The organism is Capnocytophaga canimorsus (assembly GCF_002302565.1).
Lineage (GTDB): Bacteria > Bacteroidota > Bacteroidia > Flavobacteriales > Flavobacteriaceae > Capnocytophaga > Capnocytophaga canimorsus.
This window is the reverse complement of record NZ_CP022382.1, coordinates 944730-1002400: the sequence shown is the minus strand read 5'-3', so window position 1 is coordinate 1002400 and position 57671 is coordinate 944730. Positions and strand designations below refer to the sequence as shown.

Here is a 57671-nt window from a genome sequence, read left to right as displayed (position 1 = left end):
AAAGTTTGGAGTGCAAACCCCTGAGCAGGTTATTGATTTTTTAGGAATGATGGGCGATACTGCCGACAATATTCCTGGGCTTCCGGGGGTTGGAGAAAAAACAGCAAAAAAGCTTTTGGCAGATTTCGGAAGTTTGGAAAACCTGCTGTCTAATACTCATAAACTCAAAGGTAAACTTCGTGAGAATATTGAAAACAATGCTGAATTAGGCATACTTTCTAAAAAATTGGCACGTATTATTTTAGATGTTCCTGTGGAATTTAATGAGCGTGATTTTGAGATCTCAAAACCCGATATGGAGCAGGTAACCAAAATTTTTGAGGACTTGGAGTTTAGGCAATTACTTCAAAATCTGATTAAAACCTATCAAAATGCTACAGAGCAAACCCAAGCCATTCAAACGGATTTATTTGAAGGAGAATCTTTATCGGAGCGCAAAAACATTCAAAACACGCCCCATTTTTATCAGTTGGTAGATACTCCCATAGCTCGGAAAATATTATTACAGAACTTGTTAAGCCAATCTGAAGTTTGTTTCGATACCGAAACCACCGATTTGGATAGCCTACAAGCCGAACTAGTCGGCATTGCTTTTTCGTGGCATCAAGGGAAAGGGTATTATTTGCCTCTGCCTGAAAATCCTGCCCAAACTCAAGAAATATTACAAGAGTTTAAAATCTTCTTTGAAAATGAGCAGATTACCAAAGTGGGGCAAAATTTGAAATACGATATCAAGGTGCTTGCCAATTACGGCATTGAAGTAAAAGGCAATTTGTTTGACACAATGGTAGCTCATTATCTAATCAATCCTGATATGCGCCATAATATGGATGTGCTTTCCCAAACCTATTTGAATTATTCGCCCATTCCTATTGAAAATCTTATCGGTAAGAAAGGAAGTGGGCAGCTGTCTATGCGTTGGGTGGCGCTGGAAGACCAAAAAGAATATGCTGTGGAAGATGCCGATATCACTTGGCAACTCAAAGACCTTTTCCGAGAAAAACTACAACAAACCCATACCGCTAGTTTGTATACTGATTTGGAAGCGCCTCTTATACGAGTGTTGGCTAAGATGGAATTGGAAGGTATAGCTCTGAATACCGATTTTTTAAAAACACTTTCCGTTACTTTAGATGAAGACATCTCTACATTAGAAGACGCTATTTTTGCCTTAGCTGGAGAAACATTCAATTTGGCTTCCCCAAAACAATTGGGCGATATCTTGTTTGAAAAGCTTAAAATTGCGGATAAACCTAAAAAGACAAAAACGGGGCAATATGCTACCTCTGAGGCAATACTCTCCGATTTTGCTGAGCATCACCCTATTGTTGCTCAAATTCTGGAATGGCGTCAGCTACAGAAACTTAAAAGTACTTATGTAGATGCACTTCCTTTGGAGGTAAACCCTAAAACAGGTCGGGTACATACCACTTATATGCAAACGGTTGCTGCCACTGGAAGGCTCAGTAGCAATAACCCCAATTTACAAAATATCCCTATTCGTACCCCACGAGGGCAACAAATACGTAAAGCCTTTGTAGCACGAGATGAAAATCACGTATTATTAGCCGCCGACTATTCACAAATTGAATTGCGTATCATTGCCTCACTTAGCCAAGAACCCAATATGATAAAGGCATTTAATCAAGGAGAAGACATCCACCGTGCTACGGCTTCTCAAGTGTTTGGCGTTCCTATCAGTGAGGTGACCCGTGAGCAACGTAGCCACGCCAAAACGGTCAACTTTGGTATCATTTATGGCGTATCTGCCTTTGGGTTAAGTAATCAAACCGAACTTTCTCGCTCAGAGAGCAAACAACTGATAGATACCTATTATGCGACCTATCCTAACCTTAGGGGGTATATAAACAAACAAATTGCCTTTGCACAAGAACACGGCTATGTAGAAACCATTTTAGGTAGAAGACGTTATCTGCCTGATATTCATTCGAAAAACCAAGTGGTTCGCAGTGCTGCCGAGCGTAATGCGGTTAACGCACCCATTCAAGGCAGTGCCGCCGATATTATCAAAATTGCAATGATTCGAATTCAAAATCGATTAGAAAAAGAAAATTTCCAAACCAAAATGTTATTGCAAGTACACGACGAGTTGGTATTCGATGTGCCAAAATCAGAACTTGAAGCCGTAAAGAAAGCAATCCAATCCGAAATGGAAAATGCCTATTCACTGACTGTTCCATTGGTAGTTGATTTGGGAGAAGGAGACAACTGGCTTGAAGCGCATTAAGATTTGAAAAATCTAAAAAAATTAAAAGATTGAAAAGTTTGAAATAGGGTAGGTGTGCCAAAATTGTCAAACGTGAGTTCGTTTATTTGGGTTGTCTTTTAACTTGAAAATTGGTAAAATTCCGTAAATTAAGTTTAGAACCACATAGATGCATTAGAAAAAACGATGTTTCTATGTGGTTTCAATTAAAAAAGGTATTCGTGTATTTGACCCAAAAAATAGACTAAAAGAATTTGGTTTTTGCACCAAAAGTATTACCTTGCTCACGTATTAAAATCAGTAAAGTTTATGATAACAACACCCATTATTATTGTAGTCGTTTTGTTTGTGATTTTTTCATTGTTTTTTACCGTAAAGCAACAAACGGCAGTTTCAGTAGAGCGTTTTGGTAAGTTCCAAAGCATACGCCATTCGGGTTTACAAATTAAAATCCCGATAATTGACAAAGTGGCTGCACGTATCAGCCTAAAAATTCAGCAATTAGATGTAATTGTTGAAACCAAAACTTTGGACGATGTATTCGTTAAAATCAAGGTTTCGGTGCAGTATGTGGTCATTAAAGATAAGGTTTACGATGCCATCTATCGCTTGGAATATCCGCACGACCAAATTACCAGCTATGTGTTTGATGTGGTACGTGCCGAAGTACCCAAAATGCGCCTTGATGATGTTTTTGTAAAAAAAGATGATATTGCCATTGCCGTAAAACGCGAAGTGCAAGAAGCGATGGAAACTTACGGGTACGATATTATCAAAACCTTGGTTACCGATATTGACCCTGATGCTCAAGTGAAAGCAGCGATGAACCGCATCAATGCTGCCGAGCGTGAAAAAGTAGCTGCTCAGTACGAAGGAGATGCACAACGTATTTTGATTGTAGAAAAGGCAAAAGCCGAAGCCGAAAGTAAGCGTCTGCAAGGGCAGGGGATTGCCGACCAGCGCCGAGAGATTGCTCGTGGTTTGGTTGAAAGCGTTGATGTGCTTAACAAAGTAGGTATCAGCTCACAAGAGGCATCGGCACTTATTGTGGTAACTCAGCATTACGATACGCTTCAAGCTGTTGGTCAAGACACTAATAGCAATCTGATATTATTGCCCAACTCGCCACAGGCTGGAAGTGAAATGCTTAATAATATGATTGCTTCCTTTGCGGCTTCCAATCAAATTGGCGAAATGATGAAAAAGAACCATAAGGACAATAATTCATAAGAGAAATTAAATACAGGAGAGAATGTAAAGTCTGTACAAGTTTGTACAGACTTTATTTTTTATTAAAATGATGTGTTTGTCTATTTTACAAATCTTTGTTACATTTGTCGCAACCTAAAAACAGCATTGTATGGCATATTTCTATATTTTTATCATTGCACAACTCATTACCGGATTATTTTTTTGGAAAGGATTTGTAAAAGCGGGGTATAAACCTTGGTTAGCGTTCGTTCCTGTTTATAATCACGTGATTTTTTTACGTATTATTGAGCGTCCTTGGTGGTGGGTATTTCTGTTGTATCTTCCAGTAATAGGAAATATTATGATGGTAGTGATGACTTACGAGTGGTTTCACGTTTTCGGGTATCGAAAAAAGCGTTATACCTTGTTTGCTGTGCTTACTTTGGGGTTATACACTGCTTATGTTAACTATTTGTCTCAAACACAATACATAGGCAAAGATGAATCGGAAATCAAAAAGAATGTTTCTCCGTGGATAAGTGCCGTACTTTTTGCTGTGGTGGCTGCCTCTGCCATTCATACGTATTTTATGCAGCCGTATATGATTCCGACTTCCTCTTTGGAGAAAACTCTTTTGGTAGGTGATTTTCTCTTTGTTAGCAAATTTCATTATGGCGTTCGCGTTCCTACTACGCCTTTGGCTTTGCCTATGGTTCACGATTCTATTCCGTTGGTGGGAACAAAATCGTATTTAAAATTCCCTCAGTTGCCTTATTTGCGTTTACCTGCCTTGCAAAAAATTGAACGTAATGATATTACAGTTTTTAATTGGCCTGCTGATACGGTACGTTTCTTCCGTGATGATTCTAAAATTCACGTGGATAAGCCTGTGGACAAACGTTCTAATTACGTAAAACGAACGGTAGCCGTACCTGGCGATGTTTTTGAAATCAGAGATGGCGATGTTTACATCAATGGGAAACAAGAAGTTTATCCAGTTCGGGCGAAATTGCAGTATTCGTATGTGTTACAAACCAAACCTAGTATAGCAAAGCTTACTCCTGAATTTATGTATAAGCAATATGGGATTACCGATAATTTTGGGGAAGTTCAGCCTAATGTGTATTTGTTTTCAGCACTTACCGATGAGGTAGCGGCAAAACTCAAAGCTTTACCTAATGTGATTTCGTTAACCAAACGCATCACTCCCAAAGGAGATTATAATTCGTCTATATTTCCACATACGCCCAAGTATGCTTGGAATGAAGATAATTACGGCCCAGTAACCATTCCTGCCAAAGGGCAAACCATAACTCTAACTTCGGATAATTTGCCACTTTATGAGCGTATCATTCGCGTGTATGAAAATAATAAATTAGAGGTTAAAGAGGGAACCATTTATATCAATAACACCCCTACAAATCAATATACTTTTACGTACGATTATTACTGGATGATGGGGGATAATCGTCATAACTCAGAGGATAGTCGTTTCTGGGGATTTGTTCCAGAGGATCACATTCTAGGTAAGCCTGTAATGGTTTGGATGAGTTTGGATAGGAATGCTTCGGGCTTGAATAAAATCCGTTGGGATAGGCTTTTCACTACCGTTAATGGGGAAGGAGAACCTGTTTCATACCGATATTACGCACTTATTATCATTGTTTTGGTTTGGGGTGGATATGAATTTTATTCCAGAAAAAGAAAGAAAGCCAAGGAAAATCAATAATTTCTTGTTTCCCAAAAGGTTCAAAAATCAATAAATCAGGATATGATAACGCATAGTGTATTAGTTCACCCCACCTATTTTCCGAGTATTGCTCAATTTCATTTGATGCTCACGCATCCTTGCGTTTTAGAAGTGTCGGATAACTATCAAAAACAAACCCTCCGAAATCGAGCCTATATTTACGGGGCTAACGGCAAACAAGCGTTAAATTTGCCCATTAAGCACGTAGGAGGGGAAACAGGGCGACAACTTTTCAAAGATGTTCGTGTGGAAAATCATTTTCCTTGGCAGCGATTGCATTGGAAAAGTCTCGAAACAGCCTACCGAACCTCGCCTTTTTTCGAATATTATGAAGATGATTTATTGCCACTTTTTGAGAAGAAATATACTTTTCTGTTGGATGTAAATATGGATACGATTCAAACCCTATTGGCTTGTTTGCAAACAGATGTCCATTTCGATAAAACAAAAAGTTATGAAGCAGCCCCTAATGAGGTTAAAGATTTTCGATTCTTAACTTCAGCCAAAAAAGAACTTCCTGTTGAAACAGAGCAGTATTATCAGATTTTTGCAGATAAACACGGTTTTTTATCCAATTTAAGTATTTTGGATTTGCTTTTCCATGAGGGAATGAATACAGTGAACTACTTACAAAATCAGGTACGCATCAATGGGTAAACAGACGAAAAACCTTTTATAAAACTATTTTTCAGTATATTACTTAAACTTAAAATTCAAAACACCCGAAAAATTAAGTATTTTTCGGGTGTTTTTTGTTTGATATTTTAGTTTCTGTAAGATTAACTAATACTATTTCGAATTTAAAATTACTGAAATAAAAGTCTCTGACTTCAGAAGGACACGGAGTTGAAACATCAAATAATTTTTGCAATAAAATTGAAAAATATTACTTAAAAACTTTTATTATAAGTTAATTACATATTTTTAGTAAGATAGTCCACAAATTTGTTTCCGTCGAAAAACTCTTTTAAAACAACTTTTATCACGGTGTAAGCAGGTACGGCAACTACCATTCCTGTAATGCCAAAGAGCGTTCCACTAGCAATAATTACTAAGAAAATTTCTAAAGGGCTTGATTTTACAGAGTTGGAAAATATCAGCGGCTGACTGAAAAAATTGTCAATAAGTTGCCCAATTAAAAATCCAATCATTACATAAATAGTTTTAGGAAGCATTACCGTACTGAAATCATTTCCTATAAAGCCTGTCATTGTTAGGAAAGCCATCAGTCCGAAACCGATAACTGGACCTATATACGGAATCAAATTGAGTAGCGAACATAAAAAAGCAATGATGAAAGCGTTTTGAACCCCAAAAATGAGTAAAACTATGGTGTAAATTACAAATAAAATACCGATTTGCAAAATAATACCCACAAAGTAACGCGAAAGTAAGTCATTTGTCTTTTCAATAGAGGCTTCCGATTGCTCAATATGGCTTTTTGAAATGAGCGCAAGAACAGATTGTAGCATTTTGCTTCCGTCTTTTAGGAAAAAGAACGAAATAAAAAGTACGGAGAAAAATCCCATTCCGAAACTCCCAATAAAGCCAACGGTTGAATTTATAATACCAGGGAAATCTATGGCTTTTAACATTTTGGAAACATCTAAGGGAGGGACTTTTTCAATTCCTAAATTATCTACAATCTGTTGCATTAAATGCTCCATGTTGATTTTAAGTTGATCAATGTCCAACAGGGACAGGCTTTGGCTTTGGGCAATGAGTAGCGGAATGAATAAGCTAAATACGCCCAAACTGATAATCAGAAATAAAAGCATAGTAATTATCACACAAATTACCCGATTTCTAATTCTTACTTTCTTATACAAGAAACGTACAATCGGTTTCCCTATTAGCGTGATAACCAGTGAAATGACGATGTAAATGATAAGTGATTTCAATAGGTATAAGGCATAAAGCAAGAGTGCTGCTAACAGTAGGGTAACCACAGCTCGGATGATGCCATTTGCAATCATTTTTGAATTCATAATTATTTATTTTAAGTTAAACTACTCATTACCGAAACTGTATGACAAGCCACAATAGCCGCTGTTTCGGTTCTTAATCGGTTGTTACCTAATGATATAGGTGTGAAATTTTCTGATAAAGCCTTTTGAATTTCAAATGCTGAAAAATCGCCTTCTGGGCCAATAAGTATGGTCAATCGTTCGGGAACGGATTGTATTTCAGTGGCTAAGGCTTTCTTTTCATTTTCCTGGCAATGTGCAATAAATTTGCTCCCCTTTTCGTTTTTCATCTGCTCAAAAAAATCCGATGAGCTAATTGTTGGATGTAAAATAGGCAAATGATATTGTAACGATTGTTTCATTGCCGAAAGAATAATTTTTTCGAATCGTTCGTTTTTTATGGTCTTTCGTTCTGAATTTTGGCAAATAATTGGGGTGATTTCATCTACTCCAATTTCAACTGCTTTTTCCAAAAACCATTCGTAACGTTCGTTCATTTTGGTAGGAGCAACTACCAAATGCAAATGATACGGATGTTTTTTTATTTCAGTAAAATTGGTTATCAAAACCTCACAGCGTTTTGCTGAAGCAAAGCTAATTTGCCCCTCAAAGCGCATACCTTTGCCATTGGTGATGTGTAGTAAATCTCCTTCTTTTTTGCGTAATACCTTTACAATGTGCTGACTTTCTTCCTTTTCAAAGCAAAACGAAGCGGTACTAGCACTGATTTGAGCGTGATAGAAAAGTTGCATTTTAAAAGACTATTTTTTCAACCAATTGTTTGAAAAATTGCAACTTTTGTATTCGCCGTTAATCATAATATGCGTTTTTTGGATATTTTCATTCATCCATTTTGCTATAGCTTTCAGTTGTTTTTCTTTAAGGGCTAAATCTTGAATTTTTACATAATCTTTAACAAAATCAGCCTTATGCTCCTCGTGTCGATTGGTTACTTGATAGATTTTGTAGCTCTTTTTGCCCGTACGATCTTCGTCAATGTAGGCTACGGATACCTCATTGTCTTTGAGCTTTGATACTTTATCGTATAGTTGTGGCTCCATTCGGGTAAGCTCAAATCGGGTGGATAAATCTTCTGGATTGATAAGTTGTCCTCCATCATTTCGAGTTTCTTTTTCATCGGAAAAATTACGTGCTGCCTGATCGAAGGTTAGCTCTCCATCAATAATACGTTTTCTGATTTTTTCAATTTTTTCTTTAGCCTCAACAAGTGCCTCGCGAGGAACATCAGGAATCATTAAAATGTGACGAACGCTTACTTCCTTTCCACGTATTTTATCCATTTGAATAATGTGCCAACCAAATTCGGACTTGAAAGGTTTTGAAATTTCACCTTCTTGTAAGCTAAAAGCTACATCTTTAAAGGTTTTGTCAAACATTGAAGCTCTATTAAAGGTTAAGACTTGCCCTCCTGTGGCTCTGTCTTGCGAGTATAAAATGGCTTTGGTAGAAAAACTACTTCCTGTGGTTTCCACATCAGCTTTGATTTCGTTAAGACGATGAATTACTTTTTGTACCTCTGAAGCAGGTGGAATAGGGTTTATCACGATTTGAGCAATTTCAAGCTCAGTACCGAAAGTAGGGCGTTCAGATTCGGGAATGTTATTGAAAAAATTACGAACCTCTTCAGGAGTTACTTCTACATCTTTCACAATTTTTGATTTCATTCTTTGTGATAATCCATTGATTTTGTGAATTTCAAAAAGTTCATCGCGTAAAGATTGTTCGTCTTCTTTTCGGTAAAATTCTACTACTTTTTTAATGTCGCCGAATGTTGCAGTTAGGCGCTCTACCTGTTGGTCAATGGCAGAACGAATTTCGGCATCTGATATTTCAATGCTATCTTGAACAGCTTGATGCGCATACAGTTTGTCTTCCATCAGTTTGCCTAACAACTGACAGCGTGTTATGTCTTTGATGTCCGTTCCGTGAGTTTTAAGTTCTAAAAAAGTTTTGTCAATATTTGATTCTAAAATCAAAAAATCGCCCACCACGGCAGCTACACCATCTACCTTTATGCGCTTTTGTGAGGGTTGAGCATCTTGCGCCCAAGTTCCTATGCTTAAAAATAAAGTGCTGATAGCTAATAAAATACTTCTATTCATAAATTTCAAATTGTTTTTTCTTAATGCCTGAGTTTAAAATATCTGTTTCGAGTTTTTTTACGAATTCCAACTTACGTTGGTTGAGAATAATTTGTTTTAGTGCGTTTTCCATATAATCCATAGGGGCTTGTTCCGAAATTCGAAGTACGTCCTTTACTTGAATGAGATATACTTGGTCATCTTCTTTATGTTCGATGAAAAAATTTCGACTTTCATTGATGTTTTTGTCTAAAAACGGAAAGCGCTTAATCACACTCTCTGTCTTTACCCAAGTGGAATCGTTCAGATAAATAGCAGGAAATTGAATGGAAATGGAGTCTAACTCTTTAATATCTTGTTGATTAAAACGTTTAAACTGTTCTCTTACTTTTTGTTGCCAATTATTTTGTTTTTCTATTTCCCTTTTTTGTTTTAGGGTCATTTTCTTTGTTTTATTATTATCTTCTCTTTTCGGAAATTGTACATACCGCAGTTTAATCAGTGATTCATTCAGCGTGAAAATATCCTTATTTTTCTCGTAGAAGTAGCTCATATCTTGTTTGTTGATAATAGTATCAATCGCATTGTTTATTAAAATTTCTTTATAAGCATTGGTGTATAAATCGCTACGATATTCATCGACCAATTTTTCAAAGTGAGCTTTTTTGTCTTCGGGGATATTACGTTGTGCGTTTTCTAGTAACAACTGATTGATAGCCCAATTATTGATATGGTTTTTTACGATGTTGATGCTATCTTCTGTAGTGTATTTTTTAGGCATAATGGCTGCAATATCAGAGGCAAAAAGATACTGCTCACCTACACGGGCAATAGCGTGTTTGGGCTCTTCTTGTACAAAATATTGACAAGAAGCAAATGCAATTATGCTAAAAAATATGAATATGTTCTTTTTCAAAATGGAAATCTATTTTTATTAAAGTCCTTACAAAATAGTAAGATAGAATGAACCATTTGGTTACATTTTAAAATGAGGTGCAATTTAATGAAAAAAATAGAATTCTATTATTGTTATTCAAATTTTTAGGATAATTATAGTAAATCTTTATAGTAGAGTACCTTTTTGATACTGATTGATGAGAAGAAAAGCATCCTATATTTTGGATTTTTAGGGTGATTTTTATATTTCAAGTACTACAAATTCCAAAAATTCTTATACGCAAATTTAGGTGATTTCTCTTTTAAATTTTGAAGTATAGAAAACAAAAATCTAGAGGATTTAAAAATAATAGGAAAGAACTTAAGAAAAATCCATAAAAGGAAATTTATTTTTTAAAATGTTTATTTTCTCATTGAGGTTGTGTATAAAACGTTTGTGTGCTATAGTGTTCGGATTGAAAGGTTTGTGATTTAATCCTTTAATAATGCTTGCTACTTGTTTCATATCGGCAAGCGTTTTTGAGGTAAAGTACATCTCACAGAAACGTTCCCAAATATAGTCAATTGCCATTTTTGATGGATGTATCATATCATCGGCATAAAAGCGATAGTCACGTAATTCATCCATCAGAATTTCATAGGCGGGGAAGTAAGATGCTTTTGGGCAAGTATCACATACCTGATGTATAGCTGCAATTAGATGTGATTTACTGCGTTGGTTTTCTATAAATCCGTCCTTCAAATGTCGTACAGGAGAAACGGTAAAAACCACTTTTGCTTCAGGATTTAATTCACCCAATTGGGTTATGATTTCTTCCAAAGAAAGTACAATATCAGTTACCGATAGCAACCTTTTTGTAAATAATTCTTGAGGCATCTTGTGGCAATTGGCCACAACTATAGTCGTATCTAACCAATAGGTCCAAGCCGTCCCTAAAGTAATGAAAACATATTTACTTTGAGTAAGTGCATTAGAAAGTAAGCTTAAAGCATAATTTGTTTTATGTGTGGCTTGCTCTAAAGTGGGAGCGCTAAGTTGAGAATGCACTTCAAAATTATGCCACAGCTCATTGTGTTGAAAAAAATCAGATGAATTGTAGTATTGTTTTTTCACCACACGTTCCAAAATACGAGCAATAGCAAGAGGATGAAAAAGTACGCCAAACGGATTAACCACCACTTGAAATTTATATTCCAATAACTGTTTTCCGATATTGTCAGCAAAACACGACCCCAAACACACCAGCTTTGAGTGATAATCAATATTATTTAAAGTTTTAGGAAAATCAAAGGCGGTACGAAAAATCATAGTTAAATTTCAGAAAAAAGTTTTCAAAAAAGTTTGATTTAATATACAAAAGTAATTTTTGAGAGCATTAACGAAACGAAGTAGAATTTATCTTCTTGGTTTGAACTTTTTTAGAGGGATTTACATTTTGTGTATCCAATATTCAGGATTTAGTTTAGAGGTGTTTTTATATATGAAAAATTTCATTTCTGTTTTTTTATCAGCATCTGTAAAAATTCGCCCCAACGGAGTTTTAGCTTTTACTTTATCTCCTTTTTTTACATAAACTTGAGTCAGATTATAATAAATAGTGATGTAATTTCCGTGGCGAACGTGTACGGCTTTATTACTTCCGGGTATGGCTTGTATTACGGAAACTTCTCCGTGGAAAACCGCTCGTGCATCGGCACCAGTTTCAGTAACGATGGTAACACCGTTGTTGTAATGCTTTACGTCAGGATAAACAGGATCACTATAAATTCCAAAACCTTGTGATTTATAGCCTTTTGCTACTGGCCAGATAAGATTTCCTTTACTAGCTTCGAAACTTTCGGCTACTTTTCTGGACTCAGGGGTGAGGGTAAAAACCACTTCAGCATCTTTAATTCGACCGACTTTTCCCGCTTTGTTGTTCTCGGCTATGGATTGTCGTATCAGGCGTTGTATTTCACGGTCAATTGCATCAGCTTGACGTTGTTTTTCACGAATTTGTTGCTCGTAATCGCTTTCTTTTTTACGAATGTTTTCTGCTAAAAGTTGTTGTTCGCGCTTTTCTTGTTGTAGGAGTTGTTCCTCTCTGCGGATTTCGGATAAGGTAGCTTCTTTTTCTTGTCGTTGGGCTGTTAATTGTTGGTTAATTGCTTGTATTTGAATTGTTTTTTGTTGGATTTCTTCTGCTTGTTTTTTTCGATAATCGGTGTATTGCTTTATGTAAAGCATACGTTTGTACCCTTGCCAAAAACTTTCTGATGCCAGTAAAAACATCAATCGGTTTTGTTTGGATTTGTTTTTATAAGATTGTTTAATAAGTTTGGTATATTCTTGTTTTTGGTGTTTTAGTTCGTTTTCAAGGGTTTGTATTTGTTTAGTGTTTTTGTTAATTTCCCGAGTGAGCAACGAGCTTTGTTGTTGGGTAATATGAATGAGTTTGGTACGAGCTTGTATTTTTTGCTCGGTTTCTTCCATTTGAGTTAGCACCGATTTACGCTGCTGGGTTTGCTCGGAGCGCAGTAGTGCCATTTGCTTTATTTGCTCAATGAGTACTTTCTTACGTTCCTCCAAATCTTTTTGTTCGGAGGTTTGTCCCTGAACAAAAAAAGAACATAAAAAACATATCATCAGAAAGATAAAGCGTTGCTTTTTCATACTATTGTATTTTTTAATTATTGATTGCTTTCGAACCCGACGGAATACGGTACGGAAAATTTACCTTGGAGTTAAGCTGAATGTTTTTAAAATCCATACGAATGTTCATTTCTTGGTTTAGGCTTTCAATTTGTAAAATACTGGGTAATATCTGATTTTCTACTTGTTGATAAGAAATTTCGCCTTTGGCGCCCAAAGCTGTTTTGCTATCTGTAACTTCGAAAAAACCGACTCTAAATTCTCCAGGAATAATTCCATATCGTATAGAAGCTGTTGCTTGAGATTGATTTAGAAAATAAAAATGTTCATTCATTTGCAAATCGCCCTGAGCGGTTAGCGGATAAATGGTTTGCCCTAAAAGAAGATTTTGTAGGTTTTGAAAATCGACACTAAACCCCAATAAATTACTAATGTACGAAAAATCTCCTTCAAAATGAGTGTTATCTAATTTATTGTAAAAACTTGCTTTTTGAGGAGTGATATATACTTTGGCTATCCCTAAAGGAGCACTGAGCCAAATGGCTTTGTCTTTTTCCATCCGAAAGCTCAAAGTAACAGTTTGTTCATCTTTACCATTTTTATAGGTAGTTGTTACACTACCGCTAAGTGTTTTAAAATTCGGAAAGGTAGCTTGGTGCGCTCGGATAACTTCTTTTAGTTTTATTTTACTATCTATTGATGAAGAGGTTATCGCCATTTTAGGTTTGCAACCCCAAAGGATTATGATAAAGCACAAAAAGTAAAGTATTTTCAGAAAAAGGTATTTCATTGCGGTGTATTTAACTGATGGTAAGTATTCAATGGCAAAAATAAGCAAAAGATATAATATATGATAATGATTGCGTAATAACAACTGTTTTGTAATTGTTTTATGGTAGCAAAAAGTTCTAAAAGGCAAGAATATCTCAAGATTTTAAATCAATGCTTTTTGAAGTTTTTTCTTGTTTTTCTCTTTACTTCTTACTAGTAATTAAAGCTAAATTAAACAAAATGAGTTCGATACCTAATCGAACTCATTTTTACAGATGTATAGCAATTACGCTGTGTAATTTGATTTTAAAGGCTATTATTTTTCAAGTCCTATAAAAGCTCCATTAGCGTTGAAGTACAAATCTTTTGGAAAACCTACTAATTCTACCTCGTAATTTGTAAGTTTCTTTTCTACTCCATTGATGGGATTGTTTGGATAATTTTTTTGCACATAATCAACAATCGAAGCTAACAAAAATGCGGTATTAGGAAGTGCTTGTCCATCACGAGCATCAACATTTATCCAATTGCCTTGTTTGTCAAAATCTATTTCAACACCATTTGCTAAATCAATCTCAAAGCCATTGGTTTTAATTTCAGATTTTACCTTTTGTACATTCGGGAAAAACTCACTAGCAAAAGCAGTTACTGATTCAGGAAATGCTTCTCCTTGAATAAGATTAACGAAACCTCCGTTGGTATTGAAAACTAATTCCTCTTTTATTCCTACCAATTCTACTTCGTAGCCATTAGCTTTTTTCTCTATTCCATTGATAGGGTGGTTAGGGTGCTTGGTTTTTACATAATCAATAATGCTTTGCGGAATGAAATTGGTGTTGGGAAGCGCTTGTCCGTCACGAGCATCAACATCAATCCAATTGCCTTGTTTATCAAAATCTATTTCAACACCATTTGCTAAATCAACTTCGATAGTATTGGTTTTGATTTCTGATTTTACAATTTGAATGTTTGTAAAATATTGATTAGTAAACTCTTTCACTGATTGCGGAAGTGTGTTACCCAAATTTGGATTGCCTTGACCTTGCTCACTGAAAATCAAATCTTTTTCAATGCCTACCAATTCTACTTCGTAAAAAGTTCCTTTCTTTTCAATGCCGTTGATGGGATTATTTGGGTAATTGACTTTCACATCATTTACAATGAATTGCGGAATAAAGTCGGTGTTAGGAAGTGCTTGTCTATCACGAGCATCAACATTTACCCAATTTCCAGCTTGATCGAAATCAATTTCAACTCCGTTTGCCAAATCTACTTCAAAACCGTTGTTTTTCAGTTCAGTTTTTGTTACTTTGACATTTGGAAAAAATTGATTTATAAAATTTTTAGCCTCAACGGGTAAATTTCCGAAAGCAATAACATCATCATCCTTATCGCAAGAAAAAGCCATAAGGGAAGAGGCTAATGCCACTACAAAAAGATTAAAAAACATTTTTTTCATAATTATACATTTAAAAAGTTATTATTCATTGATTTGTGAAATATTTTGAGTATTAGTTTTTTTCATAATTTTCGTCATCATCATATTTCACGCAGCAAAGGTATGTTTCAATTTGGGAAAGATTTGGGAATGCCTCATAATGTTTTTCTAATCCTTAAAAAATAAAAGCAATAAACTATTTGTACTGCTTGGGATAAAAAGTAAAAAAATGAATTATCAAATCTATTAAGGAGGAAATTTAAGGAGGGCTTTTTTTGTTATCTTTGCCCTTTAATCATTTCGATAAAGATGTAATCTTGGTAAGTATGACAGTAAAAATCATAAACAATTCGCATCACCCACTACCCGAATATCAAACAGAAGATGCCGTTGGAATGGATCTTCGGGCGTTTCTTGAAGCTCCCGTAACGTTACTCCCTTTGGAACGTACACTGATTAAAACCGGATTATTTTTAGAAATTCCGAAAGGGTACGAAGCACAAATTCGTCCGCGTAGTGGATTGGCTTTCAAGCACGGAATAACGGTTTTAAACAGCCCAGGAACTATTGATGCCGACTATCGAGGAGAAATCGGGGTGCTTTTGGTAAACCTCTCCAATACTCCTTTTACCATTGAAGACGGTGAACGCATCGCACAATTGGTTTTCGCCAAATACGAGTCGCCTACCTTAACACAAGTAGAAGTTTTGGAAGATAGCCAACGAGGCTCCGGAGGTTTTGGCAGTACTGGAAAAAAATGATTTTTTTCAACCTCATTTTTCACAAAATAGAAATCTTCAACTAATTGGTTTTTTGTTGTGAAAGCAAGTGCTTTTTCCTATCTCTGTAAAGAATTGATTGAGTAAGTTCTTCCAACTGACGTGCTTTAATTTGAGTGGAGGGGGTAAAAGCATTTATTTTACCGATAAAAAAGCCAACGTCTATTGTCTTTTTTATTCTAACTACCTGACAAATAGAAGAAGATGTATTAAAAGCTCCATAAATCGGAAACATTGCAATTTCAGGTGCATTCATTGAAGAAAACACGAGGTTATTTTCTTTTTTCTTACCTAAAAAATGTGTCAAAGTACCTTCTGGAGAGTTTGCCCTTCCTAATGTCAGGTTTAGATTAGGGCCTCTTCCCATAAATGTTCCTTCACCCGCCAAGCCCCCAATACGGATATAATCGTCTCCGTATTCATTCAATAAATGCCCTCCTAATGTTTTCGCTCCTTTTCCTGCTTGTAAATGTAAACTGTTTGAGTGCAACCAATGAGAGAAAACCAGAGCCCTCTCATCTGGTTTAAGTTGATTGATATGCCGTTTGGCTGTCTGAAACATCCACATTTCCCGTTCCGGTGAAATAACTGGAATATTGTCATTTGAAAATTGTGAAATATTTTGGACATATTGCTGTATCATCTCATACTCTTCTTCATTTAGCAATTGACATAATTGCATTTGATTGGCTTCCATAAAATTCAAAACTTCCAACGTTTTTTGTTTAGACGAAAAATCCAATTTCAAAAAGAGCGTGTCTAATAACGGATTTCTTTGAGGGGTGTTGATGTCGTACAGAAAATTACCCAAATCCGTTTCTCTTATAAAACCTGTGCTATAACAATCAATACCTAAAAATTGTATTTTGTCCGAATTCTTTTTATTGTACTCTTTTGTCCAAAGTAGTATCTTTTTTACAAAATCAGGATCCAACAACCCTAAACGTTCCGGTTTCATCAGGGTATCCAAAGCAAAAACCGAATTTTGGTCGGTAATAAAACGATTCCAACGCATCGCTTCCAAAATCGAATTTTCAAAAAACACTTTTTTGACCTGATTATGTGTCATCTGATGCTGAAAAAATTGAAAAAAAACATCAGGAAACTCCTTGCTACCGTGTAACGGCTCACCGAAGGCAATCACTTTTGCCGGTTTATCAGCAATCATTTCCGAAAGCTGTTTACCTATTTCATTATAAGGCACGGATACGGCTTGTTGTAGATATTCATCTTTATACGCTACCCCTTCCAATAAAAGATTAGGTAAATAGCTTTCATTGAGATATATTTTTACGTCCTTTTTTAAGGAAAAGAATTGATTTTGAATGGTGGTACCTCCTTTTATTTCTAAAACAACCAAAAACTCGTTGGTTCCCTGTGGTATCTCTGTTGAATGTTTTAATATTTGCCATTCATTGCTATCTTTTAGAAAAAACGCATCGGAAAAGGTTTCATTACCCAATGCATCTATCCCTTTTAGATGCAATTTCGAAGCTCCTATATGTTTGCCCTTTGTACTTATTTCTACCCGAACTTTATTTTTTATTTCAGGATTTTTAACAATGAAACTTTGTGATATTTCAGCAGAAACAGGAAGAAAAATACCCCAAAAATTATCTTTCATTGGTTTTATCGAAAAGAATTCCTCTCCATTGATTTTTTCTTGTGTTATATCAAATAGATTATGAGGAAGAAGACTCCAATTCTTTCTCATATTTACGCTATCCAAACTTAATACTTCAAAATTGTAATAGTCCGCATATACCTTTTCTTTGCTTTGGCAAAAGGTTAGTAAAAAAAAGGAGAGAAACAAAGCTACAAAAAAACAAATTTTATTAACGGTTGGCATATTTTTTACAAATTGAATAATCTTCCCAAAGATAAATATTTCGTTTTTAAATAGAGTTTTTATTTCAATGATTTTACACTAATAACTTGAATTATATGATTTTTTTTTGAAACTCAAATAGTTTAAAAAGCTCAAATATACCTTTATGTTTTACTTCCCTTGGAAATAGTAAGTGATGGTTCCGATTTGTTCTTTGTTTTCAGTAATGCTATTAAATCGGGCTTGTTGAGCGTAGTTTAAAGCATTTTCAATTAGGCAACCGTTGGAAGAGGAAGAACTCGCTTGATTAAAAGCTGTTTCAATAACTTCGCCGTAGCGGTTTACTTTGATGTTTATAACGATTCTGCCCGAAGCCTCACAGGTAAAGATAGGGTTGGGCAAGTCGCCCCTCGGATTTCTTCCTTCCAAAGCGAATTTAACCAAGCTGTTTTTATTTACTCTGTTGTCGTTGTTATTTATGGGGGGTGTTATTTTGAGTTTCACTTCTTCTAAGCTACTTAAAGAAGCATCGCTTTGTGCCGAAAGTAATTTTTCTGCTGCTTCAGCCATAGCTCTCTCTTGTAAGATTTCATCTAAAGTTTTGAAAGCTTCTTCCGAGTGGATTAGTTTTCGGTCGGCTTCATTGAAAGCCTGTGTGGTAATTTTGGTATTTTGTGTTACAGTTTCTTCTTGTGTTTGCTCTTGTTCTAAAACTTTTTCAATGTCGGTAAAGGGTTCATTGGTGGTTATCATCTCCAACATAATTTCGTTAGCAACACTTTTAAGTTGAAGCAGAGAAAGGGATAGGATACAAAAGAACATACATAAAAGCGTGAGGATGATTGCTTTATCCACACGTGGTATTTCATTGATAAAGCGTTTAATCGCTTTGAAGTACCTTTTTGTTTTTCTCATTTGTTTCTCTTTTAGGAATGTATTTTTGTATAAATTCATCAGGAGAAAGGGCATTTTCAACCAAAAAATCACCAATTCTTGTACGCCTCAAAGCAATCAAATGAGCACCACTTTGCAAGGCTTTTCCTAAATCATTCGCTAAAGAACGAATGTAAGTTCCCTTACTGCAAACTACCTCAAAATCAATATCAGGGAATTGGCTAATATCAATATTAAATTGCTGTATTTGAACGATTCGCTTAGGAACTTCTATGGTTTCCTCTCCTTCACGAGCCAATTCGTAAAGCCTTTTTCCTTCTCTTTTTATAGCAGAAAATACGGGCGGAGTTTGCTCTATTTCTCCTATAAATTGCTGACGGACTTGCTCAATCAATTCGGGAGTAATATGTGCTATCGGAAAGGTTTGCTCAATTTCTGTTTCCAAATCGAATGACGAAGTGGTTGCCCCCAATCGGATGGTTCCTGTGTAGGTTTTTAGAGCGTCTTGAAATTCGGTAATTTTTTTGGTGAATTTTCCCGTGCAAATGACAAGCAAACCCGAAGCGAGAGGATCTAAAGTTCCAGCGTGTCCTATTTTAATTTTTTTTAGTTTGTAGTTTTTTATAATAGACCATTTAATTTTATTAACCGCCTGAAATGAAGACCAATGTAAAGGCTTGTCAATCAGTAAAATTTGACCTTCAAGAAGTTGCTCAGGAGTTAAAAAATGTTCTGTCATATATTTAAAAACTTAATAGATGTAAGTTGTATTTTTTTATTATTTGATAATGTTTTGTTTACAAAAATTAATTATCATCAACACCGTAATATTTTACTCCAATTTTGATGCGTTCTCGTCCGTTTTCAAGTCTCCATTTGTTCGTATCACGCAATGAATAAGCACAACCGCAATATTCTTGCATATAGAATTGCTCTCGTTTGCTAATTTCAAGCATTCGGGCAGAACCTCCTTTTTTTCGCCAATTGTGTGTCCAATAGGTTATTCCTTCGTACTTTTCTGCAGCTCGAATGCCACAGTCGTTGATTTGGTCAAAATTCTTCCAACGCGAAATCCCCAGCGAACTTGTAATGGTATCAAAACCATTTTCATAAGCATACAAAGCTGTACGCTCAAAACGCATATCAAAGCACATCGTACAGCGAATGCCTCTTTCGGGTTCCATTTCCATTCCTTTGGCACGTTCGTACCAGTTATCTACATCATAATCAGCATCAATGATAGGGATATTGCATTTTTCAGCAAAGCGAATGTTCTCCTCTTTCCTGATTTCATATTCTTTCAAAGGATGAATATTTGGGTTGTAGAAAAATATGGTAAACTCAATACCCGAAGCTTGGATTGCCTCCATTACCTCTCCCGAACAAGGGGCACAGCAAGAGTGTAATAGCAGTTTTTTGCCATCATTAGGAAGAGCTAATTTCTCACGAATTAAAGTCATTTTCTCTTTTATTTTTTTGCAAATAAAGTAATTTTTTTTCAATTCACATTTGATGTAAGCTATATTTGGAGTGAAATTGGTAAAATTATTTTTAATATTGAATGATAAAAAACTAAAAAATATATTGTGTTTAACTTGCGTTTGACTTGAGTCATAAATCGATTGCTTTTATTTTTCTTATATTTGTCGCCGAAATATTCAAAATAAGCAAATGTGGTTTTTAAAGAATCAGCAAATAACCAAGTAATACGTAATTATACAAAGGTAAGAGCCTCTTTTGTACTTATTCCATTACTGATTGTTGTTGCCGTGATTGTTTTTCTCTACTGGCAAGGACCAATATCGTACGTGAGTGTGCAACAAGAAGTTTTTCATTTGATGAATGAACAACTTTCCCAATTCCCGAGCTTGGAATATAACCTAACACAACTTGGCGATGCTTTTGTGGCACTTGCTTTATTAAGTGTTTTTTTGATGTATACACCAAAAATTTGGGAAGCCTTGCTAGTTGCATCATTGGTATCTTTATTGTTTTCAAAGGGGTTAAAATCGTTTTTTGATGTTCCTCGCCCTGTTACTTTTTATGGGGAGGAAAGCGTCAATATTGTTGGAGAAACTTTAGTGGGGTATTCCAGCTTTCCTTCAGGGCATTCTATAACCATATTTACCGTGCTAACTGTACTGATGTTCGCTTTTATACCTCAGGGACGTTCATCTTTTTTTAAAGTAGCTTATTTTTTGGTGCTCTTGTTTGTTGGAATTGTTTTAGCAACCACTCGGATTGGAGTAGGTGCACATCATCCGACAGACGTCCTTATAGGAAGTATTTTAGGATATATCTCTGGTGTGATTGGTATTCGTTCAAGCGTCAAGTACAGACTTTTCGGTTGGGTATCCTCCTCAAAAAGCTATCCGTTTTTTATGTTATTGTTTTTAGGGAGTGTTGTTTTTATGAGTGTTAAGATAATGCAAGAACACCTTGTTGTTTTTTACTTTCCACTAATTAGTTTGATAGTTTCGTTGTACTTAATGATAAAATTTTATGTTAAAAAAAATCAATAAATGGACTAACAATGTACCGCTACTTCGTTTTGTGTTGGTATTGAGTGTATTGAATTTTATTTTGTATCATTATCCTTTTTTCAAGTATGTATTTGAAAAAATTGACTACACCTCATTTAGCGGTATGCTTATGGTTGTTAGCCTAATCATTCTGATGATTATAGCTAATGCTTTTGCCTTTTATTTGTTGTTTTTTATTTCTAGAAGATTAGGCAAATTCTTATTGGTGTTGTTTTTTCTGCTCAATGCCATTGCGGTGTATTTTGTGAATACCTACGGAATTATTGTTGATGAAAGTATGATAGGTAATGTGCTCAATACGAACTATGAAGAGTCAAGCAGTTTCTTTTCATTTAAAATGGTATTATACTTTATATTTTTAGGGATTTTACCTGCGATATATGTATTAAAAGCAAGTGTTATTAAACCCAAACTGAAACGGTTTTTGCTTAACATTGGCTTTACCTTGTTGTTTATGGTGGTGATGGTTTTTGCCAATAGTGTGAATTGGCTGTGGATTGACCATAACTCGAAATACCTTGGCGGACTGGCTATGCCGTGGTCATATACCGTAAACACGACTCTATTTTATGTGCATAAGTATCAACAAAATCAAAAAGAGATTTTATTGCCCGATGCTAAGATTACCAATGATGAAAAATCGGTAGTTGTTTTAGTTATTGGAGAGTCCGCACGAAGCCAAAATTTTTCACTCTACGGATATGAAAAAAACACCAATCCGTTGCTTTCAAAAACCGAAAATGTATTTCATTTTCCTGCCACCTCTTGCGACACTTACACCACCGCTGGGGTCAAATGCATATTGGAGTATCAAAATACCGATGATTTGTATGAAATATTACCTAATTACTTACATCGTAACGATGTGGAGGTGGTTTGGCGTACCAATAATTCTGGTGAACCTCCTATACATATTGAAAAATATCAAGAAGCGAGGGATTTGAGGGCTGATTGTCAAGGCGAGGACTGTAATTATGACGGAGTTCTTCTTAACCATCTTAAAGAGCAGATTTTGTCAAGCACTAAAAACAAAATATTATTGATTTTACACACCAGTACCAGCCACGGACCTACTTATAGTAAAAAATATCCGTCACGTTTTGAGCATTTCACTCCTGTTTGTGCTAGTGTTGAGTTGGCAAATTGTTCTTCCCAAGCCCTTATGAATGCTTATGATAATACTATTGTTTATACGGATTATATTTTACACAGCATTATTGAAAATTTAAAGCAATTGCCCGACTATAAAAGCACGATGATTTATGTGTCTGACCACGGCGAATCTTTGGGAGAAAAGAATTTGTATATGCACGGAGCACCAATGATTTTTGCTCCTAAAGAACAGTACGAAATTCCGTTTATTGTTTGGATGTCCGAAAATTCCAAATCACTAAAATCTTTTAAAGAATTGTCACAACATCACGTTTTTCATAGTGTTATGGATTTTCTCTCTGTTGAAAGTCCTATATATAATGAGCAAATGAGCATTTTTGACTAAAATTATTGAATGACCAATCCGTAATTTACAAGATTTATTTTTGATGATGGGAATATTTAGAAAGAATCCTTTCGGACATATTTTATGGATAAAAAAATGGATTATCCGCGTTTTCGGGTTGATGACTCACAGTCGTTACCGAGGATTTAACGAATTGCGTATTGAAGGCTCTGAAATCATACGTAGTTTGCCTCAAAATGGTGTGCTTTTTATTTCCAACCACCAAACTTATTTTGCTGATGTAGTGGCAATGTTCCACGTTTTTAATGCCAGTTTAAAAGGAAGAACAGATTCCATTAAAAATATCGGTTATTTGTGGCAACCCAAGCTTAATATTTATTACGTTGCAGCTTCCGAAACGATGAAGTCAGGTTGGCTTCCAAAAATTTTGGCGTATGCTGGAGCCATAAGTGTTAGTCGTACTTGGAGAGAGAAAGGCAAAGAAATCAGTCGTGAGGTGAATCTCAATGAGGTGGATAAGATAGGGGTAGCACTTAATGATGGTTGGGTAATTACCTTTCCGCAAGGCACTACTACTCCTTGGAAGCCTATCCGTAAAGGAACGGCTCACATCATTAAGCAGTACAAACCTATTGTGGTGCCTATTGTCATTGACGGATTTCGGCGTTCTTTTGATAAAAAGGGAATTGCTATAAAGAAGAAAGGAATATTACAATCAATGGTGATAAAACCACCTTTGCAATTAGATTATGAAAACGATACCATAGAGCATATTGTTGAACAGGTAGAGATGGCTATTGAACAACACCCGTCTTTTTTGAAAGTGATGTCACAAGAGGAAATTAAAGAACAAGAGGCTTTAAACGAACTCAGGTATTACAATTTGGATAAAATCAAAAAGAAACAAAAACAAGAAAGCAAGCGCCTAAAAAGAATAATGAAGCACGGCGATCGGGAATAATTTCCTTTGAAAAGAGTATAAAAAACGTTGTTTGATTAAAAAAGTTTAAAAAAAATTTTGTAGCAAAGATTTTTTGTGTACATTTGCAGTCCGTTAGAAATATCCAAATAATGAGGGTGTTTTTGATGTAAAAGCCGATATAGCTCAGTTGGCCAGAGCACGTGATTTGTAATCTCGGGGTCGTGGGTTCGAATCCCTCTATCGGCTCAAAAGTTCATAATTAAATTGTTTTATAAGTTATTGGGAAGATACTCAAGCGGCCAACGAGGGCAGACTGTAAATCTGCTGACTATGTCTTCGCAGGTTCGAATCCTGCTCTTCCCACTACAAAAATGCGGGAGTAGCTCAGTTGGTAGAGCGTCAGCCTTCCAAGCTGAATGTCGCGAGTTCGAACCTCGTCTCCCGCTCAAAATATAAAAGCCGGTGTAGCTCAGGGGTAGAGCGCTTCCTTGGTAAGGAAGAGGTCACGAGTTCAAATCTCGTCATTGGCTCGTAGTTTAGTACACACATAATACACTTTTATATAACTAAGATTTTAAAATTTATTTATCATGGCAAAGGAAACTTTTGATCGTTCAAAGCCCCACTTAAATATTGGTACTATTGGACACGTGGATCACGGTAAAACAACATTGACAGCTGCTATTACTAAAGTATTGGCTGAGGCGGGTCTTTCTGAAGCAAGAAGCTTCGATTCAATCGATAACGCTCCTGAAGAAAAAGAGCGTGGTATTACTATCAATACCTCACACGTTGAGTATCAAACAGCTACTCGTCACTATGCGCACGTTGACTGTCCTGGTCACGCGGATTACGTTAAAAATATGATTACTGGTGCTGCTCAAATGGACGGTGCTATCTTAGTGGTTGCTGCTACTGATGGTCCTATGCCTCAAACTCGTGAGCACATTCTTTTGGGTCGTCAGGTAGGTATTCCAAGAATTGTTGTGTTTATGAACAAGGTGGATATGGTTGACGATGCTGAGTTGTTGGAGCTTGTTGAAATGGAAATGAGGGACTTGTTGTCTTCTTACGGATATGATGGAGATAATGGTCCTATCGTTCAAGGTTCTGCTCTAGGAGCGTTGAATGGAGAGCCTCAATGGGTAGATACTGTAATGAAATTGATGGATGCTGTTGATAGTTGGATTGAGCTTCCTCAGCGTGATGTTGATAAGCCTTTCTTGATGCCAATTGAGGACGTGTTTACCATTACAGGTCGTGGAACAGTAGCTACAGGACGTATCGAAACTGGGGTTGCTAAAACAGGTGATGCTGTTGAGATCATCGGTATGGGAGATAAAAAATTGACTTCTACAATTACAGGAGTTGAGATGTTCCGTAAAATCCTTGACCGTGGTGAAGCAGGTGATAACGTTGGTTTGTTGTTAAGAGGTATCGATAAAACTGAAATCAAACGTGGTATGGTTATCTGTAAACCAGGTTCAGTGAAACCGCACGCTAAATTTAAAGCTGAGGTGTATATCTTGAGTAAAGAAGAAGGTGGACGTCACACTCCATTCCACAACAACTATCGTCCTCAATTCTATGTTCGTACGACTGACGTAACAGGTACTATATCTTTACCTGAAGGAGTTGAGATGGTTATGCCTGGTGACAACTTGACAATCACTGTTGAATTGTTGCAACCAATTGCTCTTAACGTAGGTCTTCGTTTTGCTATCCGTGAAGGAGGTCGTACAGTAGGTGCTGGTCAGGTAACTGAAATTCTTGACTAAGAATATTTTATCATAAACAAGGAGTTTTGAGTTTTCTTAAAACTCCTTTACAAACGGGTGTAGTTCAAGGGTAGAATAGCGGTCTCCAAAACCGTTGATGGGAGTTCGAATCTCTCCACCCGTGCAAAGCGAAAAGTACAAAAGAAAATGATAAACTACATAAAAGAATCATACGAAGAACTAAAAAACCACGTAACTTGGATATCGCTTGCCGAAGCACAAAGGCTGATGGTTGTAGTTGTGGTATTCACGGTTCTATTTTCACTTTTAATTTGGGGTATTGATTCTTCTTTCGAAAAGTTGATGGGAATGTATTTTAACTTTATGAAAAAATAAGCTTAAGCTAAGGTACAATGTCAGGAATATTGGAGAAAAAATGGTACGTTGTCAGAGCTGTAAGCGGACAAGAAAACAAAGTTAAAAATTATATAGAAAACGAAGTATCTCGATTGGGATATGCTGACTATGTAGAAGAAGTTTTAGTGCCTACTGAGAAGGTGGTTCAGGTTCGTGATGGTAAAAAGATTAACAAGGAAAGGGTATATTTTCCAGGTTATGTAATGGTTAAAGCTAATCTCGGAGGTGAGATTGGGCATATCATCAAATCTATACCAGGTGTTATTGGTTTTTTAGGGGAAACTAAAGGAGGTGACCCTGTGCCTTTACGCAAATCTGAAGTAAACCGAATGCTTGGTAAGGTAGATGAACTTTCCGAAAAGGTAGATGCAGTGGCTATTCCTTACGTAGTAGGAGAAACAGTTAAGGTGGTAGATGGTCCTTTCAATGGCTTTACAGGTACTGTAGAAAAGGTCAATGAAGAAAAACGAAAATTGGAAGTTATGGTTAAAATTTTCGGAAGGAAAACCCCATTAGAACTTAGCTATATGCAAGTAGAAAAAGTATAAAAAAGAAAACCCAAAAGTGTAGTTTTTAATATTTACACTTTTATTTTTTTAATCAATAATAAACAATGGCAAAAGAAATTAGTAAAGTAGTTAAACTACAAGCTCGGGGAGGTCAAGCGAATCCTTCGCCACCAATTGGACCCGCATTAGGTGCTGCCGGTGTTAACATTATGGAGTTCTGTAAGCAGTTCAATGCGCGTACGCAGGACAAACAAGGGAAAATAGTTCCCGTGGTTATTACCGTGTACAAAGACAAATCATTTGATTTTGTCGTTAAAACCGCACCTGCTGCAGTTCAGCTGTTGGAAGCCGCTAAGGTTAAAGGAGGTTCAGGTCAACCTAACCGTAAGAAAGTAGCTAGCATCACTTGGGATCAGGTGAAAGCAATAGCAGAAGACAAAATGCCCGACTTAAATGCTTTTACAATCGAATCAGCAATGAGTATGGTAGCAGGAACAGCTCGTTCTATGGGTATAACGGTAACTGGTGATAAACCTTTTTAATCTGAGAAATTATGGCAAAATTGACAAAGAAACACAAAGAGGCTTTATCAAAAGTTGATTACAACAAATTGTACACCATTAGTGAGGCTTCTCAATTATTGAAAGAAATTACCTACACCAAATTTGATGCATCTGTAGATATTGCAGTTCGTTTAGGAGTTGACCCTCGTAAGGCAAATCAAATGGTACGTGGTGTGGTTACGCTTCCTCACGGAACAGGTAAAGATGTAAGAGTACTTGCATTGGTTACTCCAGATAAAGAAGCGGAAGCTAAAGCTGCAGGGGCAGATTATGTAGGTTTAGATGAGTATTTGCAAAAAATTAAAGACGGTTGGACGGACGTAGATGTAATTGTTACTATGCCGAGCGTTATGGGTAAATTAGGTCCTCTTGGGCGCGTTTTAGGTCCTCGTGGTTTGATGCCTAACCCTAAAACAGGTACTGTAACTATGGAAATCGGGAAAGCAGTTCAAGAAGTGAAAGCTGGTAAAATTGATTTCCGTGTAGATAAAACCGGTATTGTTCATGCTGGAATAGGCAAGGTATCATTTACTCCAGAGAAAATCGTTGATAATGCAACAGAGTTGATTCAAACGTTAATTAAATTAAAACCAACGGCAGCTAAGGGAACTTATGTTAAGTCTATTTACTTGTCAACAACAATGAGCCCAAGTGTTCCTGTTGATCCGAAAGCAGTTTAATTGGTAGTTAAAAACAGACAGAGATGACTAGAGAAGAAAAATCATTAGTAATAGAGAATTTAACTGCACAGTTAGCTGAAAATAATGTTATTTATGTTGCTGATCTAACTGGTTTGAATGCTGAAACAACAACTAACTTACGTAGAGCTTGTTTCAAGGCAAATATCAAATTAGCAGTAGTGAAGAATTCCTTGCTTGCAAAGGCGATGGAGGCTTCAGAAAAAGAGTTTGGAGATTTACCTAAAGTACTTAAAGGAAATACTTCTTTAATGTATGCTGAGGTAGGTAATGCTCCTGCTAAGTTAATCAAAGAATTTAGAAAGAAATCAGATAAGCCGATTTTGAAAGGTGCTTTCATTGAAGAAGCAATTTTCATTGGTGATAATCAGTTGGAAACTTTGGCTTCTATCAAATCAAAAGAAGAAGTTATTGGAGATATCATTGGATTGTTGCAATCGCCTGCTAAAAATGTTATTTCAGCTCTTAAATCAGGAGGTGGAAAATTGGCAGGAATTATCAAAACATTATCTGAAAAGTAATTTGAACGCACAAAAATAATTTATAAACAAACTTTTTAAAAAACGATAGAAATGGCAGATTTAAAAAATTTCGCAGAACAATTAGTAAACTTGACAGTTAAAGAAGTAAATGAGCTTGCTCAAATCTTGAAAGACGAATATGGTATTGAGCCAGCTGCAGCTGCAGTTGCAGTTGCTGGTGTAGCTGGTGGCGGAGCTGATGCAGCTACTGCTGAAGAAAAAACAGAATTTACAGTAGTTCTAAAATCAGCAGGAGCTTCTAAATTGGCTGTTGTTAAGTTGGTTAAAGAATTGACTGGACAAGGTCTTAAAGAGGCTAAAGAACTAGTTGACGGTGCTCCTTCAACATTGAAAGAAGGTGTTTCTAAAGATGAGGCAGAAGGTCTTAAAAAAGCTTTAGAAGAAGCAGGAGCTGAAGTTGAGCTTAAATAATTTTACTGGCTTTTTATATAAGGTTTAGGTCTTTTCCGATGCGGAATAGACCTAAACCATTTTGCGTATAAATACCTAAAATATGGGTATTTTACAAATAAACACAAGCACATATCCTAAAATAAATCGTAGTTAGATTCATTTGGGAAACCTTAAAAATATCATTTTTTTTAAATGATTTAAAAATTTAAAAACAAGAAGTAAATGTCAACAAATCAAACTGCAAGAATCAATTTTGCTTCCGCAAAACATACGCCAGACTATCCCGATTTCTTGGATATACAAATCAAATCTTTCCAAGACTTTTTTCAGTTGGAAACCAAATCAGACGAGAGAGGGAATGAAGGTTTATACAACACGTTTAAGGAAAATTTTCCTATCACAGACACTCGTAACCAGTTTGTTCTTGAGTTTCTGGACTATTTTATTGATCCGCCTCGTTATTCCATTCAAGAATGTATAGAGCGTGGGTTAACCTATAGTGTACCTTTGAAAGCAAGGTTGAAATTGTATTGTACGGACCCTGAACACGAAGATTTTGAAACTATCGTTCAGGACGTGTATTTGGGGACGGTTCCCTATATGACTTCCAGCGGAACATTCGTAATTAATGGTGCTGAACGCGTTATTGTTTCCCAATTACATCGTTCGCCAGGGGTGTTCTTTGGGCAGTCATTCCACGCTAACGGAACCAAGCTGTATTCAGCAAGAATCATTCCGTTTAAGGGATCGTGGATTGAATTCGCAACAGACATTAACAATGTGATGTATGCGTACATTGATAGAAAGAAAAAACTTCCTGTGACAACGCTTTTCCGTGCGATTGGCTTTGAACGGGATAAAGATATATTGGAAATTTTTGATTTGGCAGAAGAAATCAAAGTTTCCAAAACAGGATTGAAAAAATATTTAGGACGTCGATTGGCGGCTCGTGTGCTAAATACTTGGCACGAAGATTTCGTAGATGAAGATACCGGAGAGGTAGTATCTATCGAGCGTAATGAAATTATTTTGGATAGGGACACCATATTAGATAAAGATAATATTGAGGAAATCGTTGAAGCAGACGTTAAAACTATTCTTTTACATAAAGAAGATAACCACGCTGTTGATTATACCATTATCCATAACACATTACAGAAAGATCCAACAAACTCTGAAAAAGAGGCAGTTGAACATATTTATCGTCAGCTTCGTAATGCAGAACCACCCGATGAGGAAACTGCTCGTGGTATTATTGATAAATTGTTCTTCTCTGACCAACGTTACAACTTAGGTGATGTAGGTCGTTACCGAATGAACAAAAAATTAGGGTTAGATATTCCTGAAGATAAGCAGGTGCTAACCAAAGAAGATATCATAACCATTGTAAAATATCTGATTGAGTTGATTAACTCCAAAGCAGAGATTGATGATATTGATCACCTTTCAAACCGCCGTGTGCGTACAGTAGGTGAGCAACTTTCCGCTCAGTTTGGTGTGGGGCTTTCTCGTATGGCACGTACAATTCGTGAACGTATGAATGTTCGTGATAATGAGGTGTTTACTCCTATTGATTTGATCAATGCTAAAACATTATCTTCTGTAATTAACTCATTCTTTGGGACAAATCAGCTTTCTCAGTTTATGGATCAAACCAATCCATTGGCTGAAATTACACATAAGCGAAGATTATCTGCCTTAGGACCTGGAGGACTTTCGCGTGAGCGTGCCGGTTTTGAGGTTCGTGACGTTCACTATACACACTATGGTCGTCTATGTCCGATCGAAACTCCTGAGGGACCAAATATCGGTTTGATTTCTTCCTTAGCCGTGTTCTCAAAAGTAAATGGAATGGGCTTTATTGAAACACCTTATCGCAGAGTTGTTGATGGAAAGGTTGATTTGACTGATATGACCTATCTTAGTGCCGAAGAAGAAGAAGGCAAAATGATTGGTATGGCAAATATCAATATGGATGACAATGGGGTGATTCTTGATGAAAAAGTGGTTGTTAAAGAAGAAGGAGATTTTCCAGTTATTGACCCTAACCAAGTAGATTTCATTGACGTGGCTCCGAATCAAATTGCCTCTATTTCAGCTTCATTAATTCCTTTCCTAGAGCACGATGATGCGAACCGTGCGTTGATGGGCTCGAATATGATGCGTCAGGCAGTTCCTTTATTGAAGCCTGAATCTCCGATTGTTGGGACTGGATTGGAGCGCCGTGTGGCCTCTGATTCACGAGTACTGATGAATGCTGAAGGAGAAGGAACCGTTGATTATGTAGATGCTGATAAAATTATCATCACTTATGACAGAACAGACGATCAGCGTTTGGTAAGTTTTGAAGAAGATGCCAAAACCTATGATTTGATAAAATTCCGTAAAACCAACCAAGGTACTTGTATCAACCTTAAACCAATCGTTCGTAAAGGTGATCGCGTAACTAAAGGACAGGTACTTTGTGAAGGATATGCCACCCAGCAAGGTGAGTTAGCTTTGGGTAGAAATATGAAAGTGGCTTTTATGCCTTGGAAAGGATATAACTTTGAAGATGCGATAGTAATTTCTGAACGTGTGGTTCGTGAAGACATATTCACATCCATTCATATTGACGAATATTCGATGGATGTTCGTGATACCAAATTAGGGGCTGAGGAACTTACCAATGATATCCCGAATGTTTCTGAAGATGCAACCAAGGATTTAGATGAAAACGGTATGATTCGTATCGGTGCCGAGGTTCGCCCTGGTGATATTCTTATTGGTAAAATCACTCCTAAAGGAGAATCTGACCCAACGCCAGAAGAAAAATTACTTCGTGCTATATTCGGAGACAAAGCAGGTGATGTGAAAGATGCATCACTTAAAGCCTCACCTTCACTTCACGGAGTGGTAATTGACAAAAAATTGTTCTCTCGTGCCATCAAAGACAAGCGCAAACGAGGTAAAGATAAAGAAGAAATAGCTACGCTTGAAGCTAGTTATAGTGCTAAATTCCAAGTACTTAAAGATAAATTGGTAGATAAGCTATTTACCTTGGTTAACGGAAAAACAGCACAAGGAGTGGTTAATGATTTAGGAGAAGAAATCATTCCTAAAGGAAAGAAATATACCCAAAAAATGTTACACGGCATTGAGGATTATGCTCATTTGGTTTCTGGGGGATGGACATCAGATGACCGAGCTAATGCCTTGATTGATGACTTGTTGCATAATTATAAAATCAAATTAAACGATTTGCAAGGTGCTTTACGTCGTGATAAATTTACCATTTCTGTAGGGGATGAGTTACCTGCTGGGGTAATGAAATTGGCTAAGATTTACATCGCTAAAAAACGTAAGCTGAAAGTTGGAGATAAAATGGCGGGTCGTCACGGAAATAAAGGTATTGTTGCCCGAATCGTACGTGATGAGGATATGCCTTTCTTGGAAGACGGAACACCTGTGGATATTGTACTAAACCCACTTGGGGTACCTTCACGTATGAATATCGGTCAGATTTATGAAACGGTGCTTGGTTGGGCAGGTCAAAAATTAGGTCAGAAATATGCTACCCCAATTTTTGATGGAGCTTCGTTAGAGCAAATTAACGAACTTACTGATAAAGCAGGGGTTCCACGTTTTGGGCATACTTACTTGTATGACGGTGGAACAGGTGAGCGTTTTGACCAACCTGCAACTGTTGGGGTTATCTATATGATTAAACTCGGACATATGATTGATGACAAGATGCACGCACGTTCTATCGGACCTTACTCGCTTATTACACAGCAACCACTCGGAGGTAAGGCTCAATTCGGAGGTCAGCGTTTCGGAGAGATGGAGGTTTGGGCTTTAGAGGCTTACGGGGCTTCGAGTACCTTGCGTGAAATCTTGACCGTAAAATCTGACGATGTTATCGGAAGAGCTAAAACTTACGAGGCTATCGTTAAAGGTGAGCCAATGCCTGAACCAGGATTGCCAGAGTCATTCAATGTATTGATGCACGAGCTTAAAGGTCTTGGTTTAGATATCCGTTTAGAAGAGTAATTATATACCCAAATAAAAGACTGTGAGCTTTTGTGAAGTTCACAGTCGGTTTCAAAAATTTTTACAACCATATAGTATGGCAAGAGATAAAAATACAACTGTTTCGAAATTCGATAAAATTTCAATAGGGTTAGCTTCCCCCGAGTCCATTTTGGCGGCTTCTCGAGGAGAGGTTTTAAAACCAGAAACGATTAACTACCGTACACACAAGCCCGAAAGAGACGGATTATTTTGTGAACGTATTTTCGGACCTGTAAAAGATTATGAATGTGCTTGTGGAAAATACAAACGCATTCGTTATAAAGGGATTGTTTGCGATCGTTGTGGAGTAGAGGTAACTGAGAAAAAGGTACGTCGTGATAGGGTAGGGCATATCAATTTGGTGGTGCCAATTGCTCATATTTGGTATTTCCGCTCACTACCCAATAAAATAGGATATTTGTTAGGATTACCATCTAAAAAGATGGATATGATTATTTACTACGAACGTTACGTAGTGATTCAACCAGGTATTGCCAAAGGACTTGATGGAGAGGATATTCAACCGCTGGATTTCTTAACCGAAGAGGAGTACCTAAGCATTATGGAAACTCTCCCCGTTGAAAATCAGTATTTAGAAGATACTGACCCCAACAAATTTGTGGCAAAAATGGGTGCAGAGTGTTTGTTGGATTTGCTCCAGAGGTTGGATTTAGATGAACTTTCGTATGATTTGCGTCACAAAGCGAATAACGAAAGCTCAAAACAACGTAAAACAGAGGCTCTCAAGCGTTTACAAGTAGTAGAAGCTTTCCGTGAAGCGAAAAACAATCGTGAAAATAAACCTGAATGGATGATAATGAAGGTAATTCCGGTAATTCCGCCTGAATTACGTCCGTTAGTTCCGTTAGACGGAGGGCGTTTTGCTACTTCCGATTTGAACGATTTGTATCGTCGTGTGATTATCCGTAATAATCGTTTGAAACGACTTATGGAAATCAAAGCTCCAGAGGTAATCTTACGTAACGAAAAACGTATGTTACAAGAGTCGGTAGATTCGTTGTTTGACAATACTCGTAAATCTTCAGCTGTAAAAACTGAATCAAATCGTCCGCTAAAATCACTTTCTGATTCCCTAAAAGGAAAACAAGGACGCTTCCGTCAGAACTTGCTCGGAAAACGTGTGGATTATTCAGCACGTTCGGTAATTGTTGTAGGTCCTGAATTGAAATTGTACGAGTGTGGGCTTCCTAAAAATATGGCGGCTGAGCTTTACAAGCCTTTCGTTATCCGTAAGTTGATTGAAAGAGGAATTGTAAAAACGGTTAAATCTGCCAAAAAAATTATTGATAAAAAAGAACCCGTAGTTTGGGATATCTTGGATAATGTAATCAAGGGTCACCCAGTTCTTCTCAACCGTGCTCCCACTTTGCACCGATTGGGTATTCAAGCTTTCCAACCTAAATTGATTGAAGGTAAGGCAATTCAGTTGCATCCATTGGTGTGTACGGCGTTTAATGCGGACTTTGACGGTGACCAAATGGCGGTGCATTTACCTTTAGGTCCAGAGGCTATTTTGGAGGCTCAACTTTTGATGTTGGCTTCACACAATATCCTCAACCCAGCCAATGGTTCGCCAATTACTGTACCTTCGCAAGATATGGTTTTGGGGCTTTATTATATGACCAAGGGCAGACGTTCTACACCAGAACATCCCATAAAGGGAGAAGGTTTAACTTTCTATTCTGCTGAAGAAGTCAATATCGCTTATAATGAGAAAAAACTGAATTTGAATGCTTTCATCAAAGTTCGTGTACGCGACTTAGATGAGAACGGAAAAGAAGTGTATAAAGTGTTGGAAACCACTACAGGTAGAGTGCTTTTCAACGAAGTAGTACCCAAAGAAGCAGGTTATATCAATGAGGTTTTAACCAAAAAATCATTGCGTGACATTATTGGGCATATTTTGAAATCCACTAGCATTCCTGTAACTTCTGATTTCTTGGATAAAATCAAGGATATGGGATATAAGTTTGCTTTCCAAGGTGGGTTGTCGTTCAGTTTAGGAGATATTATCGTTCCCCAAGAGAAAAACATTATGATTGAGGAAGCTAACGCTCAGGTAGAGAATATTATGATGAACTATAATATGGGTCTGATTACCAATAACGAGCGTTATAATCAAGTAATTGATGTTTGGACTTCTACAAACTCTATGCTAACTGAACTTGCAATGAAGCGTATTAGTGAAGACCAGCAAGGGTTTAACTCCGTATATATGATGTTGGACTCAGGGGCGAGGGGTTCGAAAGAACAGATTCGTCAGCTTACGGGGATGCGCGGACTTATGGCAAAACCGAAAAAGTCAACTGCAGGAGGTGGAGAAATTATCGAAAACCCAATCTTGTCGAACTTTAAAGAAGGGTTATCTATCTTGGAATACTTTATTTCAACACACGGTGCTCGTAAAGGTCTTGCCGATACCGCTTTGAAAACTGCTGATGCTGGATATTTAACACGTCGTTTGGTAGATGTTTCACAGGACGTAATTATCAATTCAGAAGATTGTGGTACACTTCGAGGGGTTGAAGTTCAAGCACTTAAGAAAAATGAAGAGGTAGTTGAAACTCTAGGAGAACGTGTTTTGGGGCGTGTATCACTTCACGATGTTTATAATCCGTTGACCGATGAATTGATAATTCCTGCAGGAGAAGAAATTACCGAAAAAATGGTGGCTAAATTAAACGAAGCACCTATTGAAACGGTAGAGGTACGCTCGGCACTTACTTGTGAGGCAAAACACGGAATTTGTGCTAAATGTTACGGACGAAATCTTTCTACAGGAAAAATGGTTCAAATTGGTGAAGCTGTTGGGGTAGTTGCTGCACAATCTATCGGTGAGCCAGGTACACAGTTGACTTTGAGAACGTTCCACGTGGGAGGTATTGCAGGAAATATTTCTGAAGAAAATAAATTAGAGGCTCGTTTTAGCGGGGTGCTTGAAATTGATGATTTGCGTGTGGTAAAAGGCGAAGACGCTGAAGGTAATCCAGTAGATGTGGTCATTTCACGTACTTCGGAACTGAAAGTGATTGAGCCTAAATCAGGAATGATACTCAATACGCATAATATCCCTTATGGGGCTCATATTTTTGTAAAAGACAAACAAGAAATCAAAAAAGGAGATGTTCTTTGCCAATGGGATCCGTATAATGCGGTGATTATTTCCGAGTTTTCGGGTAAAATCGCTTACGAAGGTATTGAACAAGGGGTAACTTACCAAATTGAGATTGACGAACAAACTGGTTTCCAAGAGAAAGTAATCGTAGAGTCAAGAAACAAACGTTTGGTTCCTACGCTCTTAATTCAAGATAAATCAGGCGAAACCTTGCGTTCATACACTTTGCCTGTGGGTGCTCATTTGATGGTAGATGACGGAGTTAAAATTAAGGAAGGAAAAGTATTGGTTAAAATTCCGCGTAAGTCAGCTAAATCTGGGGATATTACCGGAGGTTTACCAAGGGTAACCGAGCTTTTTGAAGCACGTAATCCTTCCAATCCAGCCGTGGTGTCCGAAATTGATGGGGTGGTTTCTTTCGGTAAAATCAAGCGAGGAAATCGAGAGATCATCATCGAATCCAAATTAGGAGAGGTACGTAAGTATTTGGTGAAGCTATCCAATCAAATTTTGGTACAAGAAAACGACTATGTACGTGCAGGTATGCCTCTTTCTGACGGCTCTGTAACTCCTGATGATATTTTGAACATCAAAGGACCTTCTGCCGTTCAGCAGTATTTGGTAAATGAAGTGCAAGAAGTATATCGTTTGCAAGGGGTAAAAATCAATGATAAGCATTTTGAGGTAGTGGTGCGTCAAATGATGCGTAAAGTGGAAATTCAAGACCCAGGTGATACTTTATTCCTTGAAGGACAATTGGCTCATAAAGACGATTTTATTGAAGAAAACGATAAGCTATTCGGTAAAAAAGTGGTGGAAGATGCTGGAGATTCCGAACATTTAAAACCAGGGCAAATTGTATCGCTTCGTCAGTTGCGTGATGAAAATTCACTGCTTAAACGTGCTGATAAAAATTTGGTAATTGCCCGAGATGTTATTCCAGCAACGGCAATGCCTGTATTGCAAGGGATTACAAGAGCTTCTCTGCAAACCAAGTCGTTCATCTCTGCGGCATCGTTCCAAGAAACTACTAAAGTGTTGAATGAAGCAGCTGTAAGCGGAAAAGTAGATACCCTTGATGGCTTGAAAGAGAATGTGATTGTTGGTCACAGAATTCCTGCTGGAACAGGTATGAAACGTTATGAAAAGATTATTGTAGGTTCAAAGGCGGAATTGGAAAGCGCCAATGAAAAGAAAAAAACGAAATAATCTATGGAAGATTTAACTCAAAAGGAAGGACAGTTAAGTATTGAATTGGATGAAAAAACAGCCGATGGAGTGTACTCAAATTTGGCAGTCATAAATCATTCGCCTTCAGAATTTGTAGTTGATTTTATTAACGTTATGCCAGGTGTACCTAAGGCTCGTGTAAGAAGTCGGGTAATACTAACTCCTCAACACGCTAAGCGTTTGCTTGGTGCACTTGCTGAAAACATTCAGCGCTTTGAAAAAGCTCACGGAACTATTGTTGAGCAAGAGCAACAATCTGCCATTCCGCTTTTTGGATTGCAAGGAGAGGCTTAATATGTAAGATAAAACCAATAGCGGCTACCTAATTTAGGTAGCCGCTACTTTTTTGAGTAAGGACGAATTTAAAGCTATTGAAAATAGATAATCCTTAAAACGATACAATCACTTTTAATGGAATAATACCTTTATGCATTTACTTCAAATAGTTGAAAATTAATTTTTTATTTAGGTGTTTTACGTTTTTTTTAACTCTAAGGGTATTTAATCTTTGCTCCTTGTCCTCAATTTATTAACTTTGTGGCTCATCAACCAAAAACTGAAAAATGTCTTATGAAACTACAAAAAATATTATTCATTTTTAGCTTGTTAGTAGCTATAAGTTTAAAGGCCCAAACCAATTTGGCTCCGCAAGTAATCCCTTCAATTCAGCAATGGGAAGGAAAAACAGGGTATTTTACTTTTTCTGAAAATACACCGCTTATTGTGGATAAAAATTTCCCACAATTAGAAAGTTATATTTCTGTATTTTCCAACGACTTACAAAGCCTTTACAATTTTAGAACAGCAGTAACACTTGCTCAGGCAAAACCCCAATCCATTTTCTTTACGTTGAGTAGCGAAACAGCAATCCCTGAAGAAGGTTATCGCATCAATATTGATGAAAATATTATCGTAACTGCTTCAAGCACAAAAGGCATCTTTTGGGCAACTCGAACACTTTTGCAGATGCTCGAAAATGGTGGAAATCGTCTTCCAAAAGGAATAATTAATGATTTTCCGATGTATTCTCATCGTGGATTTATGCTCGATGTTGGGCGTAAATTCTTCACTATTGATTATCTAAGAGATTACATCAAAATTCTGTCGTACTACAAAATCAACGAATTTCAAATTCACCTGAACGACAATGGCTTCAAGGTTTTTTATAATGATGATTGGGACAAAACCTATTCGGCTTTTCGTCTGCAAAGTGATGTTTTCCCAGGACTTGCTGCCAAAGACGGACATTATACCAAAGATGAATTTCGCGATTTGCAAAAAATGGGAATGCTTTACGGCGTTAATGTAATTCCTGAAATCGACGTACCTGCTCATTCACTGGCTTTTACGCATTACAAACCTGAAATAGGAAGTGACAAATACGGTAGAGACCATTTGGATTTGTATCATCCTGAAACTTACAAGTTTGTCGATGCTCTTTATGCTGAATATTTGAGTGGAGAAAATCCTGTTTTTGTGGGTGCAGATGTTCATATCGGGACGGACGAATACGACAAAGGCGAATCGGAAAAATATCGTGAATTTACGGACAGATATCTCAAATACATTCAAAAATTAGGTAAAAACGTACGTATGTGGGGCGGATTGCGTTGGCTTAAAGGCGAAACGCCCGTACATTCGGAAAATGTAGTAGTAAATGCTTGGTCGTACGACTGGGTTAACCCTGAACTTTCACTCAAAGAGGGCTACAAACTCATTTCCACCTGCGATACGTGGCTTTATATTGTACCTGCGGCGGGATATTATCGTGATTTTCTTGATGAAAAATGGCTTTATGAAGAATGGACACCCGAAAAAGTTAATCGGAAAGAAACGCTTCCAGAAGGAACAAAAGGGCTTCTTGGCGGAATGTTTGCCGTATGGAATGACCACTGCGGTAATGGCATCAGTCAGCAAGATGTGCATATTCGCACCCTTCCTGCGGTAAAAGTATTGTCAGAGAAAATGTGGAAACGAAACACTTCAGTCAATTTCGATACTTTCAAAAAACTTTCCGACCGAATGGGAGAAGCTCCACAGGTTAATTTAAGCGGAAAAGTGACTTCCAAAACTAATTTGGTGATACATTATGCCCTCAACAGCAAGAAAGAAAGAGATTTGTCCGAAAACGGATATAACGAACTACAACAAAATAAAATCGGCATAAGCAAGAAGGATAACTCTTTAGTTTTCAAATCAGAAGAAAGTTTTATCAAAACACCTATTTTAGAAATCGGATACGATTATCGTGTGGATTTTAATCTATTTTTGAACCCAAAAACAATTGATGATGCAATTCTTTTTGAAGGGCGAGACAGCAAAGTTATTATAAAAAAAGAACGCAATCAGTTCCAAATAGGTTTCAGTCGTGACGGATATACTTACTATTTTGCAGAAAAATTCGATTTTGAAAAATGGTATGAACTCGGAATTTCAGGCGATTACAAAGGAACTTCACTTTACGTCAATGGCAAACAATCCGAACGACTAGAGGGCAAAACATATAGCACTAACAATGGGAAAAATAAAATTTACATTCAGCAAACGCTTGTTTTTCCATTGCAATACATCGGAAGTTCAAACCAAAAAAGTTTTCAAGGAAAAATTAAAAATTTGAAAGTTATTAAATTATAATGTTTTTTAACTACTAACTTTGGTGAATGTTTCCTCAAAAAAATATCTCTCAATTCAAATATAAATGATTTTAGAAAAAGAAATTCAATTTATTTTAACGCTTGATGCGCTAAAAAACGTACAGCGCCGAAATTACATCGCAGACGATTCGCGCAGAGAGAACAGCGCTGAACATAGTTGGCAAATAATGGTTTTTGCTCAAATTTTGTATCCGTATGCCAAAAATAAAGAACGTATTGACCTTGCAAAAGTGGTGCGTATGCTTTCCATTCACGATGTGGTGGAAATTGACGCTGGGGATACTTTCGCTTTTGACGAACAAGCAATGCAAGGCAAATACGAACGGGAATTAGCCTCTGCAAAACGAATTTTTGGAATATTGGACGAACCCTTACAAAGCGAATTTCTCAATCTTTGGTTGGAATTTGAAGCCGCACAAACCCCCGATGCTATTTTCGCTTGTGCCGTAGATCGAATTACTCCTTTTATACTCAATACCCACACTCAGGCAAAAAGTTGGCGAGGGGCTGGCGTTACTGAAGCTCAAATACGTAAAGTGATTGAAAATGCTGTAAAACGCGCTTCTGAAGCCTTAGGAGAAGCCTTTGACGTTTTGCTACAAAAAGCCTTAGAAGAAGGAAAAATTGTGAAATAATCTATTTTTTCTCTTCTTCAGACATAATAAATTCGTTCCAGATACAATCCGTGAAATCAAATGTTATACATTGGTTTTTACGGATTTTTTATCAAATGTTGATAAGTTTGTGCATAAATATTCTTTATTTAAAGATTTATATGTCTTTTATTTGTATAGCTTCGTAGTGTGATAATTCAACTACTAATTTCCTTTCTTATCCTTTGATTAAAGAAAGATTAGTCGTATGTTTTATCACAAAATGCAATGTAATTTTCTGACTATTTCAGAAATTGAATCACTTCCACTAACTATATTTTGCATCGACTTAACCTTTGAATAATCTCATCTGTAAAACGATTTATTATGTCAAAATTCACAAAATTAACGCCCGAACAACTAAAAACGAAATGTAATTTTATTGAGAATTACCTAACATCGCAAAATGCAGCGAGTGGTTCTTTGTTTGATTCTAATGCTAACGTTTCTAACAAAAACATAGCTACGATGGAAGCCGAACTGAATAAAGATATTAATATTCAGGTGAATAGAATGTTGGTTTCACGCAAGATTGCTCAGCTTTTTGGTCAGGATTTAGCCGATGAATACATCAGGCAAATTGAAGAACACGAAATTTATGTACACGACGAAACTAGTCTGAAACCTTATTGCGTGAGCGTTTCGATGTATCCTCTCTTGCTTGATGGACTGTTGAAACTTGGTGGCGAATCCAAAGCTCCGAAGCATTTAGCGAGTTTTTGTGGCTCGTTTGTAAATTTCTTATTTTCAGTATCTTCTCAATTTGCAGGAGCAGTAGCAACCGTTGAATTTTTGATGTATTTTGACTATTTCGCTCGAAAAGACTACGGGAATGATTATCTAAAAACACACACAAAAATAGTAGAAAACGAAATGCAACACGTGGTGTATGCTATCAATCAACCTGCGGCGGCACGTGGTTATCAATCTGTTTTTTGGAATATTTCTTTGTACGACAAACCTTATTTCGATTCGATGTTCGGGAATTTTGTTTTCCCCGACGGAAGTAAACCAATTTATGAATCGCTGGATAAAATCCAAAAATATTTTATGAAATGGTTTAATAATGAACGAAAAAAAGCCATTCTGACTTTTCCTGTGGTTACGGCGGCGATGCTAACCAAGGACAAAAGAGTTCACGATGAAAATTTTGCCAACTTCTGTGCCGAAGAACTTAGCGAAGGAAACGCATTTTTCATTTATCAGTCCGATAATGCCGATTCTCTAGCGAGTTGTTGCCGTTTGCGAAATGAAATTTCGGACAATACGTTCAGTTATTCGCTGGGTGCGGGAGGCGTTTCCACAGGAAGTATCAATGTTATTACCATTAATATGAACCGATTGTATCAAAAAGGGCTTTCTTTGGAAAAAATGATTGATAATATTCATAAATATCAGGTTGCGTATCGTGCTATTATTCAGGATTATAAAGATGCTAAAATGCTTCCCGTGTATGATGCTGGATTTATTTCGCTTGACAAACAATTTCTTACCATAGGAATTAACGGAATGGTGGAAGCAGCAGAATTCTTAGGGTTAAAAATATCTGATAATGAGGAATATAAATCATTTGTCAATAAAAATTTAAAGCTAATTTACGAAAAGAACAAGGAAGCCAAAGCAAAATACGGCTATATGTTTAATACAGAGTTTGTTCCTGCTGAAAATTTGGGTGTGAAAAATGCCAATTGGGATAAATCTGATGGGCTTTTTGTTCCGAGAGATTGCTATAATTCATATTTTTATGTGGTTGAAGATGAATCTGTTAATATAATAGATAAATTCTTTATGCACGGACACGAATATATCCAATTTTTGGACGGAGGCTCGGCATATCACTGCAATTTGGAAGAATATCCAACCCAAGAAGGATTTTTGAAACTACTCAATGTAGCTGCGAAAACGGGTTGTAATTATTTCTGTTTCAATGTAAAAGTAACTTATTGTAATAGTTGTGGTTATATCAATAAACACACCACTGACCATTGTGTAAAATGTCATTCCACCGATGTTGATTACGCTACTCGCATCATTGGTTATTTGAAAAAAGTAAGTAATTTCTCGAAAGACAGACAAAAGGAAGCTCAAAAAAGATATTATGGCAATACTGCGATATAGCGAGTATGATATTGTTTTACAGGAAGTTCCTAATGAAATTTCGCTTTGTTTTACGATAACGGGTTGTCCGTTAGCTTGTGAGGGGTGCCACTCTGAGCATATCTGGAATCCTAATTGTGGACAACCTTTAACGCTTAGTTTGTTGGAAAAACTCATTGAAAAGTATGAGGGAACTATCAGTTGTGTGCTTTTTATGGGAGGAGAATGGAATATTGATCAGCTGCTGAAATTTATTGCAATTGCAAAAGAAAACAATTTAAAAACAGCACTTTACACGGGGTTAAACATCAAGCAGGTAGCTCGAAAATACCCACAATTATTGGAGCGTTTGGATTACATCAAAACAGGCAAATGGATTCCCTCATTAGGCGGACTTGATAGCAAAACCACAAACCAACATCTGTTAGAAATCAAAACGGGAAAAATATTAAACCATTTCTTTCGGAAGGAATAATCCAGCCTTATTTACTAAAAGGAGAAACCTAAATAATTTCAAAGATATACCCCAAAATTAATTTTAACTTTTGGGGTATATTCAAATCGTAGCTTAAGAAAGCTTTTGGTTATACTTTATAAAATAGCGATACACGAAATTTCTACCTCTACGAATTTGGGTAAGTTTGCTACCTGTACTGTTTCGCGAGCAGGGGCTGTAGCATCATCAAAATACTCACCATAAATAGCATTTACTTGAGCAAAATCGTTCATATCGGTTAAGAAAATGGTCGTTTTTACTACATTTTCAAAAGTTGCTCCAGCAACTTCCAAAACCGCTTTTAAGTTTTCCATTACTTGTTTGGTCGCTTTTTCAACGCCTTTTACTACTTCACCTGTTTGAGGGTCAACGGGGATTTGTCCTGAAACGTATAACGTATTTCCCGCTAAAACAGCTTGATTGTAAGGACCTATTGGAGCAGGTGCTTTTTCTGTAAAAATGATTTGTTTTTTCATACGGTTATGTGATATTTATAATTTAATTCAAACGTCGGTCGGGTTCTCGGTTCTTTTCCCATTTTAAATCCGAAAGCATAGATGATTTTATTCCAATAAAGAAATACCACGAGGTTCGGTATCCGATAGGAGTAAAATTAAAACTCATTCTGAAACTATTCAAATCGCGCTCAAAGCGAAGTTGGGTATAAGTAATCCCTTTATTTACAAAATCATATCCGCTAGAAATCCCTACTTGCCATTTTGGGGTAAGCTCTACATTTCCAGAGAACATTATCGAATTATTTGAAATGCGCTTTTCTCGATTATGATTGCTGTAAGTAATGGAATAGGCGAGGTTAAAATCCCACGGAATGGCGGCTTTGTAGAAGGTTTGTCCTTCTTTGTTTTCTTCCTCGTTTTCTTCGTCTTCTTTTGAAGATATTTGGTCTTCCCCTAAGTGTCTTGAGGCTCCAAATAGGTCATCTTTTCTTCCGCCTGAGGCTGTATTATCTTTTGATTTTGATGATTTGTTTCTATTGGAAAACGAATAATTGGTAGATAAATTTGCGTTGGTAAGGCGAAAGAGACTTCCCCCATTCTGAATATTAAATTTTTCCATTTGCCTTCCGTTATTATCAATGCCGTAAGGATTCAAAGTTGCCCCAAAATTCACTCCCATCTTGCCGTCAAAAAATTGTGTTCCTCCAGTCATTGTTACAGGGCTGAATTTTTTAGTAACAAAATTATAACTTGAACTAAAATTCAGGCTATTAAGTAACATAATTTTTTTAGGTTCGGTTTGGGTACTATCTTTTTGTTTTATTTTGGCTTCTAAAGTGTTACTTAACGAAAAACTCATTGCGTTAGATTCCGAAAGACCAGGTGTTCCGTAGATACCTCCTTCAAAACGAGTGTATTGCGAACGTGTTCCGTAGGCATCAGAAACGTAATAATCATAATAATTGTCAAACGAAGGGGTATAACCATAGCTTACCGAGGGGCGCATCACGTGGCGAATGGCTTGTATTTTTGAATCTTTATTGAATTTGAAGGTACCATAGATGGTAGTTCCTAAACTTGTCCCCACGTTGTATGTTAAAAAACGGTCGAATCCATTTATCGTGTCAATAACCGATTTACTTATGGTACTGTTAAAATTGTTTTTACGAATGGTTCGGAATTGCCAAACTTCATTCAATGATGAGTTTACCCCAAGAGTAACGTATTTAAACAGTTTTGTGGTGGTACTCACAGGAATAGAATGTCGTATTCCGTTTTTGGCTTCATCAAACATTTTTTTAGAAAAGAATAGGCTATCGGTAGTAGAAAAACGATTGTCAGCCTGCATACTATATTGAAAATTAAGGCTTTTCAAAAGCCCTTTCTTGGTTTCCCCTCTTTTAGCAAACGGATAAATTCGCTCCATACTGGTACGCAGAGCGGGCAAAGTCATTTCAATGTTTTGTGTATTAGTGTTTTGTGAGTGTGAAGCGGTTACCGAAAGGTTAACTGACGGATAAGCTGGAAATGTTTTGGAATAAGAAATGGATGATGATAATGTATTGTTTAAAAAGTTTGATGTATTTAGTTGATTGTAAGAATCTTGGTAATATCGGCTACTTCCTAAGTTTACTGATGAAGAAAAACTGGAATTAGGATTAGACTTGGCATCTTTGGAGTGCGTCCATTGGATGTTGTACATTTGTGTTCGATTGTAGTCAGGGAATCCTTTTAGGCTGTAAATCAGGTTTTCATAGCGAATATTAAAACTTCCTGAGTACTTGTATCGTTTTTTGTATGATGATTGTCCTTGTAGTCCGTAGCTACCATTAGTATAGTAATCTCCTGTTACAGTAAGGTCCATATTGTCATTCAAAACGAAATAGTATCCTCCGTTTTGTACGAAATACCCACGATTATTTACCTCGCCAAAAGTAGGGAAAATAAGCCCCGAGGTTCGCCCCGAAACCATTGGATAATAGGCAAAAGGAAGTGCTACAGGTGTTGGGATATCCACAATGTACATATTACTAAATCCGGCTACGATTTTTTTATTCGGAACGAATTTGGCTTTGCGCACCAAAATGTAATAATCGGGGTCGTCCAAATCTTCAGCTGTGGTAATGATTCCATTTTTCATAAAATAGGTGGAATCGTTTTCTTTTTTTACCACTTCGGCTTTGATGTTGTTTTCGTCTTGCTTAGTATAAGAATTGCGGATAATAGCCTTTTGGTTTTTGTAATTGAAACGAATAGAGTCAGGCTCTATTACATCACTACCTTGCTTAAAAACAGGGTGTTGCGAATAATTTCCTGCCGAGTCTTTTACTCTTCCTGCAAAAACTTCTCCGATATCATACTTAATGACTTCAATGCCAGCGCTTAGGTCAATATCATTATACTGTACTTGCGTTTGGTTGTACAATACAATTTTGTTTTTTGATTTGTTGATAATGATACTATCCTTTGCCTTATATTTCACGATGTGATCTAACGACGATTTTCGTTTGGGTAAACTATCTTTTTTTAAAGAATCCGTTACTTTTAAGGTAAGTGAGTCTTTTATGGTATCTTTTTTGATAACACGGTTTTGAGTGATGTTTGCTTTGGAATTTTTGTTACTTTTCTTTAAAGTATCAAACAACAAAAAACGCTCGGTACCTTGAAAACCAGTATGTTTTGACGCAAATGACTTGTCGTGCCAAAAACAAGTAATGGTTATCAATAAAACCAGTAGTAAAATAATTTGTTGTTTATGGTTTAGCAAAATAGTAACTTTTTTTATGTTTGAATTAAATTTTTTATGCAAAAATCTTGCTATATTCGCCTTTTGAACGCTGCTTTGATAAGCAATGATTTATTTGCAAGGGTCAAACTTACGGATATTTTTCTGTTTGTGAAATTTTGAATCTTGCGTTTTTCTATTCAAAGCCCAAAAATAAAATTAAAAAGATAAAAAATCTAATTTTAAATCACAATTTTGATGATGAATTTTACCAAATATATGAGCATCTTCGATAAATCCCCTTTTTTGTTAATTATGATAGGGCTTTTTTGGGGAACATCGTTAGCATTTTCACAAAACAACACGCCCTTTAAAGTAGTTTTAGATGCTGGACACGGCGGAAAAGACCCCGGAAAAGCCGTAGGGAAGATTTATGAAAAAGATATCGTTTTGAGTGTTGTTTTGGAAGTAGGTAGGATTTTAAGCTCACAAAAAGATATCAAAGTTATTTACACCCGCGATAAAGATATTGCAGTAGATTTGTACGAACGTGGTGCTATTGCCAACAGAGCCAAAGCTGATGTTTTTATCTCTGTACATTGTAATTCACATAAAACTCAAGCTCACGGTGCAGAAACTTTTGTGTTAGGTTTACACCAAAGTGAACAAAATTTCGAAGTGGCAAAAACAGAAAACGAAGTAATTTATTTGGAAGATGATTATCAAGCACGTTATGCCGATTACAATATCAACTCACCAGAAACGTTCATTGGACTTTCTATTGTTCAGGAGGAGTTTTTAGAACAAAGCATTCAACTGGCAAAAACCATTCAGAATAATTTCACCCACAAAATGAAGCGTCTCAATCGTGGGGTTAAACAGGCTGGTTTTATTGTACTTCACCAAACCTATATGCCTAGTGTGCTTATCGAAACTGGGTTTGTAACCAACACTCAAGAAAGAACTTTTCTTACCTCAAAAAAAGGACAACAGGAGTTTGCCCAAAATATAGCCGATGCCATTATTTCCTACAAAAAATGGATAGAGGGTAAAAGTACGCGTGATGTGTACCTTCCGATAACTTCTAATGAGTTGAATACTAATTTGGTGTATAAGGTGCAAATATCTACCAGCCATAAAAAAATAGAGACAAAGCCTTATAATTTTAATAAATTGTCGCCTATTTCGGTGGAAAAAAACGGTAAAATTTATCGGTATGCTTACGGAAATGTTCATCGTTTTGCTGAGGCTCAAAAGTTGTTGGCACAAGCTAGGAAAGCAGGATATAAAGATGCGTTTATTGTAGCATATTATCACGACAAAAAAATATCGGTTGCCGAAGCCAAACGAAAAGAAAATAGATAAACCTTATTCAAATTAAATTATTTATAATTACCTTTGTAGGCTAATTTTAGAAGAAAACTTAACTAAAAACATTTGTAGATGAAATTATCTAAGGAAATTAAAACAGCTATTATAGTTATTGGAGGAATTGCTTGTTTCTTCATTGGGTTTAATTTTTTGAAATCGAGGTCACTTTTTAGGCAAAACAATATATATCACGTTATTTATGAGCATTCTGGTGGGCTCAAAACGGGTACTCCAGTTACGGTCAACGGCGTACAAATTGGTACGGTAGAGTCCGTTGGGCTTGATGAGCAGACGGCTAAAATTAAGGTGTCTATTGCTTGTACAAAAGATTTTTTGTTTTCAAAAAATAGTAAGGCTGAACTTCACAGTAGCCTTTTGGGTGGAACAGGGTTGCAGATTGTTCCTGTTTTTGATGGTGCTCCAAAAGCCGAATCAGGCGATGAACTTAAGCCTTCAATTCAAATGGATCTTCTTCAATCGTTAAGCAGTAAGTTAGAGCCTACACAGTTGAAAGTTAATCATTTACTATCGAAGTCGGACACTACCTTAGCTGCAGTGAATGCTTTCTTAAACGAAAAAACTATTGAACATATGAAAGGAGCCGTGGCTAATATGAATGCCGTTATGGCTAATTTGAATCGTTCCTCTGCCGAGCTTAATCATATTTTACTCAATAACAAACAAAATCTACAAGAAATTTTGAGTAACGCTCATAAAATGACTCAGCATTTGGCACAGTTTACCGATTCACTTGCCAAATCTGATCTGAATAAAACTTTGGCTCAAACCCAGCAAATGATAGCCAATCTCAATACAATGGTTGCTCAAATTCAGCAAGGAAAAGGTAATGTTGGTAAGTTAGTCAATGATGAACAATTGTATAAAAATCTGGAAAAAGCAACTAAAGAATTGGAATTATTGTTGCAAGATTTTCGCTTAAACCCGAAACGATATGTGCATTTTTCCGTTTTTGGCAAAAAAGCCAAACCTTACGAAGCCACTGCTCAAGAAGCCGAAAAAGCCATTGAAGAATAACTCAAAATTCAATAAACTGACCTATGTATTATCTTCCCAATATTATTTTTTTGATATTGCTCGTTACAGGTATCGGATTTTTTTTAAGAAACGTCCGAAAATTGGTTCGTAATATTCGATTGGGAAAAGCTACCGATGTTTCAGCAAATCGCTCAAAGCGTTGGAAAAATATGTTACGGATAGCTCTTGGGCAGCAAAAAATGATGGTTCGCCCCGTGGCAGGAATATTACACATTTTGGTTTACGTAGGTTTTATTATCATCAATCTTGAAATGCTTGAAATTGTAATCGATGGTGTTTTGGGTACACATCGTATTTTCAGCGGATTAGGTGGTTTTTATGATGTGTTGATTGCTTCTTTTGAAGTATTGGCTTTGTTAGTTATTATCTCGGTCTTTGTTTTTTGGATAAGGCGTAATCTTCTTAAAATTAGCCGATTTCAAAAAAAAGAACTACAAGGTAATCCCACTAAAGATGCTAATATCATCTTGTATGCTGAAACGGTGCTGATGCTTCTGTTTTTAGTAATGAATGCTTCTGACTTTCGGTTGCAACAATTGGGAGAGTATCCTCAGGGCGGATATTTCATTATAAGCCAATGGATTTCACCATTGCTTAATGAATTGTCTGTTTCAACCCTCATATTTATAGAGCGAACTTCTTGGTGGTTGCATATTATTGGGGTTTTGTGCTTTTTAAACTATTTGTACTATTCGAAACATTTGCATATTGTTTTGGCTTTCCCAAATACATTTTATGCTTCGCTGGATCCGAAAGGGAAATTGCCTAATTTAGATTCGGTTACCCAAGAGGTAAAACTGATGTTAGACCCCAATGCCAATCCGTATGCCGCAACAACTTCCGATGCTCCTGCAAAATTTGGAGCTTCAGATGTGTCGGATTTAAATTGGGTGCAACTTCTTGGTGCTTATACGTGTACCGAATGTGGGCGTTGTACCGATGAATGTCCTGCCAATAAAACCGGAAAAAAACTCTCTCCTCGAGCAATAATGATGAAAACCCGTGACCGATTGGAAGAAGTCGGTAGAAATATGGATGCGCATCAAGGCGTTTTTCATCCCGATGGCAAACAACTTTTAAACGATTACATCACTTCAGAGGAATTGTGGGCGTGTACCTTTTGTAACGCCTGCGTTGAGGCTTGTCCTATAAGTATCAATCCGCTTTCTATTATTATGGAGATGCGTCAGTATTTGGTAATGGAGCAATCGTCTGCGCCTAACGAGCTAAATGTAATGATGAATAATATTGAAAATAATGGAGCACCTTGGCAATATAGCCAAATGGACAGACTCAATTGGGTGAATGAAACTTAAAATATATAGTAATTCAAAATCTGTTAAAAGTCAGTGTTATGAATGAAACATTGAATGTACCTACAATGGCGGAAATGATGGCACAGGGTAAAACCCCTGAGGTGCTTTTTTGGGTAGGATGTGCCGGAAGTTTTGATGACAGGGCTAAAAAAGTAATTCGTGCTTTTGCTTCTTTACTCATTAAAGCTAAGGTTCATTTTGCGGTTTTAGGCACAGAAGAAAGTTGTACAGGTGACCCTGCAAAGCGTTCAGGCAATGAATTTCTTTTTCAAATGCAGGCAATGACCAATATTGAGGTGCTTAATGCCTACGGCGTAAAAAAAATAGTGACTACTTGTCCGCATTGTTTTAATACGTTAAAAAACGAATATCCGTCGTTGGGCGGAAATTATCAAGTGCTACATCACACCCAATTTTTGCAATCGTTACTGCAAGAAGGGCGATTACGCGTTTCGGGAGGAGAGTTTAAAGGTAAAAAAATTACTTTTCACGACCCCTGCTACTTAGGACGAGCCAATGACCAATACGAAGCACCTCGAGAGTTGCTAAAAGAACTTGAAGCTGAGGTAGTGGAGATGAAAAGTTGCAAATCCAGAGGACTTTGTTGTGGAGCAGGTGGTGCTCAAATGTTTAAAGAACCCGAAAAAGGAAATCAAGACATTAACGTACTGCGCACCCAGCAAGCCATAGATACTCAAGCTAAAATTATTGCGGTAGGTTGTCCTTTTTGCAATACAATGCTTACCGACGGAGTAAAAAACAAAGAACAAGAAAAGCAAATCAAAGTTTTGGATTTAGCAGAATTACTTAATAATTCCATCATTTAAAATAAAAAGAATCAATATGTTTGTTGCATTTAATGAATTACCCGAAACGGCTCGGGTTTGGATATACCAAAGCAATCGAAGTTTTACTTCCGAAGAAATCATTGAAATAGAAAATCAGTTAAAAACATTTTTGGCGCATTGGTCAGCCCACGGTAGTGGATTGGAAAGCTCTTTCGAGCTACGTTACAATCGGTTTATTATTATCGCTGTAAATCAGGAAGTACATCAAGCCTCAGGGTGCGCTATTGATGAGCAAGTTCGGTTTATACAACAATTGGAAAAACAATACCAAGTGGATTTGCTCGACAAAATGAACGTTAGCTACAAGCAAGGCGAATACATTGCCTATAAAAACCTTTCAGACTTTAAAAAAATGGCGAAAGAACGTGCTGTTTCGGCAAACACTATCGTTTTCAATAATTTGGTAACCAACAAATATGAATACGAACATTTCTGGGAAGTACCAATGTCAGAAAGCTGGCACAGCAGATTCATTTAAAAACTATTAAAACGGTTTACCTATGAAAAGAATATATCTTACGTTTAGTTTACTTATAGCAAGTTTGTGGGGATATGCCCAGCAAACTCATCCGTTGTTGGACAAAGATGCAGTCGCTCAGCAAAAATGGGTAGATAGCATATACAACAAAATGACGTTGGACGAAAAGATAGGACAATTATTTATGGTATCTGTCTTTTCAAGTCAAATAGGTACGAAAAATACCGAAAATATTAAAGAACTTATCAAAAAGTATCATATCGGAGGAATTATTTTTTCTAAAGGTGGACCACAACGACAAGCCCAATTAACCAATCAGTATCAGGCAATTTCCAAAGTTCCGCTTTTTATTGCTATGGATGCCGAATGGGGACTTGCTATGCGCCTAGACTCCACTTTCGCTTATCCTTGGAATATGACTATGGGAGCGGTAAAAAACAATCAGCTCATTGAAAAAGCAGGGTATCGAATTGGTAAACATTGCAATAGTTTGGGGGTACATATCAATTTTGCTCCTGATGTAGATATCAATACCAACCCTGCCAACCCTATCATCGGGAATCGTTCCTTTGGTGAAGATAAAGAAAACGTAGCTACAAAAGGAATAGCTTTTACTCGAGGAATGCAAGCTGCTGGAGTTTTGGCGAATGCCAAACATTTTCCCGGTCACGGTGATACTTCGAAAGATTCACATAAAACCCTACCCACCATTGATTTTACCTCACAACGGATAGATAGTATAGAGCTTTATCCCTTTAAAAAATTAACACAAGAGGGCGTGGCTAGTTTTATGGTTGGGCATTTGAACGTACCCGCATTAGAGTCGGAAAACGGTAAACCTTCCTCGCTTTCACATCATATTGTAACCGACATTCTTAAAACACGTTTGGGATTTGAGGGGCTAATTTTTACCGATGCTTTAGGAATGAAAGGAGTTGCCGATTATTTACCCGTAGGGGAGGTAGATGTGGCTGCTTTTTTAGCGGGGAATGATGTACTACTTATGCCTGAAGATGTAGCCAAAGGAGTTCAAGCTGTAAAAAAAGCTTATGAAAACCAGCAAATTAGTGAGGAACGTTTGGCGCATTCAGTCCGTAAAATTCTGATGGCAAAATACAAAGTAGGGCTACAAAAAACGCCAATTCTTGAATTGAGCCAAGTAAACAAAGGGCTACATACCTTAGCCGATGATTTACTTATTGAAGAACTTTTTGAAAATGCCTTAACGGTAGCCAAAAATGATGGGCAATTACTACCTTTAAAAAATTTGCAAGAGCAAAAAATTGCATACGTCAAATTTGGTAATGACAAAGGAACTTTCTTTGAGAAAACCTTAAAGCGTTACGCCCAAATAAACACTGTAAAAGCCGAATCGGTATCGCAGTTGGAGAAGGATTTGAAGCCGTTTGATGTGGTGATTATCGGGTTGCATAAATCCGATAAAACCCCTTGGGATGCTTATCAATTTACGGCAGAAGAACTCGTTTGGTTACAAGAGGTAGCTAAAGAAAAACGCTTGATTTTAAGTGTGTTTACTCGTCCTTATGCGTTACTTGATGTTCAGGATATTTCCAATATTGAAAGTATTGTGGTAGCGTATCAAAACCACCGAATTGCTCAGGAAAAAGCGGCACAACTCATCTTCGGAGCTATTGATGCTCGTGGGGTGCTTCCAGTTTCTGCACATCCGCTTTTGCCTGTTAATACTGGCATTTCAATTTCAAAAATCGGACGTTTAGCCTACGGGTTGCCTGAAAGTGTAGGGCTTGATTCAAAAAGATTATTAAAAATTGATAGCCTTGCCCATTACACCATTGAAAAAAAAATGGCTCCTGGAATGCAAATTTTGGTAGCAAAACAAGGTAAAGTTGTATATCGAAAAAATTTTGGCACGTTAGATTATAATGAAAATCATCCAGTTACTGAAAATACCATTTACGATTTAGCTTCTCTAACTAAAATTTTAGCTACTTTGCCAGAAATGATGAAAATGTTTTCGCAAAACGATTACAACATCAACTCTACTTTTTCTGATTTGTTGCCTGAATTAAAAAACACGAACAAAGCTAATATAAAGATAATCAATGCTTTTTCTCACAACGGATTGCTACAATCTTGGATTCCGTTTTATTTAAAAACCGTTACCCCTCAAAAAAAGCCCTTAACTGCTTACTATAACACACAAAAAACGGATGATTTTTCGGTACCTGTTGCCAAAAATTTGTATATGCGTAATGATTACAAAGATACTATCTATCAGCGCATTGTCGATAGTGATTTGCTAACTAAAAAAAGATATTTATACAGCGATTTGCCTTATTATCTATTTAAAAAATATCTCGAACAAAAATCGAAAACATCACTTTCGGTTTTGGTGCAGAAAGATTTTTACCAGATGTTAGGAGCTTATCGACTGACATATTTTCCTTTACAGCATTTTCCTTTGGAGCAAATCGCTCCTTCTGAGGTAGATAACTATTTCAGAAATCAAATGGTACGCGGTTACGTTCACGACCAAGGAGCGGCTATGCAAGGAGGAGTTGGTGGACACGCAGGACTTTTTGGGAATGCCGATGATGTGGCTAAAATGATGCAAATGTATTTGCAGCAGGGATACTACGGAGGACATTGGTTTTTACAGCCTCAAGTGGTAAGTCTGTTCAATACGTGTATGTTTTGTGAGGAAAACAATCGCAGAGGATTAGGCTTTGACAAACCCCAACTGAGCGAAGAAGGACCCACTTGTGGTTGCGTATCAATGTCCAGTTTTGGGCATTCTGGGTTTACAGGTACTTTCACTTGGGCTGACCCCGAGCACGAAATTGTTTATGTTTTTCTCTCGAATCGTACCTATCCTTCTGCCGAAAATAATTTGCTGATAAAAGAAAGTATCCGAAGTAAAATACAACAAGTCATCTATGATGCCATTATCACACAGTAAAAGTTATCAAGAACCAAGTAAAGGTACAAAGGATAAAAACTAAAAAAGGGAAATGTTTAAAAACGTTTCCCTTTTTACGTTATATCTCACTACATATTTTTTCTAAAGGAAGTCGTGATTTGGGTGTTTTGCTCGGATGATTTATATCCTCAGGGTGGTGCTTTCCTAAGGCTACTGCCAATACCACCTTGTATTGATGTCTGCCTACCTGCTGAGTATAAAATTCGGTATCAATACCTTCCATAGCTGTGGAGTCAATACCCATATCAGCACAAGCTGAAAGTACCACTCCTAAAGCGATGTATATCTGATTGCTCAACCACTTTTTAGTAAAATCTTCTCCTAAATTTTTTCGTAAGGATTTAAAATAATCAAGCATATGTGATTTCCGTTCAAATAACTGATTTTCAAAAGTATCTAGATGGTCAATAACTTGCATTACTAGCAGATGACTACAATCAGCTACTTTTTCGGTATTGTGAAATGAATGTTTCGAGAGTAATTGTTTGGTTGGGGCATCGGAAATAAAAGTAAAATGCCAAGGTTGCGAATTTATGGAAGACGGAGTCAGTGCCAATATTTCCTTTAATTGGTTTATAATTTCGTTGGGTATTTGGTAGTTAGCGTCGTATTTTTTGGCAGTATAACGCTTCTGCATTTTTTCTAAGAAACTCATCGTTTATTTTTAAATTATTGATATTCTTTTCCTGTAAAAATTTTATAAAAATCGTTGGTGTGGTACTGTTTATATCTATGCACAAAATTACGTAAAAAAGGATTAACCACCACGTCATAATAGGTGCTTCCATCAGGATAAATACGAAATCTTATCTTTAAAGCATCATTTACTTCTTCTAAATTATCCAAATTAAAAAAAGAGATTAGCGGAATGATTTCTTCATTGGTTACTGCATCGCTCAAACCAAAACCGTAAATCCACAGTCCCATTCTGAATTCCGTAAGCTCGGTGATGAGCTTTATTCGTCCGTTTAAAATCAATTTTTCTTGTTTGTATTCCAATTTTATTATAATGTGTTGTTTTATACAAGATTATGGGTTGTTATTCCTCAGTATTTTATTTCCGATTTCACATTCTAAACATCGATTTTTGATGCAATAGCTATTGTATTGTTGTAATATAACTTGCGTATCAAAAGCAGAAGTAACTTTCGCTCCAATTTTTTCAAAAGCTGTTATGATATGATTTTTTTCCTTAGGAAGTTCTTTAATACGATTTTTAAGCTGTTCCGATATATCATATCCTTGATTTTGACTATAATAATATTGCAGAGGAAGCAGTGTGTTTATCCAAATGAGTCTGATGAGTTCTTGAGATATTTTTTTAGTACTTTTTCCAGATTCTTTACCAAAAGTATAATGGTTATTCCAATATTCAGAAGCAATTACTGCCAAAAGAGTTTTGAATTCGTCAAATGTTTTTGTATGAATAAAACGAGAAAATAAACCTTCATTTTTTTCATACAATTGCCCAAGTTGTGAAAGCCTGAGCGTAGGAAATCCTTGTGGACGAAGTTTGGAAAAGCGTACCCCAACAACAGAATCATTGAGTGCGTATTTCAATTTCAGATATGCATATTCCTTTTTAATTTCTAAAAAGTAGGTATCGTGTACATCGTCAGAAAGCATTTGTAACTGTCCGAAAAAGAGTGTTTCCAGATGGAGTGGGTAATGTTTTTCTTTTCGGATTATCGAAAAATCAAGAGTTTTGCCCATTTGTAAAAAGGCCTCGCCATTAACTATACCTCCAAAATTTTTCAAAAGCAATAAAAAAAGTAGTTTTTCCCAATCCGAATTACAGCTTTTATGAAGTATTTCAATACGTTGAGTTTTTTCTTTTAATCGTTGTAAGAATAAGTTTGTATTCCAATCTTCTGAAATAGAGTCATTTATCTGTTTGAAATCATTTTCACAGTTGATAAATTTTTTTGGAAAAGAAAGTAAAGCCTCACAATGCCTGATTAAGGATTCATCTACTTGATTTTTAAGTTCTAATACAGGTATTTTTTGTTCGTGGCTACTGAAAATCTCCACATCGTGTTGCCAGACTACGTGCAGAATAATGTTAGAAAAGGCAGGATTATTTTCGTGCTTATGTACATACCAATGCGATGATTGGGTGTGAATTTCAACATTTCCTATCCAAATTTGTTCTCCGATACGAATTTTCGCCGATAGAAAATCGGGACCTGAATTGGGATTATATTGCCCAAAATCAAAAATATATAACGACTCTCCCGAAGCTGTGGTAAGCCCCGAAAAAGCTATTTTCTTTTGCTTCCAAAGATAATGCAATACTTCTTCTCGCATTTAAGCCAAATCCTTTACAATAAGCTCGATAAGCTCGCTGTCATTTTTGTAATGTACAAATCCTCCATTTTTAAAATATGAAATTTTTCCCGTTTCCTCAGAAACTACCAGAGCTGTAGCATCGGTTTTTTCAGTAATTGAAGTGGCAGCCCGATGTCTTAGTCCGTATTTTTTAGGAATTGCATTTTGGCTAACCACAGGCAGCACTACCCGTGTGGCTACAATTCGATTTTGTTTTATGACGATAGCTCCATCGTGTAGAGGGCTATTTTTGTAAAAAATACTCTCCAATATGGGTTCATTTACATCAATATCCATTTTATCACCTGTGGTTCTAACAAAGTCAAGAGATATGTTGCGCTCTAAAACAATTAAAGCCCCCGTGTGGGTTGCTGCTAATTTCTGACAAGCAGATACCAATACCTCTACACGTAAATTATTATTTTTTTTGTTTAGATTCATAAAATACAACGATTTTGAAAACCGATGTGAACCTATGGTGAGTAGAAAACGACGAATTTCTTCTTGAAAAACCACAATCAGAGCAAAAACGCCTACTCCAATAAACTGCCCCAAAATATTGCTAAGTAGCTCCATTTCCAGAGCTTCAGTAATCTTCCAAATCAAATAAATGATAACAATCCCCCAAAATATATTGATGGCAACCGTACCCCGACTGAGCTTATATACGTAATAGAGCAGTAAAGCAACCAGCAGAATATCAATAAAATCGGCAAGTGTAAAATTTAAAATTTCTATCAATTCCAAAAACGAATATTTTTAAGGTTGAACATATATTTTTGTTAAAAACAATCCTTTTAGTTGAGTTTGGTATAAAAGTACAGCAAAATCTTGAAAATTCATAGCACCATCTACCCAAACGGCATCGGTGCGAGTTTCAAAACTGCCTTCGGAGTTGGCTATCGCCGAAAGTTGAGGGATTTTTTCAGTATCAATTCCTTTCCAATCGAATCGCTGTTTGGTAAACTCTAAAAAACGTAATTGCTTGTTTTCCATATCAGCAACTGAAAAAAAGTTACGTGAGTTAGGATTGTTATGCATTCCTGGTTTTTCCTTTTTTTCTTGCATTTTGATGATTTTTTCAGCAGCTTGACGCATTGTCAATCGTCGGTCTATATGAAAAACCCAATGTGTTGATGTAATCAAGCTATTCGCGTTAAGTTCCGCTTCTTGATTTTCTTCATTGAAAAAGACATAAATTACCGAATAGTCTACCATTTCCGATTGTAAAACTCCTGAAACTTGTGGTAATTGTATCTCACGCTGAGTACATTGTGTAAAAAACAAAGACAATAATAAAATGAGGATTTGCTTCATAATTTTTCCATTTTTTCAAAAATTTGTACACATTCTTTGGCTTGTTGCACATCGTGTACGCGTAAAATGTGTGCCCCTTTTGTTAAGGCGAGTGTATTTACTATGGTGGTGGCATTGAGAGCATTCTCAGCAGTGGTTTGTAGTAAACGATACAGCATTGATTTTCGTGAAACTCCTACTAAAATGGGAACGTCTAAAATTCTAAAAAGGGATAACTTACGCAAGATTTCATAATTTTGCTCCAACGTTTTTG

General features: G+C 36.6%; 48 protein-coding genes and 5 tRNA genes (2 of these 53 cut by a window edge). 33 read left to right on the top strand and 20 right to left on the bottom strand.

Going from position 1 to position 57671, the window contains the following annotated elements; genetic code table 11:
- From polA to CGC47_RS04355, 4 genes are all read left to right on the top strand, one after another.
- Window positions 1–2248: the 3' portion of a DNA polymerase I gene (gene polA, locus CGC47_RS04370; protein ID WP_042001566.1), read on the top strand. The gene continues 509 nt to the left of window position 1, outside the view; only the last 2248 of its 2757 coding nucleotides appear in the window; the start codon falls outside the window, past its left edge; it ends in the stop codon at window positions 2246–2248.
- A gap of 288 nt (window positions 2249–2536) precedes the next feature.
- Window positions 2537–3457, top strand: coding sequence for an SPFH domain-containing protein (locus CGC47_RS04365; RefSeq protein ID WP_041985605.1), 921 nt, complete (start codon window positions 2537–2539; stop codon window positions 3455–3457).
- A 130-nt stretch (window positions 3458–3587) separates the two neighbouring features.
- Entirely contained in the window at window positions 3588–5147 is a 1560-nt protein-coding gene (lepB, locus tag CGC47_RS04360) for a signal peptidase I (protein ID WP_042001569.1), read from the top strand.
- 42 nt (window positions 5148–5189) lie between these two features.
- The gene (locus tag CGC47_RS04355; protein ID WP_042001572.1) at window positions 5190–5825 is read left to right on the top strand and encodes a WbqC family protein; all 636 of its coding nucleotides are present in this window, start codon (window positions 5190–5192) and stop codon (window positions 5823–5825) included.
- A gap of 257 nt (window positions 5826–6082) precedes the next feature.
- On the opposite strand, the gene CGC47_RS04350 is transcribed toward CGC47_RS04355, so the two are convergent.
- From CGC47_RS04350 to CGC47_RS04315, 8 genes are all read right to left on the bottom strand, one after another.
- On the bottom strand, window positions 6083–7156 hold the full coding sequence (locus CGC47_RS04350; RefSeq protein ID WP_042001575.1) for an AI-2E family transporter: 1074 nt from the start codon (window positions 7154–7156) through the stop codon (window positions 6083–6085).
- 11 nt (window positions 7157–7167) lie between these two features.
- Complete coding sequence (locus tag CGC47_RS04345; RefSeq protein WP_042001578.1) at window positions 7168–7887, bottom strand: 16S rRNA (uracil(1498)-N(3))-methyltransferase; 720 nt, start codon at window positions 7885–7887, stop codon at window positions 7168–7170.
- A 9-nt stretch (window positions 7888–7896) separates the two neighbouring features.
- Window positions 7897–9258 carry a peptidylprolyl isomerase gene (locus tag CGC47_RS04340; protein WP_042001581.1) on the bottom strand — a complete coding sequence of 454 codons (1362 nt, stop codon included), beginning with the start codon at window positions 9256–9258 and terminating at the stop codon, window positions 7897–7899.
- The gene (locus CGC47_RS04335; protein WP_013997812.1) at window positions 9251–10153 is read right to left on the bottom strand and encodes a hypothetical protein; all 903 of its coding nucleotides are present in this window, start codon (window positions 10151–10153) and stop codon (window positions 9251–9253) included. The genes CGC47_RS04340 and CGC47_RS04335 overlap by 8 nt, the downstream gene beginning before the upstream one ends.
- 342 nt (window positions 10154–10495) lie before the next feature.
- Complete coding sequence (locus CGC47_RS04330) at window positions 10496–11443, bottom strand: GSCFA domain-containing protein (RefSeq protein ID WP_042001584.1); 948 nt, start codon at window positions 11441–11443, stop codon at window positions 10496–10498.
- Window positions 11444–11563: 120 nt separating this feature from the next.
- Window positions 11564–12787 (bottom strand): murein hydrolase activator EnvC family protein, encoded by a 1224-nt coding sequence (locus CGC47_RS04325; RefSeq protein ID WP_041985335.1) that lies wholly within the window; start codon window positions 12785–12787, stop codon window positions 11564–11566.
- A gap of 13 nt (window positions 12788–12800) precedes the next feature.
- On the bottom strand, window positions 12801–13556 hold the full coding sequence (locus CGC47_RS04320; RefSeq protein WP_052456172.1) for a DUF4292 domain-containing protein: 756 nt from the start codon (window positions 13554–13556) through the stop codon (window positions 12801–12803).
- Between the two features lie 297 nt (window positions 13557–13853).
- The gene (locus CGC47_RS04315; protein WP_095900037.1) at window positions 13854–14996 is read right to left on the bottom strand and encodes a PepSY-like domain-containing protein; all 1143 of its coding nucleotides are present in this window, start codon (window positions 14994–14996) and stop codon (window positions 13854–13856) included.
- Window positions 14997–15301: 305 nt separating this feature from the next.
- Here CGC47_RS04315 and dut point away from each other — a divergent pair, with 305 nt between their 5' ends.
- Complete coding sequence (gene dut / locus CGC47_RS04310) at window positions 15302–15736, top strand: dUTP diphosphatase (RefSeq protein WP_042001681.1); 435 nt, start codon at window positions 15302–15304, stop codon at window positions 15734–15736.
- Between the two features lie 40 nt (window positions 15737–15776).
- Here dut and CGC47_RS04305 read toward each other — a convergent pair whose 3' ends face one another.
- The 4 genes from CGC47_RS04305 to CGC47_RS04290 form a co-directional block, all read right to left on the bottom strand.
- Complete coding sequence (locus tag CGC47_RS04305; RefSeq protein ID WP_157799870.1) at window positions 15777–17468, bottom strand: erythromycin esterase family protein; 1692 nt, start codon at window positions 17466–17468, stop codon at window positions 15777–15779.
- A 285-nt stretch (window positions 17469–17753) separates the two neighbouring features.
- Window positions 17754–18497: a hypothetical protein gene (locus CGC47_RS04300; protein WP_013997800.1), complete on the bottom strand. Its 744-nt coding sequence runs from the start codon at window positions 18495–18497 to the stop codon at window positions 17754–17756.
- Complete coding sequence (truB, locus tag CGC47_RS04295) at window positions 18463–19215, bottom strand: tRNA pseudouridine(55) synthase TruB (protein ID WP_095900035.1); 753 nt, start codon at window positions 19213–19215, stop codon at window positions 18463–18465. The genes CGC47_RS04300 and truB overlap by 35 nt, the downstream gene beginning before the upstream one ends.
- Window positions 19216–19282: 67 nt before the next feature.
- A complete protein-coding gene (locus CGC47_RS04290) occupies window positions 19283–19936 on the bottom strand; it encodes an epoxyqueuosine reductase QueH (protein ID WP_042001596.1) in 654 nt (217 codons plus the stop codon).
- 213 nt (window positions 19937–20149) lie between these two features.
- On the opposite strand from CGC47_RS04290, the gene CGC47_RS04285 reads away from it, so the two are divergent.
- The 22 genes from CGC47_RS04285 to nrdG all read left to right on the top strand — a co-directional run bounded on the left by CGC47_RS04285 (window position 20150) and on the right by nrdG (window position 42538).
- Window positions 20150–20998 (top strand): phosphatase PAP2 family protein, encoded by an 849-nt coding sequence (locus CGC47_RS04285; RefSeq protein WP_095900034.1) that lies wholly within the window; start codon window positions 20150–20152, stop codon window positions 20996–20998.
- Window positions 20979–22517 (top strand): phosphoethanolamine--lipid A transferase EptA, encoded by a 1539-nt coding sequence (gene eptA / locus CGC47_RS04280; protein WP_095900033.1) that lies wholly within the window; start codon window positions 20979–20981, stop codon window positions 22515–22517. Before CGC47_RS04285 ends, eptA begins: the two co-directional genes overlap by 20 nt.
- A gap of 46 nt (window positions 22518–22563) precedes the next feature.
- Entirely contained in the window at window positions 22564–23439 is an 876-nt protein-coding gene (locus tag CGC47_RS04275) for a lysophospholipid acyltransferase family protein (RefSeq protein WP_081461662.1), read from the top strand.
- 133 nt (window positions 23440–23572) lie between these two features.
- Window positions 23573–23646: transfer RNA gene (locus tag CGC47_RS04270), tRNA-Thr, on the top strand.
- A gap of 35 nt (window positions 23647–23681) precedes the next feature.
- Window positions 23682–23763, top strand: a tRNA-Tyr gene (locus CGC47_RS04265).
- Between the two features lie 10 nt (window positions 23764–23773).
- Window positions 23774–23846, top strand: a tRNA-Gly gene (locus CGC47_RS04260).
- 12 nt (window positions 23847–23858) lie between these two features.
- Window positions 23859–23930, top strand: a tRNA-Thr gene (locus tag CGC47_RS04255).
- Window positions 23931–23990: 60 nt separating this feature from the next.
- On the top strand, window positions 23991–25178 hold the full coding sequence (gene tuf / locus CGC47_RS04250; protein ID WP_041913636.1) for an elongation factor Tu: 1188 nt from the start codon (window positions 23991–23993) through the stop codon (window positions 25176–25178).
- Between the two features lie 53 nt (window positions 25179–25231).
- A tRNA-Trp gene (locus tag CGC47_RS04245) sits at window positions 25232–25302 on the top strand.
- A 23-nt stretch (window positions 25303–25325) separates the two neighbouring features.
- Window positions 25326–25514 carry a preprotein translocase subunit SecE gene (gene secE, locus CGC47_RS04240; protein WP_042001683.1) on the top strand — a complete coding sequence of 63 codons (189 nt, stop codon included), beginning with the start codon at window positions 25326–25328 and terminating at the stop codon, window positions 25512–25514.
- 17 nt (window positions 25515–25531) lie between these two features.
- Window positions 25532–26083, top strand: coding sequence for a transcription termination/antitermination protein NusG (gene nusG, locus CGC47_RS04235; RefSeq protein WP_013997792.1), 552 nt, complete (start codon window positions 25532–25534; stop codon window positions 26081–26083).
- 65 nt (window positions 26084–26148) lie between these two features.
- Window positions 26149–26586, top strand: coding sequence for a 50S ribosomal protein L11 (rplK, locus tag CGC47_RS04230; protein ID WP_042001598.1), 438 nt, complete (start codon window positions 26149–26151; stop codon window positions 26584–26586).
- An 11-nt stretch (window positions 26587–26597) separates the two neighbouring features.
- Entirely contained in the window at window positions 26598–27287 is a 690-nt protein-coding gene (rplA, locus tag CGC47_RS04225) for a 50S ribosomal protein L1 (RefSeq protein ID WP_013997790.1), read from the top strand.
- Between the two features lie 23 nt (window positions 27288–27310).
- Window positions 27311–27826: a 50S ribosomal protein L10 gene (rplJ, locus tag CGC47_RS04220; protein ID WP_013997789.1), complete on the top strand. Its 516-nt coding sequence runs from the start codon at window positions 27311–27313 to the stop codon at window positions 27824–27826.
- Window positions 27827–27877: 51 nt separating this feature from the next.
- Window positions 27878–28258, top strand: a complete 381-nt coding sequence (gene rplL, locus CGC47_RS04215; protein ID WP_042001602.1) for a 50S ribosomal protein L7/L12 — start codon at window positions 27878–27880, stop codon at window positions 28256–28258.
- A gap of 204 nt (window positions 28259–28462) precedes the next feature.
- Window positions 28463–32272 (top strand): DNA-directed RNA polymerase subunit beta, encoded by a 3810-nt coding sequence (gene rpoB, locus CGC47_RS04210; protein ID WP_095900032.1) that lies wholly within the window; start codon window positions 28463–28465, stop codon window positions 32270–32272.
- A 76-nt stretch (window positions 32273–32348) separates the two neighbouring features.
- Window positions 32349–36638: a DNA-directed RNA polymerase subunit beta' gene (rpoC, locus tag CGC47_RS04205; protein WP_041913634.1), complete on the top strand. Its 4290-nt coding sequence runs from the start codon at window positions 32349–32351 to the stop codon at window positions 36636–36638.
- A gap of 3 nt (window positions 36639–36641) precedes the next feature.
- Window positions 36642–36953 (top strand): DUF3467 domain-containing protein, encoded by a 312-nt coding sequence (locus CGC47_RS04200; protein ID WP_013997784.1) that lies wholly within the window; start codon window positions 36642–36644, stop codon window positions 36951–36953.
- Window positions 36954–37229: 276 nt separating this feature from the next.
- Window positions 37230–39293, top strand: coding sequence for a family 20 glycosylhydrolase (locus tag CGC47_RS04195; RefSeq protein WP_095900031.1), 2064 nt, complete (start codon window positions 37230–37232; stop codon window positions 39291–39293).
- A 64-nt stretch (window positions 39294–39357) separates the two neighbouring features.
- The gene (locus tag CGC47_RS04190; protein WP_042001605.1) at window positions 39358–39948 is read left to right on the top strand and encodes an HD domain-containing protein; all 591 of its coding nucleotides are present in this window, start codon (window positions 39358–39360) and stop codon (window positions 39946–39948) included.
- A gap of 345 nt (window positions 39949–40293) precedes the next feature.
- Window positions 40294–42084 (top strand): anaerobic ribonucleoside-triphosphate reductase, encoded by a 1791-nt coding sequence (nrdD, locus tag CGC47_RS04185; RefSeq protein WP_095900030.1) that lies wholly within the window; start codon window positions 40294–40296, stop codon window positions 42082–42084.
- On the top strand, window positions 42065–42538 hold the full coding sequence (gene nrdG, locus CGC47_RS04180) for an anaerobic ribonucleoside-triphosphate reductase activating protein (protein ID WP_042001608.1): 474 nt from the start codon (window positions 42065–42067) through the stop codon (window positions 42536–42538). Before nrdD ends, nrdG begins: the two co-directional genes overlap by 20 nt.
- A 116-nt stretch (window positions 42539–42654) precedes the next feature.
- On the opposite strand, the gene CGC47_RS04175 is transcribed toward nrdG, so the two are convergent.
- Both CGC47_RS04175 and CGC47_RS04170 read right to left on the bottom strand, forming a co-directional pair.
- The gene (locus CGC47_RS04175; protein WP_013997779.1) at window positions 42655–43035 is read right to left on the bottom strand and encodes a RidA family protein; all 381 of its coding nucleotides are present in this window, start codon (window positions 43033–43035) and stop codon (window positions 42655–42657) included.
- Between the two features lie 22 nt (window positions 43036–43057).
- The gene (locus CGC47_RS04170) at window positions 43058–45784 is read right to left on the bottom strand and encodes a putative LPS assembly protein LptD (RefSeq protein WP_049782737.1); all 2727 of its coding nucleotides are present in this window, start codon (window positions 45782–45784) and stop codon (window positions 43058–43060) included.
- 273 nt (window positions 45785–46057) lie between these two features.
- On the opposite strand from CGC47_RS04170, the gene CGC47_RS04165 reads away from it, so the two are divergent.
- The 6 genes from CGC47_RS04165 to CGC47_RS04140 all read left to right on the top strand — a co-directional run bounded on the left by CGC47_RS04165 (window position 46058) and on the right by CGC47_RS04140 (window position 53752).
- Complete coding sequence (locus CGC47_RS04165; protein ID WP_370444596.1) at window positions 46058–47107, top strand: N-acetylmuramoyl-L-alanine amidase; 1050 nt, start codon at window positions 46058–46060, stop codon at window positions 47105–47107.
- A gap of 78 nt (window positions 47108–47185) precedes the next feature.
- Entirely contained in the window at window positions 47186–48148 is a 963-nt protein-coding gene (locus tag CGC47_RS04160) for an MlaD family protein (RefSeq protein WP_042001611.1), read from the top strand.
- A 23-nt stretch (window positions 48149–48171) separates the two neighbouring features.
- Window positions 48172–49485, top strand: coding sequence for a (Fe-S)-binding protein (locus CGC47_RS04155; protein ID WP_095900029.1), 1314 nt, complete (start codon window positions 48172–48174; stop codon window positions 49483–49485).
- 38 nt (window positions 49486–49523) lie between these two features.
- Window positions 49524–50312, top strand: coding sequence for a (Fe-S)-binding protein (locus CGC47_RS04150; protein WP_013997774.1), 789 nt, complete (start codon window positions 49524–49526; stop codon window positions 50310–50312).
- A 16-nt stretch (window positions 50313–50328) separates the two neighbouring features.
- A complete protein-coding gene (locus CGC47_RS04145; protein WP_013997773.1) occupies window positions 50329–50811 on the top strand; it encodes a hypothetical protein in 483 nt (160 codons plus the stop codon).
- A gap of 22 nt (window positions 50812–50833) precedes the next feature.
- Window positions 50834–53752: a glycoside hydrolase family 3 N-terminal domain-containing protein gene (locus CGC47_RS04140; RefSeq protein WP_095900028.1), complete on the top strand. Its 2919-nt coding sequence runs from the start codon at window positions 50834–50836 to the stop codon at window positions 53750–53752.
- Between the two features lie 79 nt (window positions 53753–53831).
- On the opposite strand, the gene CGC47_RS04135 is transcribed toward CGC47_RS04140, so the two are convergent.
- The 6 genes in view from CGC47_RS04135 to folP are tightly spaced (at most 30 nt apart) and all read right to left on the bottom strand, a layout consistent with a single transcriptional unit that may run on beyond the window.
- Complete coding sequence (locus CGC47_RS04135) at window positions 53832–54428, bottom strand: nitroreductase family protein (RefSeq protein ID WP_042001614.1); 597 nt, start codon at window positions 54426–54428, stop codon at window positions 53832–53834.
- Window positions 54429–54442: 14 nt separating this feature from the next.
- A complete protein-coding gene (locus CGC47_RS04130; RefSeq protein WP_095900027.1) occupies window positions 54443–54772 on the bottom strand; it encodes a hypothetical protein in 330 nt (109 codons plus the stop codon).
- Between the two features lie 30 nt (window positions 54773–54802).
- Window positions 54803–56080 (bottom strand): DUF2851 family protein, encoded by a 1278-nt coding sequence (locus CGC47_RS04125; RefSeq protein ID WP_042001616.1) that lies wholly within the window; start codon window positions 56078–56080, stop codon window positions 54803–54805.
- The gene (cdaA, locus tag CGC47_RS04120; RefSeq protein WP_042001619.1) at window positions 56081–56848 is read right to left on the bottom strand and encodes a diadenylate cyclase CdaA; all 768 of its coding nucleotides are present in this window, start codon (window positions 56846–56848) and stop codon (window positions 56081–56083) included.
- Window positions 56849–56860: 12 nt separating this feature from the next.
- The gene (locus tag CGC47_RS04115; protein ID WP_052456176.1) at window positions 56861–57418 is read right to left on the bottom strand and encodes a hypothetical protein; all 558 of its coding nucleotides are present in this window, start codon (window positions 57416–57418) and stop codon (window positions 56861–56863) included.
- Window positions 57415–57671, bottom strand: the end of a protein-coding gene (folP, locus tag CGC47_RS04110; RefSeq protein ID WP_042001621.1) for a dihydropteroate synthase. Its footprint extends 568 nt past the window's final position; the window shows 257 of its 825 coding nt (coding positions 569–825); the start codon falls outside the window, past its right edge — the gene reads right to left on this strand; it ends in the stop codon at window positions 57415–57417. The genes CGC47_RS04115 and folP overlap by 4 nt, the downstream gene beginning before the upstream one ends.

What these genes read in the sequence shown, in the direction of transcription:
- CGC47_RS04365 (WP_041985605.1), top strand. Translation starts at nt 2,537, where the DNA reads ATGATAACAACACCCATTATTATTGTAGTCGTTTTGTTTGTGATTTTT.
- lepB (WP_042001569.1), top strand. Translation starts at nt 3,588, where the DNA reads ATGGCATATTTCTATATTTTTATCATTGCACAACTCATTACCGGATTA.
- CGC47_RS04355 (WP_042001572.1), top strand. Translation starts at nt 5,190, where the DNA reads ATGATAACGCATAGTGTATTAGTTCACCCCACCTATTTTCCGAGTATT.
- CGC47_RS04350 (WP_042001575.1), bottom strand. Translation starts at nt 7,156, where the DNA reads ATGAATTCAAAAATGATTGCAAATGGCATCATCCGAGCTGTGGTTACC.
- CGC47_RS04345 (WP_042001578.1), bottom strand. Translation starts at nt 7,887, where the DNA reads ATGCAACTTTTCTATCACGCTCAAATCAGTGCTAGTACCGCTTCGTTT.
- CGC47_RS04340 (WP_042001581.1), bottom strand. Translation starts at nt 9,258, where the DNA reads ATGAATAGAAGTATTTTATTAGCTATCAGCACTTTATTTTTAAGCATA.
- CGC47_RS04330 (WP_042001584.1), bottom strand. Translation starts at nt 11,443, where the DNA reads ATGATTTTTCGTACCGCCTTTGATTTTCCTAAAACTTTAAATAATATT.
- CGC47_RS04325 (WP_041985335.1), bottom strand. Translation starts at nt 12,787, where the DNA reads ATGAAAAAGCAACGCTTTATCTTTCTGATGATATGTTTTTTATGTTCT.
- CGC47_RS04320 (WP_052456172.1), bottom strand. Translation starts at nt 13,556, where the DNA reads ATGAAATACCTTTTTCTGAAAATACTTTACTTTTTGTGCTTTATCATA.
- CGC47_RS04315 (WP_095900037.1), bottom strand. Translation starts at nt 14,996, where the DNA reads ATGAAAAAAATGTTTTTTAATCTTTTTGTAGTGGCATTAGCCTCTTCC.
- dut (WP_042001681.1), top strand. Translation starts at nt 15,302, where the DNA reads ATGACAGTAAAAATCATAAACAATTCGCATCACCCACTACCCGAATAT.
- CGC47_RS04305 (WP_157799870.1), bottom strand. Translation starts at nt 17,468, where the DNA reads ATGAGAAAGAATTGGAGTCTTCTTCCTCATAATCTATTTGATATAACA.
- CGC47_RS04300 (WP_013997800.1), bottom strand. Translation starts at nt 18,497, where the DNA reads ATGAGAAAAACAAAAAGGTACTTCAAAGCGATTAAACGCTTTATCAAT.
- truB (WP_095900035.1), bottom strand. Translation starts at nt 19,215, where the DNA reads ATGACAGAACATTTTTTAACTCCTGAGCAACTTCTTGAAGGTCAAATT.
- CGC47_RS04290 (WP_042001596.1), bottom strand. Translation starts at nt 19,936, where the DNA reads ATGACTTTAATTCGTGAGAAATTAGCTCTTCCTAATGATGGCAAAAAA.
- eptA (WP_095900033.1), top strand. Translation starts at nt 20,979, where the DNA reads ATGTTAAAAAAAATCAATAAATGGACTAACAATGTACCGCTACTTCGT.
- CGC47_RS04275 (WP_081461662.1), top strand. Translation starts at nt 22,564, where the DNA reads ATGGGAATATTTAGAAAGAATCCTTTCGGACATATTTTATGGATAAAA.
- tuf (WP_041913636.1), top strand. Translation starts at nt 23,991, where the DNA reads ATGGCAAAGGAAACTTTTGATCGTTCAAAGCCCCACTTAAATATTGGT.
- secE (WP_042001683.1), top strand. Translation starts at nt 25,326, where the DNA reads ATGATAAACTACATAAAAGAATCATACGAAGAACTAAAAAACCACGTA.
- nusG (WP_013997792.1), top strand. Translation starts at nt 25,532, where the DNA reads ATGTCAGGAATATTGGAGAAAAAATGGTACGTTGTCAGAGCTGTAAGC.
- rplK (WP_042001598.1), top strand. Translation starts at nt 26,149, where the DNA reads ATGGCAAAAGAAATTAGTAAAGTAGTTAAACTACAAGCTCGGGGAGGT.
- rplA (WP_013997790.1), top strand. Translation starts at nt 26,598, where the DNA reads ATGGCAAAATTGACAAAGAAACACAAAGAGGCTTTATCAAAAGTTGAT.
- rplJ (WP_013997789.1), top strand. Translation starts at nt 27,311, where the DNA reads ATGACTAGAGAAGAAAAATCATTAGTAATAGAGAATTTAACTGCACAG.
- rplL (WP_042001602.1), top strand. Translation starts at nt 27,878, where the DNA reads ATGGCAGATTTAAAAAATTTCGCAGAACAATTAGTAAACTTGACAGTT.
- rpoB (WP_095900032.1), top strand. Translation starts at nt 28,463, where the DNA reads ATGTCAACAAATCAAACTGCAAGAATCAATTTTGCTTCCGCAAAACAT.
- rpoC (WP_041913634.1), top strand. Translation starts at nt 32,349, where the DNA reads ATGGCAAGAGATAAAAATACAACTGTTTCGAAATTCGATAAAATTTCA.
- CGC47_RS04200 (WP_013997784.1), top strand. Translation starts at nt 36,642, where the DNA reads ATGGAAGATTTAACTCAAAAGGAAGGACAGTTAAGTATTGAATTGGAT.
- CGC47_RS04195 (WP_095900031.1), top strand. Translation starts at nt 37,230, where the DNA reads ATGAAACTACAAAAAATATTATTCATTTTTAGCTTGTTAGTAGCTATA.
- CGC47_RS04190 (WP_042001605.1), top strand. Translation starts at nt 39,358, where the DNA reads ATGATTTTAGAAAAAGAAATTCAATTTATTTTAACGCTTGATGCGCTA.
- nrdD (WP_095900030.1), top strand. Translation starts at nt 40,294, where the DNA reads ATGTCAAAATTCACAAAATTAACGCCCGAACAACTAAAAACGAAATGT.
- nrdG (WP_042001608.1), top strand. Translation starts at nt 42,065, where the DNA reads ATGGCAATACTGCGATATAGCGAGTATGATATTGTTTTACAGGAAGTT.
- CGC47_RS04175 (WP_013997779.1), bottom strand. Translation starts at nt 43,035, where the DNA reads ATGAAAAAACAAATCATTTTTACAGAAAAAGCACCTGCTCCAATAGGT.
- CGC47_RS04165 (WP_370444596.1), top strand. Translation starts at nt 46,058, where the DNA reads ATGATAGGGCTTTTTTGGGGAACATCGTTAGCATTTTCACAAAACAAC.
- CGC47_RS04160 (WP_042001611.1), top strand. Translation starts at nt 47,186, where the DNA reads ATGAAATTATCTAAGGAAATTAAAACAGCTATTATAGTTATTGGAGGA.
- CGC47_RS04155 (WP_095900029.1), top strand. Translation starts at nt 48,172, where the DNA reads ATGTATTATCTTCCCAATATTATTTTTTTGATATTGCTCGTTACAGGT.
- CGC47_RS04150 (WP_013997774.1), top strand. Translation starts at nt 49,524, where the DNA reads ATGAATGAAACATTGAATGTACCTACAATGGCGGAAATGATGGCACAG.
- CGC47_RS04145 (WP_013997773.1), top strand. Translation starts at nt 50,329, where the DNA reads ATGTTTGTTGCATTTAATGAATTACCCGAAACGGCTCGGGTTTGGATA.
- CGC47_RS04140 (WP_095900028.1), top strand. Translation starts at nt 50,834, where the DNA reads ATGAAAAGAATATATCTTACGTTTAGTTTACTTATAGCAAGTTTGTGG.
- CGC47_RS04135 (WP_042001614.1), bottom strand. Translation starts at nt 54,428, where the DNA reads ATGAGTTTCTTAGAAAAAATGCAGAAGCGTTATACTGCCAAAAAATAC.
- CGC47_RS04125 (WP_042001616.1), bottom strand. Translation starts at nt 56,080, where the DNA reads ATGCGAGAAGAAGTATTGCATTATCTTTGGAAGCAAAAGAAAATAGCT.
- CGC47_RS04115 (WP_052456176.1), bottom strand. Translation starts at nt 57,418, where the DNA reads ATGAAGCAAATCCTCATTTTATTATTGTCTTTGTTTTTTACACAATGT.